This is a genomic window from Arenibacter catalasegens, from assembly GCF_002909235.1.
Classification (GTDB): domain Bacteria; phylum Bacteroidota; class Bacteroidia; order Flavobacteriales; family Flavobacteriaceae; genus Arenibacter; species Arenibacter catalasegens.
In genome coordinates this window covers 1-57,671 of sequence record NZ_PHQQ01000013.1, presented here as the reverse complement: position 1 = coordinate 57,671, position 57,671 = coordinate 1, and the positions used below count along the sequence as shown (strand labels likewise).

49 protein-coding genes are annotated in these 57,671 nt (G+C 38.7%); 24 read left to right on the top strand and 25 right to left on the bottom strand.

The window, feature by feature from the left end; genetic code table 11:
- Positions 1–79: 79 nt before the first annotated feature.
- Positions 80–1,357 (bottom strand): branched-chain amino acid transport system II carrier protein, encoded by a 1,278-nt coding sequence (gene brnQ, locus CWD90_RS11830; RefSeq protein ID WP_103476279.1) that lies wholly within the window; start codon positions 1,355–1,357, stop codon positions 80–82.
- A gap of 265 nt (positions 1,358–1,622) precedes the next feature.
- Here brnQ and CWD90_RS11825 point away from each other — a divergent pair, with 265 nt between their 5' ends.
- Positions 1,623–1,874 (top strand): hypothetical protein, encoded by a 252-nt coding sequence (locus CWD90_RS11825; protein WP_103476278.1) that lies wholly within the window; start codon positions 1,623–1,625, stop codon positions 1,872–1,874.
- A gap of 277 nt (positions 1,875–2,151) precedes the next feature.
- On the opposite strand, the gene thiL is transcribed toward CWD90_RS11825, so the two are convergent.
- Positions 2,152–3,195 (bottom strand): thiamine-phosphate kinase, encoded by a 1,044-nt coding sequence (thiL, locus tag CWD90_RS11820; protein WP_103476277.1) that lies wholly within the window; start codon positions 3,193–3,195, stop codon positions 2,152–2,154.
- A 139-nt stretch (positions 3,196–3,334) separates the two neighbouring features.
- Entirely contained in the window at positions 3,335–4,789 is a 1,455-nt protein-coding gene (locus tag CWD90_RS11815; RefSeq protein ID WP_103476276.1) for a Gfo/Idh/MocA family protein, read from the bottom strand.
- 322 nt (positions 4,790–5,111) lie between these two features.
- Between CWD90_RS11815 and CWD90_RS11810 the strand changes: the two genes are divergently transcribed.
- From CWD90_RS11810 to CWD90_RS11725, 18 genes are all read left to right on the top strand, one after another.
- Positions 5,112–8,042, top strand: a complete 2,931-nt coding sequence (locus CWD90_RS11810; protein ID WP_103476275.1) for a PA14 domain-containing protein — start codon at positions 5,112–5,114, stop codon at positions 8,040–8,042.
- Between the two features lie 148 nt (positions 8,043–8,190).
- Positions 8,191–9,429 carry a choice-of-anchor B family protein gene (locus CWD90_RS11805; protein WP_103476274.1) on the top strand — a complete coding sequence of 413 codons (1,239 nt, stop codon included), beginning with the start codon at positions 8,191–8,193 and terminating at the stop codon, positions 9,427–9,429.
- Positions 9,430–9,432: 3 nt separating this feature from the next.
- Positions 9,433–10,776 (top strand): hypothetical protein, encoded by a 1,344-nt coding sequence (locus CWD90_RS11800; RefSeq protein WP_103476273.1) that lies wholly within the window; start codon positions 9,433–9,435, stop codon positions 10,774–10,776.
- A 252-nt stretch (positions 10,777–11,028) separates the two neighbouring features.
- Positions 11,029–11,235 (top strand): hypothetical protein, encoded by a 207-nt coding sequence (locus CWD90_RS11795; RefSeq protein WP_103476272.1) that lies wholly within the window; start codon positions 11,029–11,031, stop codon positions 11,233–11,235.
- A gap of 204 nt (positions 11,236–11,439) precedes the next feature.
- Complete coding sequence (locus tag CWD90_RS11790) at positions 11,440–11,769, top strand: HesB/IscA family protein (protein WP_103476271.1); 330 nt, start codon at positions 11,440–11,442, stop codon at positions 11,767–11,769.
- Positions 11,770–11,865: 96 nt separating this feature from the next.
- The gene (gene sufB, locus CWD90_RS11785; protein WP_103476270.1) at positions 11,866–13,311 is read left to right on the top strand and encodes a Fe-S cluster assembly protein SufB; all 1,446 of its coding nucleotides are present in this window, start codon (positions 11,866–11,868) and stop codon (positions 13,309–13,311) included.
- Positions 13,312–13,463: 152 nt separating this feature from the next.
- A complete protein-coding gene (gene sufC / locus CWD90_RS11780) occupies positions 13,464–14,216 on the top strand; it encodes a Fe-S cluster assembly ATPase SufC (protein ID WP_103476269.1) in 753 nt (250 codons plus the stop codon).
- A 72-nt stretch (positions 14,217–14,288) separates the two neighbouring features.
- Complete coding sequence (gene sufD / locus CWD90_RS11775) at positions 14,289–15,605, top strand: Fe-S cluster assembly protein SufD (protein ID WP_103476268.1); 1,317 nt, start codon at positions 14,289–14,291, stop codon at positions 15,603–15,605.
- 42 nt (positions 15,606–15,647) lie between these two features.
- The gene (locus tag CWD90_RS11770) at positions 15,648–16,874 is read left to right on the top strand and encodes an aminotransferase class V-fold PLP-dependent enzyme (protein ID WP_103476267.1); all 1,227 of its coding nucleotides are present in this window, start codon (positions 15,648–15,650) and stop codon (positions 16,872–16,874) included.
- 106 nt (positions 16,875–16,980) lie between these two features.
- The gene (locus CWD90_RS11765; protein WP_103476266.1) at positions 16,981–17,403 is read left to right on the top strand and encodes a SufE family protein; all 423 of its coding nucleotides are present in this window, start codon (positions 16,981–16,983) and stop codon (positions 17,401–17,403) included.
- Between the two features lie 61 nt (positions 17,404–17,464).
- The gene (locus CWD90_RS11760; protein WP_103476265.1) at positions 17,465–17,797 is read left to right on the top strand and encodes an SUF system Fe-S cluster assembly protein; all 333 of its coding nucleotides are present in this window, start codon (positions 17,465–17,467) and stop codon (positions 17,795–17,797) included.
- Positions 17,798–17,871: 74 nt separating this feature from the next.
- Positions 17,872–18,375: a DUF2480 family protein gene (locus tag CWD90_RS11755; RefSeq protein WP_103476264.1), complete on the top strand. Its 504-nt coding sequence runs from the start codon at positions 17,872–17,874 to the stop codon at positions 18,373–18,375.
- A gap of 73 nt (positions 18,376–18,448) precedes the next feature.
- Positions 18,449–19,381 (top strand): DUF3078 domain-containing protein, encoded by a 933-nt coding sequence (locus CWD90_RS11750; protein WP_103476263.1) that lies wholly within the window; start codon positions 18,449–18,451, stop codon positions 19,379–19,381.
- 303 nt (positions 19,382–19,684) lie between these two features.
- On the top strand, positions 19,685–23,647 hold the full coding sequence (locus tag CWD90_RS11745) for a hybrid sensor histidine kinase/response regulator transcription factor (RefSeq protein WP_103476262.1): 3,963 nt from the start codon (positions 19,685–19,687) through the stop codon (positions 23,645–23,647).
- Positions 23,648–23,914: 267 nt separating this feature from the next.
- The gene (locus CWD90_RS11740; RefSeq protein WP_103476261.1) at positions 23,915–24,901 is read left to right on the top strand and encodes a hypothetical protein; all 987 of its coding nucleotides are present in this window, start codon (positions 23,915–23,917) and stop codon (positions 24,899–24,901) included.
- A 487-nt stretch (positions 24,902–25,388) separates the two neighbouring features.
- The gene (locus tag CWD90_RS11735; protein ID WP_103476260.1) at positions 25,389–26,213 is read left to right on the top strand and encodes an alpha/beta hydrolase; all 825 of its coding nucleotides are present in this window, start codon (positions 25,389–25,391) and stop codon (positions 26,211–26,213) included.
- A 15-nt stretch (positions 26,214–26,228) separates the two neighbouring features.
- Positions 26,229–27,725 carry a leucyl aminopeptidase family protein gene (locus CWD90_RS11730; protein WP_205161237.1) on the top strand — a complete coding sequence of 499 codons (1,497 nt, stop codon included), beginning with the start codon at positions 26,229–26,231 and terminating at the stop codon, positions 27,723–27,725.
- A gap of 254 nt (positions 27,726–27,979) precedes the next feature.
- Entirely contained in the window at positions 27,980–29,179 is a 1,200-nt protein-coding gene (locus CWD90_RS11725; RefSeq protein WP_103476259.1) for an ATP-grasp domain-containing protein, read from the top strand.
- Between the two features lie 47 nt (positions 29,180–29,226).
- On the opposite strand, the gene CWD90_RS11720 is transcribed toward CWD90_RS11725, so the two are convergent.
- From CWD90_RS11720 to hflX, 6 genes are all read right to left on the bottom strand, one after another.
- Positions 29,227–30,420: a hypothetical protein gene (locus tag CWD90_RS11720; RefSeq protein ID WP_103476258.1), complete on the bottom strand. Its 1,194-nt coding sequence runs from the start codon at positions 30,418–30,420 to the stop codon at positions 29,227–29,229.
- Positions 30,421–30,431: 11 nt separating this feature from the next.
- Complete coding sequence (locus CWD90_RS11715) at positions 30,432–31,256, bottom strand: type 1 glutamine amidotransferase (RefSeq protein ID WP_103476257.1); 825 nt, start codon at positions 31,254–31,256, stop codon at positions 30,432–30,434.
- Positions 31,257–31,269: 13 nt separating this feature from the next.
- Positions 31,270–32,364 (bottom strand): carboxylate-amine ligase, encoded by a 1,095-nt coding sequence (locus tag CWD90_RS11710; protein WP_103476256.1) that lies wholly within the window; start codon positions 32,362–32,364, stop codon positions 31,270–31,272.
- Between the two features lie 36 nt (positions 32,365–32,400).
- Positions 32,401–33,591: an ATP-grasp domain-containing protein gene (locus tag CWD90_RS11705; RefSeq protein WP_239986511.1), complete on the bottom strand. Its 1,191-nt coding sequence runs from the start codon at positions 33,589–33,591 to the stop codon at positions 32,401–32,403.
- 20 nt (positions 33,592–33,611) lie between these two features.
- Positions 33,612–34,382 carry an esterase family protein gene (locus tag CWD90_RS11700; protein ID WP_239986510.1) on the bottom strand — a complete coding sequence of 257 codons (771 nt, stop codon included), beginning with the start codon at positions 34,380–34,382 and terminating at the stop codon, positions 33,612–33,614.
- A gap of 178 nt (positions 34,383–34,560) precedes the next feature.
- On the bottom strand, positions 34,561–35,772 hold the full coding sequence (hflX, locus tag CWD90_RS11695; RefSeq protein WP_103476255.1) for a GTPase HflX: 1,212 nt from the start codon (positions 35,770–35,772) through the stop codon (positions 34,561–34,563).
- Positions 35,773–35,849: 77 nt separating this feature from the next.
- Between hflX and CWD90_RS11690 the strand changes: the two genes are divergently transcribed.
- Both CWD90_RS11690 and CWD90_RS11685 read left to right on the top strand, forming a co-directional pair.
- A complete protein-coding gene (locus tag CWD90_RS11690; protein WP_103476254.1) occupies positions 35,850–36,824 on the top strand; it encodes an endonuclease/exonuclease/phosphatase family protein in 975 nt (324 codons plus the stop codon).
- A 150-nt stretch (positions 36,825–36,974) separates the two neighbouring features.
- The gene (locus CWD90_RS11685; protein WP_103476253.1) at positions 36,975–39,179 is read left to right on the top strand and encodes a S8 family serine peptidase; all 2,205 of its coding nucleotides are present in this window, start codon (positions 36,975–36,977) and stop codon (positions 39,177–39,179) included.
- Positions 39,180–39,204: 25 nt separating this feature from the next.
- Here CWD90_RS11685 and CWD90_RS11680 read toward each other — a convergent pair whose 3' ends face one another.
- From CWD90_RS11680 to hemA, 15 genes are all read right to left on the bottom strand, one after another.
- Positions 39,205–39,918, bottom strand: coding sequence for a 3'-5' exonuclease (locus tag CWD90_RS11680; protein WP_103476252.1), 714 nt, complete (start codon positions 39,916–39,918; stop codon positions 39,205–39,207).
- Between the two features lie 306 nt (positions 39,919–40,224).
- The gene (locus tag CWD90_RS11675) at positions 40,225–40,698 is read right to left on the bottom strand and encodes a methylated-DNA--[protein]-cysteine S-methyltransferase (protein WP_103476251.1); all 474 of its coding nucleotides are present in this window, start codon (positions 40,696–40,698) and stop codon (positions 40,225–40,227) included.
- Positions 40,698–41,819, bottom strand: a complete 1,122-nt coding sequence (locus CWD90_RS11670; RefSeq protein WP_103476250.1) for a CNNM domain-containing protein — start codon at positions 41,817–41,819, stop codon at positions 40,698–40,700. The genes CWD90_RS11675 and CWD90_RS11670 overlap by 1 nt, the downstream gene beginning before the upstream one ends.
- A gap of 48 nt (positions 41,820–41,867) precedes the next feature.
- Positions 41,868–43,187 (bottom strand): serine hydrolase domain-containing protein, encoded by a 1,320-nt coding sequence (locus CWD90_RS11665; RefSeq protein ID WP_205161236.1) that lies wholly within the window; start codon positions 43,185–43,187, stop codon positions 41,868–41,870.
- A gap of 10 nt (positions 43,188–43,197) precedes the next feature.
- On the bottom strand, positions 43,198–43,710 hold the full coding sequence (locus CWD90_RS11660; RefSeq protein ID WP_103476248.1) for a DinB family protein: 513 nt from the start codon (positions 43,708–43,710) through the stop codon (positions 43,198–43,200).
- A gap of 72 nt (positions 43,711–43,782) precedes the next feature.
- The gene (gene hemB / locus CWD90_RS11655; RefSeq protein ID WP_103476247.1) at positions 43,783–44,757 is read right to left on the bottom strand and encodes a porphobilinogen synthase; all 975 of its coding nucleotides are present in this window, start codon (positions 44,755–44,757) and stop codon (positions 43,783–43,785) included.
- A 77-nt stretch (positions 44,758–44,834) separates the two neighbouring features.
- Positions 44,835–45,221, bottom strand: a complete 387-nt coding sequence (locus CWD90_RS11650; RefSeq protein WP_103476246.1) for a YchJ family protein — start codon at positions 45,219–45,221, stop codon at positions 44,835–44,837.
- 56 nt (positions 45,222–45,277) lie between these two features.
- A complete protein-coding gene (locus tag CWD90_RS23215; RefSeq protein WP_192878017.1) occupies positions 45,278–45,445 on the bottom strand; it encodes a hypothetical protein in 168 nt (55 codons plus the stop codon).
- 16 nt (positions 45,446–45,461) lie between these two features.
- A complete protein-coding gene (gene hemF / locus CWD90_RS11645; protein ID WP_103476245.1) occupies positions 45,462–46,367 on the bottom strand; it encodes an oxygen-dependent coproporphyrinogen oxidase in 906 nt (301 codons plus the stop codon).
- Positions 46,368–46,905: 538 nt separating this feature from the next.
- Positions 46,906–47,475 (bottom strand): transposase, encoded by a 570-nt coding sequence (locus CWD90_RS11640; RefSeq protein WP_103476244.1) that lies wholly within the window; start codon positions 47,473–47,475, stop codon positions 46,906–46,908.
- A gap of 257 nt (positions 47,476–47,732) precedes the next feature.
- Positions 47,733–48,482 carry an EI24 domain-containing protein gene (locus tag CWD90_RS11635; RefSeq protein WP_103476243.1) on the bottom strand — a complete coding sequence of 250 codons (750 nt, stop codon included), beginning with the start codon at positions 48,480–48,482 and terminating at the stop codon, positions 47,733–47,735.
- Positions 48,483–48,663: 181 nt separating this feature from the next.
- The gene (gene hemE / locus CWD90_RS11630; protein ID WP_103476242.1) at positions 48,664–49,695 is read right to left on the bottom strand and encodes a uroporphyrinogen decarboxylase; all 1,032 of its coding nucleotides are present in this window, start codon (positions 49,693–49,695) and stop codon (positions 48,664–48,666) included.
- Between the two features lie 85 nt (positions 49,696–49,780).
- Entirely contained in the window at positions 49,781–50,458 is a 678-nt protein-coding gene (locus tag CWD90_RS11625; RefSeq protein ID WP_103476241.1) for a uroporphyrinogen-III synthase, read from the bottom strand.
- A gap of 31 nt (positions 50,459–50,489) precedes the next feature.
- A complete protein-coding gene (hemC, locus tag CWD90_RS11620; RefSeq protein WP_103476240.1) occupies positions 50,490–51,401 on the bottom strand; it encodes a hydroxymethylbilane synthase in 912 nt (303 codons plus the stop codon).
- Positions 51,398–52,654: a glutamyl-tRNA reductase gene (gene hemA / locus CWD90_RS11615; protein ID WP_103476239.1), complete on the bottom strand. Its 1,257-nt coding sequence runs from the start codon at positions 52,652–52,654 to the stop codon at positions 51,398–51,400. Before hemA ends, hemC begins: the two co-directional genes overlap by 4 nt.
- Positions 52,655–52,858: 204 nt before the next feature.
- Here hemA and CWD90_RS11610 point away from each other — a divergent pair, with 204 nt between their 5' ends.
- Both CWD90_RS11610 and CWD90_RS11605 read left to right on the top strand, forming a co-directional pair.
- Positions 52,859–53,749, top strand: coding sequence for a helix-turn-helix domain-containing protein (locus CWD90_RS11610; RefSeq protein ID WP_103476238.1), 891 nt, complete (start codon positions 52,859–52,861; stop codon positions 53,747–53,749).
- Between the two features lie 248 nt (positions 53,750–53,997).
- A complete protein-coding gene (locus tag CWD90_RS11605; protein WP_103476237.1) occupies positions 53,998–54,807 on the top strand; it encodes a ThuA domain-containing protein in 810 nt (269 codons plus the stop codon).
- Between the two features lie 545 nt (positions 54,808–55,352).
- Here CWD90_RS11605 and CWD90_RS11600 read toward each other — a convergent pair.
- Positions 55,353–56,318, bottom strand: coding sequence for a glycoside hydrolase family protein (locus tag CWD90_RS11600; protein ID WP_103476236.1), 966 nt, complete (start codon positions 56,316–56,318; stop codon positions 55,353–55,355).
- Between the two features lie 430 nt (positions 56,319–56,748).
- On the opposite strand from CWD90_RS11600, the gene CWD90_RS11595 reads away from it, so the two are divergent.
- Positions 56,749–57,531 carry a glycoside hydrolase family 16 protein gene (locus CWD90_RS11595; RefSeq protein WP_103476235.1) on the top strand — a complete coding sequence of 261 codons (783 nt, stop codon included), beginning with the start codon at positions 56,749–56,751 and terminating at the stop codon, positions 57,529–57,531.
- Positions 57,532–57,671: the final 140 nt, after the last annotated feature.

Genomic DNA, 57,671 nt, shown 5'->3' with positions numbered 1-57,671 from the left:
TATATCCAGCTTAAAACCATGTGGCTCACGAAAATTAAACATAATTTAAACAGGTGTTTATTCTAATCGTAAGAAAACATCAAACAACTTTTCCTTTTTTTGCAAATACATTCGTAATCGCATAAATAACTACAGCCGGCAATACCCATCCCAATCGGTATTCGCTTAGGGGTATCCAGTCAAAGGCTTCCTTGTTGGGGGCTAAGTCTCCCAAACTTCCTAAAAAATCCGGAATACTGAAAACGATAGTCGTGATTACCACGGCCTTAAAGACGATTGGTGAAGCCCATTTGTCTGAAACAACGTTCAAGAGAATCAAAATGATTGTGATAGGATAAATAAACATTAGGGCTGGAAAGGCTATCGTAATAATATAGGCCACATTAAACTGTCCCATAAGAATCCCGAGAAGGCAACCCATTATAGCGGTTATAAGGTAGGCGTGTCTGGCATTGGGGAGTCGGTCCTTAATAAAATCAGAGGTTCCGGTTACAATGCCTATGGCTGTAGTAAAACAGGCAAGGCTTACCAAGATGCTTAGAAGCACATTGGCAGTATAGCCCAAGGTTATTTTGCTTATCCCGCTAAGCAAATCTATTCTAGTGATATTGGTTTCAAAATTAGTATGGTTCAAGGCTCCCGAAAGGATTAGGCCTGCATAAATTATAAAAAGACTAAAACCGGCCAACCAACCGGCATTACGAATCAAAGTCTTTTTGTCTTTATAAGATGCGTTCGACTTCAGATTAATAGAGACAATGATTACCCCGCCAACCACTACGGCCCCAATAGCATCAAAAGTCTGATATCCTTCTAAAATTCCATCACTGAACGGACTAATTATGCCCGTTTCCCCAAAATTGAAGTCCAAGGTAAATATGGTTATACCTATAATCAGTACCAATATTAAAATAATGGCGGGTGTAAGTACCTTGCCGAGTATGTCCAATATGCTTGAGCGGTTTATAACAAACACAAAAACCAAAGAAAAGTAGACAATACTAGTAACAAGAGGTGAAGTATTAAAGAAGGGTTGCACTGCAATTTCATGTGTTACGGCTGCAGTTCGCGGCGAAGGTAGGCCAATGGAAATAACATAAATTAGAATGGAATAAACCAAACTAAATGTAGGGGAGACTTTTTTTCCAAAGTCATATATGGTACCCTGTAATTTGGCATGTGCCAAAATTCCCATTATAGGTATTAGAACGGCAGATACTGCAAAACCCAAGGCTACTAACCACCACCAACTTCCCGACTGAAACCCTAGCAGTGGAGGGAGTATTAAATTTCCAGCTCCAAAGAATAAGGAGAATAATGCAAATGAGGAGACAAGGGTTGCCTTAAAGTTGGGCATTTAAAACAATTTTGGGCGAAAGATAGGTTAAAAACCATTTAGTTTAAATGGGTATTTAAACATGGTATTATCGCAGTTTGTCGAAAAAATTAAGTTTTATTAAAAAAAAACGAAAATAAAACAGGTTGTACTCAATAAAAGGAAGGGTGTGGGCGTTAATTATCAGAAAGTCATTTAGAAAGTGACGATCGCCAATTAACCCTAAGTTTAATTTTTGCATTTCACGGTCCCTAAACCTTACCAATGCCACTCTAAAACCTGCATTATGAAAAAAGTTATCACAGACTACGGAACAAAACTCAGCGCATTTTGCTGCAGTATTTTCGGACACCATTATTCAGTATCCAAAAAGGTTACCTTGCATATTAAGGAATATCAATGTGTGCACTGTGGTAAAGAGGTGACAACGGATGTTAGTGGAAATCTATCGGCTTTAACTCCCGAATTACAGGATATCAATAATACATTACAAGATATTTATCAGAAAAGACATAGGGCCACCCAACAAGTAGCCTAAACTATGCTTTGGCAAACGAATTCCGATCCCAATTGGAATCGGAGTTTATGAAGTTATTCCCGTAAATTATAAGTACGCCCATATTCTTGGATGTCCTGCGCCCCACGACATTTAAGTAAGGACCGTCCTTGATTTTCGGGAATTCTTTTTTTACTCACTAAGTCAGATTTGAATGCTCCGAAGTTTGTGTCGAAATATTATAAGTAGTTTCCTTTCGACGCCTCTTTGGCTTGCCATGAGGTAATATGCTGTAATATTTCCAACTGTTTCCCTTTCTTTATGAAAAAGAATTCCAACCTTGTGCGGTTATAGGAATTTTGGTATTGCTTCTGGAAATTAAATTTACGCCTTCATTCTTATCGGTCATATGGCCCACCACAGTAAAATGTGGATTTCCCTTTATCTTTGGAAAATCTTTCTGGTCTATAGTAAATAAAAGCTCATAATCTTCACCCCCACTTAGGGCTACCAACGTACTGTCCATTTTAAATTCTTCACATGCCGAAATTACTGTTGGATCCAACGGAATTTTATCCTCAAATAAATTACAGCCAACTTCGCTTTTATCGCATAAATGTAAAATTTCTGAGGATAGTCCATCGCTAATGTCGATCATGGAAGTAGGACGGATCTCCAGTTTTTCCAACAAATCTTTAACATCCCTTCTGGCCTCCGGTTTTAACTGACGTTCCACAATATAAGTGTAAGGTGAAAGGTCTGGTTGACTGTTTGGATTCACTTTGAAAACTTCCTTTTCCCTTTCTAAAACCTGTAACCCACAGTAGGCGCCACCTAAATCCCCGGTAACTACTAAAAGATCATTGGGTTTGGCCCCACTTCGGTAAACAATATTTTCTTCATTGGCTTCGCCAATGGCGGTTACGCTGACCAACATTCCTTTGGTAGAGGATGTGGTATCTCCGCCCACTAGGTCTACCTTGTAGACTTCGCAGGCCAGGGCTACCCCGCTATAAAACTCTTCCAGGGCTTCCAAAGGAAATCTATTGGATACGGCTATGGAAACTGTTACTTGGGTAGCTGTAGCATTCATGGCATAGATATCGGACAAATTTACCATGACCGACTTATAGCCCAAGTGTTTTAAGGGCATATAGCTGAGGTCAAAATGTACGCCCTCTATTAATAGATCGGTAGAAATTATGGCCTTCTTGTCCTTGAAATCCAAGACGGCAGCATCGTCACCAATACCTTTTAGGGTAGATTTGTGCCGTATAGTAAAATCTTTGGTGAGATGTTTTATCAATTCAAATTCTCCCAATTGATCTAATCCGGTCTTTTCTTGATTCTTATCTTCTATCATGCCGCAAAAATAAGGAGTATATCTATTAAATCCCTAATATAGGACCTATAAGTAAACAATTAAAAAGCCGGACCTTAATAAGTATTCTTAATGATACTTACAAAGTCCGGCTTTTTAAATCAATATATAATAAAGAGGTCTATCCCAAAGAATATCCTGCTCTATAATTACGCTTTACATATTTGTTGGCAGCCTCAAAGTTGGTAACCCTCATGTTTTCTGCATCCCATAACAAACGTTTTCTTCCATTGTATTTTGAGCCGCCCCAGAAGCTACCTTTATCGGCACTAGGGTCTACTTCAAAATAGGATTTAAGGGCCAAGTTACCTATAAGAATACTTTCGGTAAAAGGACCGGCATAATCAAATGAAGAACTGGTCTCAGCATTGCCATAACCTGCCATACAGGCATTTACCCATTGCAGGTAGTGTCCTTCCGGAACTCTAGCTATGGTTTCTGCAACTTCAAACTGCTCGTTTAACGATAATGGAAGCAATCTTGGGTTGGCGCCATAACAGTCAGCCAACAATTTACCTTTTGTACCAATAAATAGTACTCCACCATCCCAGTTACCCAAAGCTTCGTCATCACCCATTTCATCTGGTCTTTCCGGCAGAAGTCCACCGTCCATCCAAGTAACCTTAACAGTGCCTTTACCATCCGTTTTTGGATAGCTTAGGTGTATTTTACTTGAATTAGGGAAACTCTTGGGGTAATCGGCAGTTTCAAATTTCCCTTTAAAGGAATCCGAAACACTACACTCCACTTGGTTAGGGTAAAGTATAGGCAGTATTCTATATACTGGATCCATAATATGGCAAGCCATATCACCTAGTGCACCTGTTCCGAAATCGGACCAGCCTCTCCAATCAAAAGGAAGGTAAGCCTCATTATAATCGCGCATTTCCGCGGTACCCAACCACAGGTCCCAATTTAAGCCTTTTGGTGTTTTGTCTTTTTTGGTCGGTGTTTGAAGGGCTTGTGGCCAAATAGCTCTATTGGTCCAACATTTTACGGTATGTACATCACCTATGATACCAGTATCATAAAGTTCTTTCATTTTTCTTACGCCATCACCAGAACCACCTTGATTACCCATTTGAGTAACTACCTTGAATTTTTTTGCAGCCTCGGTAAGCATTCTAGCCTCCCAGATATCATGTGTTAGGGGTTTTTGCACATACACGTGTTTGCCCATTTCCATAGCCATATAGGCGGCTACGGCATGATTGTGATCTGGAGTTGATACCGAAACGGCATCAATATTGTCCTTCTCATTTTCTAACATTGTTCTAAAATCGGCATAGTATTTTGCCTTTGGGAAAGACTTTCTGGATTCAACAGCCTGCCTATCATCAACATCACAAAGCCCTACTATATTAACATTGGGACTTTCAGCGAAAGATGCAATATCACTTCTACCTTTACCACCTGCACCAATGCCGGCAATATTTAATTTGTCACTAGGAGCAACATAACCCGGACCTCCCAATACGTGTCTTGGTACGATCATAAATCCGGCAGTTGCCAAGCCGGTACCTTTAATAAAATCTCTTCGTGAATTGTTACTAGATGCGGTCTTTTTTTTGGACATAATTTTTGAAAGTTTTCTATTTTTTAAAAATGGATTTGAATTTAAATTAAATTTTTGTAATCAGCATAAAGATATTTCAATATATTTTCAATAAAAATTGTTAATTTCTCAAAATGGGGTTCTAAATCCTTAAATACCAGGTTTTGGCAACGAATTTTAGAAAGCTAATTAGCCTGTAAAAATGGGCCATTTCACAAGATACATATTTTTCGGCACCTTATTTTTTAAAAAAATTAATCGTTTAAGCAATAACTCGATTATTGATAAACTTATTATATCTTGTTATCTTAATTTAACTTAAAAGTTTTTATCTAGCTAAGAAATGAAATATTACAAATTCTTCCTCTTGCCCATTCTTTTGTTTTTGATAAGTTTTAATCTCTCTTGTGAGAGTAGCGCTATTTATGATCGGCCAATAGATACTTGGGTATTTCGATCTGTGATGGATAAGCAGCCAAGGATGTTGACTGTTGCCTTAAATAAGGATTTGTATATGTGTTACAATCTGCAATCCGGAAACTTGTATAAAGTATGGAAAGGTGGTGTTAATTATGAGGGAGCGGTATACACAACTGCACACGGTATTCAGCCTACCAGTTTTGGTTTTGCCTATTTGCAGGATGAATCCCAAGAAACGCAATGGAGATTAAAAACTCAAGAAGGCATTGAAATTCCCAAGGTCAATTATTTGGGTTATTCCATGATTAAAGGCCAGGTGGGTGTCGATTTTGAACTGATATCTAAAGAAGGAAAAACAGTTAAGATTCGGGAAATTCCGGAATATGAATTGGAGGACACCCATTCTGGATTGATTAGGAACTTCACCCTCCTGGAAGGTTCTTCCAATGACCTAATACCAATATTAAATTATAGACCGGATAATACATTAATATATAAGGAAGTATTAAGCGGTGGAAAAAGGGAAGACCAAAGCGATGGATTGGAGATTGCAAAAAGGACCACGGTTAAAACGTATTTTAATCCTGTTCCGGTTAATTGGAAAGAACCTATTTCTGATGATACAGGAATGATTGCAGATGGCAGAAAAATGGTGGGCCAGAGCGATTGTAATGCGTGTCATCTTGAACATGAAAACCTAGTAGGACCGGCATATGATTCCATAGCAAAGCGATATCCTTTTAATTGGCCTACTATTGGTGCCTTGGCGGACAAAATTAGACTGGGCGGTACGGGTAATTGGGGCGCTACCCTAATGTCTGCCCATCCGGATTTATCAAGATCCGAAGCACAGAATATGACTTATTATATTTTGTCCCTAGATGGTGAGCCGGAGCCTATGGAACAAGGGGTAGATATTGCATTGAATACCCCTGATATTACGTTTGCTTTGGATAACATTGATAAAAGAGGTGGAGATAAGAAAGTCAAACAAGCTGGGGCGGCGGCCAATTTTTACTTGGTTAATGACAGTGGTGATCTATATGAAGATCTTACCAAAAGTACCTTGCCCATCTTAAATGGAATTGCCCCTGCTATTCATTTACCCACTTCAGGTGCCTTAGGGGAAATCAATGAAAATTTTTACGTTGAGTTCAGGGGTTATATAAAATCGAATTTCAAAGCGGATAAAACATTTAGGCTTATTAGTGACGATGGCTCGGTGCTGATTCTTAATGGTTCCGAAATCATCGATAACAGAGGAGATCATGGAGCTGAGGCGGTAAGTTCAAAGGCTGTTTTGGAAAAAGGATGGAATGAATTTTTACTACAATTTCAACAAGGAGGTGGAGGCTATGGACTTTCTTTGCAATGGTCAGATGATGGGGAACTGTTTACAGTAGTTCCAGATTCGGTTTTTTATCACGATGCAAGTGCCTTTAGAAAATTGACACCATATATACCAAAACGGGCGAGCACTTTACCAGGAGATCAAATGCCATTGAATGCCGTTCATCCGTCCTTTGATATGTTCCAGGCCAAACCATCGGAATTTCATCCGAGGATTGGAGGTATAGATTTTATAGATAAGGACAAGATGGTCATTTGTACTTGGGATGAGACTGGTTCTGTTTATATTCTGAAAAACTATAACACTGACGATCCGGAGTCTATAGAAGTCACACAAATAGCAAAAGGATTGGCCGAACCTTTGGGAATAAAAATGGTAGACGGGGAGCTATATGTATTGCAAAAGCAGGAACTTACCAAATTGATTGATAACGATGGTGACGGGATAATTGACGAGTACAAAAAGGTTTGTGATGCTTGGAATGTTACTTCCCATTACCATGAATTTGCCTTTGGGCTGGTTTATAAAGAGGGTAGTTTTTATGCCACTTTAGCAACAGATTTGGGCTCTGAATTCAAAGAAGTGAAGGACAGGGGAAAGGTGGTAAGAATTAGTAAGGACGGTAGTGAAGTGGAGATTATAGCTGAAGGTTTTAGAACACCTAATGGCATAGCCGAGGGACCGGATGGGGCACTATATGTAGCGGATAATCAAGGAAATTGGATACCTACTAGTAAAATTGTGCGCGTAGAAAAGGGAAAATTTTACGGATTTAAGCATGCGGATTGGGAACGTGTTAAGGATTATAAGGAAGATCCTCCACTTGTTTGGCTTCCACATGGTGAAATCAGCAATTCCCCAAGCCAACCCGCAATTCTTAATATTGGCCCATATAAAGATCAAATGATACATGGAGATGTAACCCATGGGGGAATAAAGAGGGTTTTTATAGATGAGGTGGATGGTATAAAGCAGGGTGCTGCTTTCCGTTTTATTCAGGGATTGGATGCTGGAATAAACAGGACCGTTTGGGGCCCTGATGGCGACCTATATGCCGGAGGTGTGGGGTCTGGAGGCAATTGGAGGCATGAGGGTCGACTTTGGTATGCCTTGCATCGATTTCATTACAATGAAAAATCAACCTTTGAAATGTTGGCGGTTAGGGCCAAAAGCAATGGAATGGAAATTGAATTGACAGAACCAATTGATTCTAAGGAGTTATTGAATAAGGAGGATTTTACGGTAGAACAGTATTATTACGAAGCAACAGAGGATTATGGGGGACCAAAATTGGGAGAGGAAGAGCTTAAAATCAAATCGGTAAACCTGTCAGAAGATCGAAAGAAGGTATTTTTAGAAATTGAGGGAATTCAGGAGAATAAGGTAGTCTATATCCATATTAAAAAGCCGTTTAAAAGCGAAAACGATCACTCGCTTTGGTCCACAGAAACTTGGTATACGATGACTAAAAAACCTAAAGGCAATCTAGGTTTTAGAAAATAATTATATTCTATTTATATAAGGACAAGCTTTATTTCATAGTGTATTTACTGTTTTAATTACAAGTCTTAAGGCCTTTGGTAACCCATTGATACTAAAATCATTGCAGATAAGGCTTATCTTTACGGTTAAAGGAACTAAATACTATGCTATGAAAAGGAATTTGTTCTTTCTGACTGCACTTTGTGCTATTTTTTTTGTAGGCTGTTCAAGCGATGAAGGCCCCAAGGATGAGGGCAATAATCCAGATAACCCTGATCTACAAAAGACTTTTACGTCTTGTGTAAATGGGATGGCAGGTATATACCCTTGTAATGGATATGATTTTCTTGGTCGTATCTCCTTAGATACTTTTCAGGCTAGTTCGGCCAGTGATATTTGGGGCTGGACGGATACATTAAACAATAAGGAATATGCCATAGTCGGGTTAAATAATGGTACTGCATTTATAGATATTACCGATGCCGATAATCTAAGATATCTAGGAAAATTGCCAACTGCTACAGTGAATAGTACTTGGCGCGACATCAAGGTCTATAAGGATCACGCTTTTATAGTTTCTGAAGCACAAGGTCATGGTATGCAAGTAATGGATCTTACAAGGTTGCGGAATGTCGTTTCCTCTCCTGAAACATTTACGGCAGATGCGCTCTATACCGGATTTGGGAATTGTCATAATATTGTCATCAATGAGGATACAGGATTTGCCTATGCTGTTGGCACTGCAAGGGATGATATATATAATGGTGGAGTACACTTTTTAAATATCCAAGACCCCAAGAATCCTTTGAGTTCCGGAGGTTATGGCGCTTCAGGCTACACACATGATGGGCAGGTTTTAACCTATAACGGACCAGATTCAAATTTTATTGGAAAAGAAGTATTTGTTGGTGCTAATGAGGATCATGTGGTTTTAGTGGATGTTTCCAACAAGGCTATTCCTGAAGAAATTTCTACAATGACCTATAGTAATTTTGCCTATACCCATCAAGGGTGGTTTACTCAGGACCAAAAGTATTTTATCTTGGGAGATGAATTGGACGAAGTGAATTTTGGATTCTCATCACGGACTTTAGTTTTCGATTTCACTGATTTAACAGTACCGGTCCTCCATCATACTTATTTAGGGAAGACCAATGCGATTGATCATAATGGCTATGTAAGAGAGGGTGAATTTTTCCTTGCTAATTATACCGCTGGGGTCCGTGTTTTGGATATTTCGGGTATCAATGATAAATCCATTGCCGAAGAAGGTTTCTTCGATACTTACCCTGCGGACAACAAGACCGATTTTAATGGAGTTTGGAGTGTTTTTCCTTTTTTTGCTAGTAATAAAATTGTGGTAAGTGATATTAATTCGGGACTTTTTGTAATTAAAAAATCAAATTGATCAATGGATAAAATGGCCATATTGATATTTTGTTTTATCGCACTTTCTTGTTCTAACGATAAGGTAGATTCTAAGAATGAGCTAGATAATCCCCTTTTTTTAGGAGAATTGGAATGGGCTAAAAGCTTTGGGGGCTCTCTTGACGATACAGCCCAGGCCATTATTTCTACTAATGACGGGGGTTATGCAATATTAGGGTTTTCCAATAGTATTGACGGGGATATTAACGACAAGGCCATGGAGGACAATGATTATTGGTTGTTAAAATTGGACCATGAGGGCATTTTGCAATGGAGTAAGACCTTTGGCGGCAGTTTGGATGATATTGGTAAAAATATTGTTCAAACTACCGATGGGGGCTATGCGCTTATCGGCTATAGTCAGAGTAGTGATGGGGATGCCAGTAGTAATGAAGGCTTTCATGATAATTGGATACTTAAATTGGATGCCTCTGGAAATATCCAATGGGAGAGGAGTTTTGGTTTTTCTGGGCATGATCATTCCTATGATTTAATCCAAACTACCGATGGAGGGTTCTTTTTCTCAGGATTTTTAGATATTACAGCGGCTAGATCAGACGGTTATTTAGAAAAGGGCAGCTACTTAACAAGACATGGTGTAGGTGAATTTTGGGGCACAAAATTAGATGCACATGGAAATTTGGAATGGCGAAAGTATTTTGGAGGAACCAATAACGATAGGGCTCATGGGGTAGTGGAGTCTAAGGACGGAGGTTTTGTTTTGGCAGGGTTTTCTGAAAGTCAAGATTATGACATTTCCAATTCCAAGGGAAGTTATGATTTTTGGGTGGTAAAGATTGGGAGTGATGGTAGTTTTGTCTGGGAGCGGTCTTTTGGTGGCTCTGGTATTGAAATAGCCTACGACATTGAGAAAACTGAAGATAATGCTTATGTAATTATAGGAAACACGTTTAGCAATGATACTGATATTTCTAAAAATAATGGAGAATCGGACATCTGGCTTATAAAAATAGATGATAATGGGAATCTATTATGGGAAAAGAATTACGGAGGTTCTCAGTTTGATGCTGCTCAAAGCGTAAGTCTTGCTAGTGATGGGGGTTTTATTATTGCAGGAAATTCCAAAAGCATAGATTGGGACGTTACATCTAACATAGGAGAAAACGATATTTGGCTAATAAAAACGAATGCTTCCGGCGAATTGATTTGGCAAAATTCTTTTGGGGGCAGCGGTATCGATTTCGGTTTTGATGCGATAGAAACTCAGGACCATGGAGTAATTTTAGTGGGAGACTCCCAAAGTGCCAATTTTATGAATCTGCAACAAAAGGGAAATACTGATGCTATTGTCCTAAAAATTAAGTAGACAAACGCCTGAACGTCTTTAGCGGGTAAAGAAGGCTGTATTCAACAATATGTTATTGTAGGCGAAAATGCCATAACTACGGATCTATATCATACTATTAAATCTGGATTAAGTCCAATCAAGAATTATATACTTATGGAGAAATCGGAATAACTGGGTATGTTAAATTAAAACTTAACGAATAGGGATTGACTTAAATCAGGGTATTCCCGAAGTTATTGGTATATTCGTGTAAATTAAAAAAGACATTACATGAAAAAATTTATTATAACAATTTTGGTTTTGGGATTGCCTTTTTTTGCCATTACCTCCTGTAGGGAAACCAAGGAAAAAACTGTAATTATAGAGAAGGAAGTGGAAAAGGATAAAGGTATTCTGGAAAAGGCAGGAGAAAAGGTAGATAAGGAAGTTAATGAGAAAATAGATGATGCTATTGATGAAATTGGGGATGATAATTAGAATACGACCCTAATTATATCTAAATGGATTTTAAAATTGGCCATAAAATTGTGATAAGCAATTTTGTTGGCCAATTTTTTTTGAGGGGAACTTTTATAATAGAAATCCCCTATTTGACTATACGTTATATTAATGTAAGGAAATATGGTAAAACCCTTCTTATGTAGTATATTTGTAAACTATTTAGATTAAATCCAATTAAGAATGATTAAAGTATCTGAAACAGCTAAGCTGAGGGTAATGGCCCTAATGGCCGAAGGAGGCTTTGATGCCAGCAAAGATTATGTGCGGGTAGGTGTAAAAAGCGGGGGTTGCAGTGGATTGTCCTATGAACTTGATTTTGATAACAAGACCTCTGAAACCGATAAAATTTTTGAAGACAACGCAGTGCGTATTATTGTGGATAAAAAAAGTTTTCTTTATCTGGTAGGTACGGTACTGGAATATTCGGGGGGACTAAATGGCAAAGGGTTTGTTTTCAATAATCCCAACGCCCAAAGAACTTGCGGATGTGGAGAGAGTTTCTCTCTTTAATGTAACAATGGGGAATAAAAAATGTACCAATGCTTGCGTTGGAGATGATAAATAATTAGCCAATTGTTACAGTAAACAATTGATAAATTAGGAAGAATGGCATATACAGAGGAAGAATTAAAAAAAGAGTTGGAAACCAAGGAGTATGAATATGGTTTCTACACAGATATAGAATCAGATACGTTTCCGAATGGTTTAAATGAGGAAATAGTCATCGCTATTTCCAAAAAGAAGGAAGAACCTGAATGGATGACCTTATGGCGCTTGGAATCCTTTAAGATTTGGAAAGAAATGGTTGAGCCGGAATGGGCAAATGTTCACTATAAAAAACCTGATTTTCAAGCCATCTCCTATTATTCCGCCCCTAATAAAAAGCCAAAGTATGACAGTTTGGATGAAGTAGATCCAGAATTGCTGGACACTTTCAAAAAATTGGGTATTTCTTTGGACGAACAGAAGAAGTTGGCGGGAGTGGCCGTAGATATCGTTATGGATTCAGTATCGGTAGCTACCACTTTTAAAAAGACGCTTGGAGAAAAGGGAATAATTTTTTGTTCCATTTCCGAGGCCATTAGAGAGCATCCTGAATTGGTAAAGAAATACTTAGGTTCTGTTGTCCCCCAAAAGGACAACTTTTATGCAGCCCTTAACTCGGCCGTTTTTTCGGATGGGTCTTTTTGTTACATTCCAAAAGGAGTACGCTGCCCTATGGAACTTTCAACTTATTTTAGAATTAATCAGGCAGGTACCGGACAATTTGAAAGAACCTTGGTAATTGCCGATAAAGGTAGTTATGTAAGTTACTTGGAAGGTTGTACTGCGCCCTCCCGTGATGAAAACCAATTGCATGCTGCTGTAGTAGAGCTTATTGCTTTGGATGATTCCGAAATTAAGTACTCGACCGTCCAAAACTGGTTCCCTGGAAATAAAGAGGGTGTAGGGGGAGTATTCAATTTTGTGACCAAAAGAGGAATGTGCGAAAAGAATGCTAAAATTTCTTGGACACAGGTAGAAACTGGGTCGGCAGTTACTTGGAAGTATCCATCATGTATACTTAAAGGAGATAATTCCATAGGGGAATTTTATTCCATTGCCGTTACCAATAATTATCAACAGGCGGATACTGGTACTAAAATGATCCATTTAGGAAAGAATACCAGAAGTACCATTATTTCAAAAGGTATCTCGGCTGGAAAATCCCAAAACAGCTACCGTGGATTGGTACAGATTAATAGTAGGGCCGACAATGCCAGGAACTTTTCCCAATGTGATTCCTTGCTGATGGGGAACGAATGTGGAGCACATACCTTTCCATATATTGAAGTAAAGAACAAGACCGCACAAATAGAACATGAGGCCACTACCAGTAAAATTGGGGAGGACCAAATCTTTTATTGCAACCAGAGGGGGATAAATACGGAAAAGGCAATAGCCTTGATCGTAAACGGCTTCAGCAAGGAAGTACTGAATAAATTACCAATGGAATTTGCTGTAGAAGCCCAAAAATTATTGGAAATAAGTCTAGAGGGATCTGTAGGATAAGGGAAATTGGTTCTGAGGGCTAGTCTTCTGCAAAGAAGGGTTCATAAGCCAGAGGAAAAAATACTGCAACCCGATTTATAACAATATCAAAAAGAAGATTTTAATAAAATGCCGAAGGCGCCAATTATTTTAAATAATTTGAATTTAGAACAATGCTGAAAATTAACAATTTACACGCTAGAGTAGAAGATAAGGAGATACTAAGGGGAATAAACCTAACGGTTAATGCTGGTGAAGTACATGCCATAATGGGGCCTAACGGCTCAGGTAAAAGTACCTTGGCGGCTGTAATTGCCGGGAAGGAAGAATTTGAAATTACCCAGGGAGAGGTAATTATGGAAGGAGAAAACCTAGAAGACACTTCGCCTGAAGATAGGGCACATAAAGGAATATTTCTTTCCTTTCAATATCCCGTTGAAATTCCTGGGGTTTCCGTGACCAATTTCATGAAGACGGCCATTAACGAATCTAGAAAAGCTAAGGGATTGGAAGATATGCCTGCTAAGGATATGTTGAAATTGATTCGTGAGAAATCAGAAATGTTGGAAATTGACAGGAAATTTTTATCGCGCTCCTTGAACGAAGGGTTTTCCGGAGGAGAGAAAAAAAGGAACGAGATTTTTCAAATGGCCATGTTGGAGCCTAAATTGGCCATTTTGGATGAAACGGATTCCGGTTTGGATATTGATGCCTTGCGTATTGTAGCCAATGGGGTAAATAAATTAAAGAGCAAAGACAACGCAGTCATTGTTATTACCCATTACCAACGTTTATTGGAATATATAGTTCCGGATTTTGTTCATGTATTGCACAACGGAAAGATCGTTAAATCTGGCACCAAGGACCTAGCTTTGGAATTGGAAGAAAAAGGGTACGATTGGTTGAAACCGGAAACTGTTATTTAAATAAGTTGACAGTGTTCACTCTACAGTTTGCAAAACTGAAAACTGAATACTAATTACTGAATACTTAAAAAGATGGATTTAAAAGAAAAATTAGTTTCTTCATTCTTGGCATTTGAAAACGGTGTGGATGTAGATCATCCTGTACACGATATACGCACGGAGGCCATTAAAAATTTTGAAGCCAAAGGATTTCCTACGAAAAAAGAGGAGGCCTGGAAATATACATCCCTAAATACACTGCAAAAAATAGATTATAGCATCTTTCCTAAAAAGGAGAGTATGTTGGAATACAGGGATGTAAAAAAATACTTTATACATGAAATAGACACTTATAAGATTGTCTTTGTGGATGGGGTGTATAGTTCTTTTTTGTCGGAGACTACTCATGACGGAGTGGATGTATGTCTAATGAGTTCCGCCTTGAACAAACCCATGTACAAGCAAATAATAGATGTTTATTTTAATAAAATAGCTTCTAAGGACGATTCATTAACTACCTTGAATACTGCTTTTAGCAGGGAAGGAGCCTATATTTACATTCCCAAGAATAAGATTCCGAAAAAGCCTATAGAAATCGTTCATTTTTCAACTGGGAATGAAGCCGCACTATTATTGCAGCCTAGAAATTTGATAATTGCTGAAGAAAATGCGGAGATGCAAATTATTGAACGCCATCAGAGTTTAACGGCAAATGAAGTGTTAACCAATTCGGTTACAGAGATTTATGCTGCCAAGAATTCCAATGTTGATTATTACAAGGTACAGAACGATTTAACAACTGCCTCCTTGATTGACAATACTTATATAGATCAGAAAGACGGTAGTGTTGTAAAGGTTCATACGTTTTCTTTTGGAGGTAAATTAACCCGAAACAACCTTAATTTCTATCAAAATGGAGAAAGGATAGATTCTACCATGAAAGGGGTTACCATTATTGAGGAGAAACAACATATAGACCACCATACATTGGTGCATCATATACAGCCCAATTGTGAAAGTCATCAGGATTACAAGGGGATTTATGGTGAAAATTCTACTGGGGTTTTCAACGGTAAGATTATTGTAGATAAAATTGCTCAAAAGACGAATGCCTTTCAACAGAACAATAATATTCTAATGAGTGACAAGGCTACCATTAATACAAAACCTCAATTGGAGATTTTTGCAGACGATGTAAAATGCTCCCACGGTTGTACCATTGGGCAATTGGACGAGGAGGCCTTATTTTATCTTCAGTCTAGGGGAATTCCAAAAAAAGAAGCAAGGGCATTGTTAATGTACGCTTTTGCCAATAACGTTTTGGAAAGTGTCCGAATCCCGGAATTAAAGGTTAGGATCAACAAATTAATTGCCAACAAATTGGGCGTTCGTTTAGGATTTGACCTTTAGAAAGTTTCTATTCAACGTAATTCCCAGCATTGAATTTTTGCCATGATACAAACTGTTTTCGATATATTGAGCATACGTAGTGACTTTCCAATCTTAAATAGGAAAGTTAATGGCTATCCCTTGGTGTATCTAGACAATGCTGCTACATCCCAGACCCCCCAGAAGGTTATAGACGCCATTGTGGATTATTACTGTAACTATAATGCAAATATCCACAGAGGGGTGCATACGCTGTCTCAAGAGGCAACAGATGTTTATGAACAGGCACGGCAGAAAATACAAAAGCATTTTAATGCAGCTAAGCCTCATGAAATTATTTTTACTTCCGGAACTACTCATGGTATAAATTTAGTAGCCAATGGTTTTACCTCTTTTTTGAAAAAGGGGGATGAAATTGTTGTTTCCGCATTGGAGCACCATTCCAACATAGTTCCTTGGCAAATGCTCTGTGAGCGGACAGGAGCTGTGTTAAAAGTGATTCCAATGAGTGTGGAAGGTAAATTGATTATGGAAGAATACCATAAAATACTGTCGCACCGCACCAAATTGGTATTTTGTAACCATGTTTCAAACGCTTTGGGTACTATTAATCCAATAGAGGAAATAATTATTGCTGCCCATAATGTTGGTGCTGCGGTTTTAATTGATGGTGCCCAAGCTGCGCCACATATAAAGGCCGATGTACAGAAATTAGACGTGGATTTTTACGTAGTTTCAGCCCATAAAATGTGTGGACCTACAGGAGTCGGAATGCTTTATGGGAAAGAGGAGTGGTTAAACAAGTTACCACCTTACCAAGGTGGAGGTGAAATGATTGCAGAAGTAACTTTTGAAAAGACTACTTATGCGGATCTTCCGCACAAGTTTGAGGCCGGCACCCCGAATATTTGTGGTGGAATTGCCTTTGGAGCTGCTTTGGACTATATGAATGCTATTGGTTTTGATGCCATAGCCCAATACGAACACGAGCTTTTGGAATATGCATCCAAAGAACTTCTAGCTATTGAGGGATTAAGAATTTACGGTAATTTTGAAGAAAAGACAGCAGTGATTTCTTTTAACATAGAAGGTCTTCATCCCTATGATATTGGGAGTATATTGGATAAATTGGGTGTAGCTGTAAGGACAGGACATCATTGTGCCCAACCCATTATGGATTTTTATAAAATTCCTGGCACCGTAAGGGCCAGCTTTAGTTTTTATAATACCAAGGAAGAAGTAGATGTTTTGGTGGCAAGTGTTCGCCGGGCAAAAACAATGTTGTCTTAACCTCATAGAGTTAATTTTCAATATTTTAAATAGTTGATATGCAGAATTACTTATTGTATTTTTGCATGGAATTGTTACCGTTTGTAAAGGGGTACAAAAATTAGATATGAGTATAAAAGAAATTCAAGAAGAGATCGTTGATGAGTTTTCCATGTTCGAAGATTGGATGCAGCGCTATGAGTATATGATAGAGCTTGGAAAATCCCTGCCAATGATCAAGGAGCAGTACAAAACCGATGATAATATTATTAAGGGATGCCAGAGTAAGGTTTGGGTACATGCAGAACTGGAAGATGATAAATTGGTATTTACGGCAGATAGTGACGCCATAATCACAAAAGGTATCATTGCTATATTAATTAGGGTCTTTAGTAATCAAAAACCTAAGGATATTATAGAATCCGAGACCCATTTTATTGATGAGATCGGTTTAAAAGAACATTTATCACCTACTAGGGCCAATGGTTTGGTTAGTATGATAAAACAATTGAAATTGTATGCCGTGGCATACCAAACGCAATTAAATTAATTGGTCCGGCCCATTAAATTTTAATGGGAGACTATTGTGCAAGCAATAAATATTCAAAAGAATGAGCGAAGAAATAGAAACTATAGACACACAGGAATTAGGAGAAAAAATAGTAAGGGTCTTAAAAACAATTTATGACCCCGAAATACCTGTGGATATTTATGAATTAGGGTTGATTTATGATGTTTTTGTCAATGAGGAAAATGAAGTTAAAATTTTGATGACCTTAACTTCACCCAACTGCCCTGTTGCCGAGTCGCTCCCTATGGAAGTGGAAGAAAAGGTGAAGTCTATTGACGAATTAAAAGATGTTGAGGTAGAAATTACTTTTGATCCACCTTGGACCCAAGAATTAATGAGTGAAGAGGCCAAACTGGAACTTGGGATGCTGTAGTTCGAGACCTTGAACCTAACTAATAATTCTATTAGATTTGCCGGTTACCTCTTATATAGCAAAACTTAAAATTTATGTCTGAAATTATAAATCGTGTTTCCCAAAGTAAATTGGTGACTTTTAACCTAGAGGACTTATACCCTAAAGGGAATAGGATACTTATGGATATTAAGGATTGGTTGTACGAGGGTTTAATACTTAGGGAAGGGGAATTTCGGGCACATTTGGAAGAACATGATTGGAGTAAATACAAGGATGCTTATGTGGCATTGACCTGCTCTTCGGACGCTATTATTCCAGGTTGGGCATATATGCTTATTTCTACCAAACTACAACCCTATGCCCTGAAAATTATTATTGGAGATTTGGAGTTGTTGGAATCCTCCCTCTTTCAATCCATATTGGAAAATTTGGATGTTTCCGAATTTGTGGATAAACCGGTGATAATCAAGGGCTGTTCCAATAAACCTGTACCACCAAACGCCTATTTATGGGCCACAACCAAAATTCAGGCTGTAGCTAAAAGTGTCATGTACGGGGAGGCCTGTTCCTCTGTACCCTTGTTTAAGGCAAAATAACGGTCAATATCTCTCCTTCAATTTATTCAACATTTCTTATTTTTGTTTTACTATAAATAAAACACTTTCTATTATGAAGAGAATTATCCTAACAATGGTCACTTTGTTGGCTATAAACATTTCTGTTGCCCAAACTTTGGAGGAGTTAAAAGCTGAAAAAGCGAGTAAAAAAGATTCAATTTCCGCCATCCAAGGCCGCGTAGATGCTATTCAAGGCAAAATTAATGCCCTACCCGGTTGGAAAAAGGGAGCTTTTGGAACTATAGGTGCCAGTCTCTCCGGATTTAACAATTGGTACGCTAAAGGGGCTCCAAATTCTAGTGCTGGAAATATAGGAATTACCACAAATGCCTTTGCAAATCTTAACCAGCCTAAGTATTTCTGGAGAAACTCATTGAATATCAATCTTGGGTGGGTAAAAATTGATGATAAGGATATTGAAACCGATGACGATAGTTTCCAATCAGCTACCGACGTTTTTAATATAACTTCTTTATATGGTCAGAAATTGAGTGACAAGTTCGCCATATCTACCTTGGGGGAGTATAGGACAACTATTATTGATAATTTTAATGACCCGGGCTATTTGGATATTGGGGTTGGTGCTACTTGGACGCCCATTGCTGATTTGGTGGTGGTCATTCACCCCTTAAACTACAACTTTGTTTTCAGTTCTGGTGATAACGTTTTTGAATCTTCCTTGGGTGCCAAGATTGTGGCCGATTATACCAGACAATTGGGCAAGGTTAATTTTAAAACCAATCTTTCATTGTTTCAGAGCTATAAAAGCGCGGATTATTCTAACTGGACCTGGACCAACTCATTCGGATATACCTTATGGAAAGGTATTGGGGTGGGATTTGAATTTGGCCTAAGAGACAACAAGCAGGAGGCATTAAATTATGCTATTGGTAATTTAGATGTGGGTGATCCGACACCTACTTTTGCTTCAGTTGACAACGATTTACAGACCTATTGGCTATTTGGACTTAACTATTCATTCTAAATGGCAATACCAACCAGTGTAAAACAAAAAAGGCCCTCATGGAGGGCCTTTTTGCATAGTAGTGTTTGTCCATTAGGTTTAAGGATTTGATGAGAATGAGATTTTATAAATGAATACAGGTTTATCGTAAAAATATATTGGCAGTAATTATGGGAGCTTTAGGATGGGTTCACTAGATTTCAATAATTTTATGTCCTATACATTAAGGAACTTAAGTATTGATATAGGGAATTATGATATTTTCTTTTAGGTTGATGGTAAATACATCAAAATTGGATATCTTGTAGCTATAAACCGTTGGAGATGAAAGAGTTCATTCTCCCCCTTTGTTTACTTCTAACCTCTTTACTACTTTCCCAGAAGAGTGAGGATAATTTTGAATTGGGTTTTTTCTCATTAAAAAATTATAGCCACGAAGATTATCAGGCACATTACCAGAATTGGTTTATAACTGAAGATAAGGAGGGTTTTATATATGTCGCCAATGGAGAGGGTATTCTTGAGTATGATGGAGCTACTTGGAGATTTATTACGTCGCCGGGATTAAACGCAGTACGCACTGTGGTGGTCGATGGGAATAATAAAAAGTGGGTAGGTGGTGATAGGGAACTGGGTTATTTGGAACCCGACTCCTTGGGTTTTCTTGTGTATCGTTCCTTAACGGCAGAAATCCCTGCAGCCCATCCTTTAAATGCCACGGTTTGGCGCATATTCCCAAATGAAGATCGAGTATTATTTGTGTCCGACGACGAGATTTATAATTGGCAGGATGGGGAGATGAAAATAATACCTCATACGGGAGTAATCCACAGGGAGTTCCAGGTAAATGGACAAGTCTATGTAAGGATAACGGATCAGGGACTCTATAAACTTCAAGGGGATTCCTTGGCCATCATTCCCGGTGGTAGAATTTTTAAAGATTTAAAAGTAATTGTTGCTTTACCCTATAAAAAAAATCAGGTGCTCTTTGCAACAAGGAGTGGAGGTCTATTTATCTATACCGGAAAAGAGGTGGTAAAGATGGAAAGTGAGGTAGACTATTATCTTCTAGAGAATCTATTATACGCAGGGGAGCAAATGCCCGATTCTACATACGCCTTTGCGACCTTGAAAGCGGGAGTGATCTTTATGGATCAATATGGTAAACAGATTAGGACGCTAACAGTGTACGATGGAATTTTGAACAATCAAGTCCATGGAATGGTCGTTGATGATCACAAGGCTTTGTGGTTGGCCATGCAAACCGGTATTTCGAAGATTGAACCATATTTGCCCTATAGTTTTTATGACAAAAGATTGGGCTTGGAGGGTACCGTTTCTGACATAATAAGTCATAAGGGCGAATTGTACGTTGGTACCTATAATGGACTTTTTAAGCTCGGTAAGCATATCGAAAATCGGTCTCTTGAGTTTAAGAGAACACCGGAAATAGGAACAGGTTGTTTCTCTTTACTTTCTCTTGGTGAAGATCTTTTGGCTGGTACCGCCGAAGGGACTTTTTTAATATCTAATAATGTAGTGTCCAAAATTGCATATTTGCCAGGAACACGTGTATTGCATCAATCGACGAGCAATCCCAACCGGGTATTTGTAGGCCAGATGTACGGTCTTTCTACCATTTATAATAATAACGGACATTGGGAAAAAGAGAAAGATATTGACCAGATAGTTGAGGATATAAAGTTTATTGATGAAGATGCCAGTGGTGCTATTTGGCTGGGAACTACCTTGAACAAGGTTATAAAATTAACACTTCCAAGTTCTGTTTCAACCTCGGAACTCAGTTTGAATGAGATAAAGGTTAATCGATATCAGAATGGCCTCCCTGGAGGCCCAATTAATATGTATTTGATTCAAAACGAGGTATTGGTGACTTCCAACGGGGAGGGTGGACCATTATTTAAATTGGATATTGTTTCAGAATCATTCTTGCCCGAAGCCCATTTCGGAAAAAAGTTTGGCCTGGATTCACTTTATGTATATCCAAGGGCTTATCAGAAAAAGGGTGAACATATCATATTGGAATCTAATCCTATAGTTGGAAGGCGATATCGATTTTCTGCTACTGGTGATGGCCAAGGCCATTACTTGGTTAAAAGGGTTTATGATGAGCGCTTTAGGAGTACTACAGAATTTAGTGCTTTCTGGGAATCCAGGAATATTCTGTGGCTGGGAGGGGAAGAAATAATCAAGTACGACTTAAATACCACATTTAATTTCCAGCCTCTATTTAAAACTCATATACGAAAAGTAACCCTAGGAGGGGATTCAGCTATTTTTGGAGGTAGCACTAAGATGGTAGTAATACCCCAGCTTAAATATTCCAATAAAAGACTTCGTTTCGAGTTTGCAGCAATTAGTTCTGATGATAACAAATACCAATACCAACTTGTAGGTTTTGAAGACACATGGTCTGACTGGTCCAACGAGGTAAAGAAGGATTATACTAATCTTAGGGAGGGCGATTATTCTTTTAGGGCAAGAGCACAGAATATCTATGGTAGTATTAGCTCCTCGGGCTCGTTTTATTTTGAAATACTTCCACCCTGGTATCGTACATGGGGGGCATATCTATTCTATTTCCTCGCCTTTTTAGTATTTTTATGGGCGATGCTAAAACTTCGTTCTAGACAACTAAAAGCTAAAAATGTGGCACTGGAAAGGCTCATTGCAGTTAGAACATCTGAAGTGAGGCATCAAGCAAATCAATTAAAGGTTCAAGCGGAAAAATTACAGGATTTGGACAAAGCTAAGTCTCGATTCTTTGCCAATATCTCGCACGAATTTCGCACTCCACTTACATTAATAAAGGGTCCCATAGAGAATTTGGAAAAAAATTTCAGCCAAAAACTTAATATAGAAACTGTAAAAATGATTCGTAGGAATACCGACCGTTTGTTACACATGGTAAATCAACTACTGGACCTTTCAAAAATTGATGACGGAAGTTTAAGATTATCGCCAACAGAAGGGGATATTTTCAAATGCCTAAGAGCTGCCACATCTTCGTTTAACTCACTTGCAGCACAACGGGATATGGATTACCGAGTAGAAATACCAAACACCGTGCTATGGACTTCCTTTGATCGTGATAAATTGGAAAACATAGTTTATAATCTTCTTGGTAACGCCTTTAAATTTAGTGAGGACGGTTCTGAAATCTCTTTTACCTCCGATTTCAGGAAACAGCAACTGCAGCTTATGGTGTCAGATTCGGGAAGGGGGATCCCTAGAGACCAACTCCCCTTTATTTTTGATCGCTTCTATCAGGTGGATAATAGTACTACCAAAGAGAAAGAAGGCTCTGGCATAGGACTATCCCTTTCCAAGGACCTTGTTGAACTTATGGAAGGAACTATTACTGTTTCCAGTGATGTAAATAAGGGCACCCTCTTTATTGTAAAGTTGCCACTACAGAAAATAAGAATAACCTCTAAGAAGACAGAGGTCTTAAAACTGGAAAATGAATTTTTTAATTATAGTCCAGGAACCTATGATCTTTTGGCCATGGACAAGACAGAAATGGCTAATATTCTTTTGATAGAGGATAATGCCGATATGCGTTATTATATAAAAGGACAGATTAGCAAATTCTACAAGGTGATAGAGGCAGTTAATGGAGAGGCTGGCTTGCAATTGGCTATTAAAGACCCGCCGGATCTTATAATAACGGATCTAATGATGCCCAAAATGGATGGTATAGAACTCTGTAGGCTATTAAAGACCCATTTGAGCACTAGTCATATACCAGTTATCATGTTGACTGCAAAGGCCGGCATGGCCAATAAGATTGAGGGTCTGGAAACTGGGGCAGACGATTATCTCACCAAACCCTTTGACGGTATGGAATTAATGGTACGTATAAAGAACCTTATAAAACAACGACAAACCCTTAGAGAACTTTTTGCCCATAGGGAGGCACAGTTAGATCCCAAAAAAGTAACGGTTACTTCCATTGATCAAAAATTTTTGGAAAGCGTTCTGGTTTTGTTGGAGCAAAAATTTTCCGATCCTAGTTTTGGCGTTCCGGAAATGCAAGCGGCATTGGCCATGAGCAAAACACAATTGCATCGTAAATTAAAAGCCCTGACGAATGAAGCCCCCGGGGAACTACTTCGAAATTTCAGGTTAAAAAGGGCAGCTAAATTATTGTTACAAAAAGCCGATAGTGTTACCCAAATAGCATATATAGTAGGATTTAACAACCTCTCCTATTTTGCCAAATGTTTTAAGGAATTGTATGGTGTTTCACCGTCGGCCTATTAAAATAAATGGTGGGCTTATTTAAGTTATTTATAGATATAAATAATTTTCGTGTTTTTAGATTCTTGGGAAAATTTCATTATCCATTGTTGGAACATTGCCAAGGATCATTTTTATGATTCCATCTCTAATAATACTGTCAAAATTGGCAATGGAACTATGTTGTTATTATGTGGGATTATGTTGTTAGTTTTCTGGGAATTGACGGAATAACTTTGGGTTGTAAGTGTATTATTTCCCCTCAAGTAAAAATATCTTTAAAACCTTATCATGGTATCAACAAAAAACTTCAAGAAAATTGAATTTAAAAGAATTGTAAAATGTATTAAAACCATTTGGGTTTTAATTGTGATATCGACTTCCGTTCTATTTTTCATGGCATTTGGTTACATCAAGTCAGATGATGATACCCACATGTACCTAACTGGAAAAATAAAAGGAACAGTAAAGGATAATCTAGGGAATCCTTACCCTAATACCTTGGTTACTTTCACCAATGCATCGGAAAAAGTAGAAATGCTCTCCAATGTGGATGGTAAATTTTCTGGTGAGACAAAGGGTTTTGGGGTTTACAGTGCTAGTATTGTGCCTCCTTTATCCTCGGAATCGGTGACTACCATGCCTATGTCAGTTGATCTTAAGCCCCACCAGGTCGCAACAGTGCATTTTGTGGTTGAGCCCAAACCTGTCGTAGCTCACTTAAACTTTGGGAATGTTCAATTATTGGAGGAAATAGTGGATAAGTACGGCAATACTCCAATGGACCCCTATGAACCACTCTTTGCAGCCAATATATTTGATGACCCCATAGGTCTATTAACTCCAATAAAGGCTCCGGATGAACATCAAATTACTTTATCAGAATTTCAAACCGGACATGGGAATATACTTGTTCATTGTAAAGGTAATTTCTCCAGTATTGAGGTAGCACTTGAGGGAATGATTCCCAATGGCACCTACACCTTTTGGTTGGCCTATCTTAATACAACTAGGAAGGTAGGCGAGAAAATAGATTTTATGAATGATTTTGTGAATTTCAATAATCCACCCATTGGGCCAGAAAATGGGGAAGGAAATATTGCGGTCGCCGATGGGAACGGTGTTCTGAATGTTGTCTTGGAACATGGCTCCTGTATCCTAACAGACGAGGTGGCTCTGGTAATACCGGTATTATATCATATCAATGGCAAGACGTTTGGAGGTGGGCACGTTCCCGATTCCGAGGAAATGGCCCATATGCTTGTTTATTTCCAATAACATTGTAGCGGTTACTTGTCGAAATACAGATAAAAAAAATACCCCTCCAAGGAGGGGCATTTTTTTAGTTAAGTAGGTCTTTTTAGTAAAATTCGGTTTTTTATTTAAATATTTTACTTTAAGGTTAAGTGCTGATTTGGGGAAAAAGCACTTCGAATTAAGTTTTGCGTTAGATTGGGGTTAAACACTACCACTTAAATACAATGTAAAGATAAAGGTAATAGACAGTTCTGCTTAATTTTTGTTGTGAACGCACTGAAGAATGTTGTGTAAAAAACCAACGGTATTGTTTCTTCGATAAACGGTAATACGGTTTTTTACTTTGGGTTCCTTTTTAAGGAATAAAAATTATTAGAAAGGTCAATTAGTCCAACATAAAATGCACAATTTATTCAAAATACGCAGGTACACAGTACATTAGATTTGCTTTGATTATACTGTTGTTCCAAAACCAACTATCTTTGTCGGCATTTGTTGGGCTAAAATTATGGAAAAGAGTATGTTGGAAAACAAGATCAAAGGCGATGGAAGTCAACAGGAGAAACCAATCTCTTATCTCCCTGAGATAAGAATTATAGCGGAGGATTATGATATTCCGCAGTTAAACAGGAAAAGAAGAATATCAGTACTTCTGCCATTTAGCTATAAGTCTAGCTCCAAAAGATATCCGGTTTTATATTTACATGATGGTCAAAACCTTTTTGATGGGGGCGGACCCTTTGGTAACTGGGCCATTGATGAAAAGCTTTCGGAAATGGCTAGAAATGGTATGGGCGATATTATTGTAGTAGCTATAGACCATGCGGAGGAGGAAAGAGTTTTGGAGTTTTCTCCTTTTAAGGAAACCAAATGGGGAAAAGGGGACGGAAAGAAATATCTTAAGTTTTTAGTGGAAACGCTTAAACCTAATATAGATAAAAATTATAGGACGTTAAAAGAAAGAGAATTTACGGGAGTTGGTGGAAGTTCTATGGGAGGACTTATTAGTATTTATGCAGGGTTAAGGTATCCTTCGATTTTTGGGAAATTGATGATTTTTTCGCCTTCCTTGTGGATTACGCCAAAAATTTATTTTGATGCCATAAATTTTCATCAACCATATCCAACCGATATCTATCTATATGCCGGTGGTGCCGAAAGTGTAAATATGGTGGGGAATGTGGAAAAGTTAAAGCAAATTCTTGAAGAAAGGAATAAAGAGGATGCGGAGGTGAATATTGAAATCAATATTGATCCAAATGGAAAACATGAGGAATGGTTTTGGAGTCAAGAATTTCCTACCGCCTTGGAATTCCTTTATTTTAGGAACTAAATATAAAGCACTTATATGATTGCAATTACAGCGCAAGGGAATCCTTCTTCGGAAGTATTGATTATACCTTTTGTTCAAGGTGAGAATTTGGAGGCAAACATAGTTAAAATGGCCAGGGATTTAAATTTACCAGGTGATCTATTGACCGAACAAATAAAGGCTGAGAAAAAGGAAATATCCTTGTTTTATCCGATTGACCAAAAGGATTTAAAGAAGGTATACTGTCTGGGCTTAGGAGCAAATCCCACCCTAAAGGTAGTAATAGATGCCTTTAAGCGCTTTATGCAAGTGGAATCGTCCAAATTGCCATACAATTTGAGCATTGATATACGCAGCGCAGATTTCAATCCTGACTTTATTTCTCTTGTGGCCGAAGGCATAGTCAGTGGATTGATATTAGGTACTTACAAAAAGGGTCTGTATCAAACATCGGAAACTAAAATGCATAAATGGGATTCAGATCAATTAGGATTGGAGTTTTTTGTACCCATAAAATTGGAGGAAATTGCTAAAAAAGCCACTGCTAAAGGGAAGGCCACGGCTGAAACCCAACTTAAGATTTTAGAGTTGGTAAATGCCCCTAGCAATAAGCTTACCCCTAGTAAATTAGCTGAAGTTGCTATAAGTTCTGGTAAGGAATTTGGCTATAATGTTGAAGTCCATGACACTAAATCCATTGAAAAATTAGGATTGAAATCGCTATTGGCCGTAAGTCAAGGAAGTGAGGAGCCTCCTAGGTTTATTATAATGGAATATATACCGAAGGAAAGGAACATGGAGGCTCCTAAGGTAGGCTTGGTAGGAAAAGGTGTTACTTTCGATACTGGAGGGCTATCCATTAAAAGCTCATCCAATATGCATTATATGAAGAGCGATATGGGAGGAGCAGCGGCAGTATTAGGTGCCATAGAATTGACAGCAAAGCTAAAATTACCGGTACATCTTATCGCTATAATCCCGACGACCGAAAATTGTGTAGATGCCAAGGCTGTAAAACCTGGCGATGTAATTGGGTCATATGCTGGGAAGACTATTGAAATTATAGATACGGATGCGGAAGGACGCCTAATATTGGCTGATGGCATTGCGTATTTAAATAAAAATTATCAACCAGATATAATGATAGATGCGGCTACCCTAACTGGAAGTTGTGTGCAAACTTTGGGCTATGAGGCAGGGGGCTTGTTCACTAATAATGATGACCTTGCCCTTAAATTGACAGCTGCAGGAGATCAAAGTGGAGAACGTTTGTGGCGATTACCATTATGGGATTCCTATGAAGGAGATATAAAATCTGATATTGCCGATGTAAAAAATTATAGCGGTAAGCCTATTGCCGGTGCTATAAGTGCTGCTAAATTTTTGGAGTTTTTTACGGATAAACATCCAAAATGGGCCCATTTGGACATAGCAGGGGTAGCCTTTGGGGATGCGGAATTCTATACCCAGAAAACAGCTAGCGCTTTTGGGGTAAGACTTTTGACCGATTTTATTGCAGGTTTGGTAAAATAGTTTCCGATCAATGGGGTGCCAACTCCAAGATGACTTTTTTGCAGATTATTGATGGCCATCTTGTTTAACCTTGGGTTACATGAATTAACATTCTTTACTCAAAACGGTTTAAAAAGTGCGATGACCTTGGCAATTATGGCATCGAATTATAAACTGCGGAGATTCAGAAACGAAGAAGCATTTTTTTCCTTTGTTTTTGCGACTTTTTAGGGATTAATGGGTATTTTACATCTAATAAGTTATACCTCACTACGATGACAGGAAAAGCCGATCAAACCACTTTTTTATGTATTAGCAGTTTTTTTAAGGGAGAAGATTTCTTAAGGTCGTGTAAGGCTTTGGGCAACAAGGTATTACTGATTACTTCCAAGGGTTTGGAACACAAAAAGTGGCCTCGCGAATCTATTGATGAAATTTTCTATATGCAGGAAAAGCGGGAAGGAGTTTGGAATATGGAAGATTTAATTTCTGGCCTCGCTTTTTTAATGCGCAAACAAAAAATTGACAGGATCGTGGCCTTGGACGATTTCGATGTTGAGAAAGCTACTTTGATAAGGGAACATTTCAGAATACCTGGCATGGGCCAAACCACAGGTAGGTATTTTAGGGATAAATTGGCGATGAGAATGAAGGCCGAAGAGGCCAATATTCCTGTTCCGGCATTCACCCCATTGTTCAATAATTGTGATATAGACGAATATACAAAGTTGGTGCCAGCTCCTTGGCTTATTAAGCCCAGGTCCGAAGCCTCTGCAACCGGGATACGTAAGATATTTTCGAACGAAGAGTTATGGTCCGTTTTGGAATCCTTGGGTGATCGACGACACGAGTATCTATTGGAGAAGTTTGCTCCTGGGGACGTATACCATGTGGATTCTTTATCTGTGGATGGTAAGATTGTTTTTACACAGGCCTCCCAATACTTAAGTACTCCCATGGATGTGGCCCATGGCCACGGTATTTTTAGATCCATTACCCTAGAGATGAATTCTCCTGATGCCATTGGTCTAAAGGAAATAAATGTGGAAGTATTAAAGGCCTTCGGGATGCGCTTTAGTGCTTCCCATAGCGAGTATATTAAATCTCGGGAAACGGGGAAATTCTATTTTCTGGAAACCGCCTCTCGGGTCGGTGGAGCCCATTTGGCAGAAATGGTATTCTTTGCCACAGGAATTAATTTATGGAAAGAATGGGCGGCTATAGAAGATGCCATGGCCAAGGGGAAGCGATATAAACTGCCTAAGGTAAAAAATGAATACGCAGGTATTGTGGTGTCTCTATGCCGGTTTCAATATCCGGATACATCTTGCTTTACAGACCATGAAATTTGTTGGCAACTACAAAAGGAGTACCATATAGGGCATATAGTAAAATCTGAGAGTCAGGAGAGAGTATTGGAATTGCTTAATACACATACTAGGCGAATTCAAATTGATTTTCACGCAAGTACCTAATATGTCAGGGGAATGGATGTAAAGAGATAAAAAGCACCAATGCACCTCTAGTCCTCAAAGAAACCTACGCTGGCGCCCACCCAGTCCTTATCCTTATTAAAGCGTACCCCTACCATTTCCCCTTTACTTATACGGACCAGGTTGTTGACTACTTTAGCTTTTTCATCTCCTTTTTCCCATATCATCAACATCCTGATTTCACATTTGGCCGGTTCCGTTGGAGTCTTTATTGCAGGTGCGTAAGCCACTTTTTTCTGTAAAATATAGTTTTCCTTATTTTGGACGGCATCAAGGTCTTGCTTGGTAACATTGATGAGTACACCTGATCCGGCAAAGGAGAACAAGGGTTTAAGCACATAGTTTTCCAAGTCCTCCGGATACTTTTCTAATTCGTGCAAGAAATGGCATGCCGGAACATAAGGGCTGTTGATCAAGGGCATTGTAAACTTACTTATCCTAAAAAACCAATTAGGGTGCCCAATCCATTCCACATTGTATTCCTTGGTAAAATCGAATTGCCGTTGAAGATCGTTCCTTTTAAATAATTCGTCAAAAATAACCCGATTATATATTCTGCGTACCGAGATTTTCTGGCCTTGGTCATTGGTGTAAAACACATTCTTCCCTTCGGTAATCAATTCGCTTATGCAAATTACTTTTATTCCCAAATGGTGGGCGGTAGCCAAAAAATCTATTTGTGTAGCCTGTTTATGAGGCTCTATTTCCAAAAGAATCACATTTTCGGGAGGACAGTCGCCCACAATAATTTCCCTTAATTTTTCAATATAATATGCAGAAGTCATATTGTTTAAATGATGATAATTGGATGGAATATCGAAGTTATCTCGATAGCCTTTGGCCATTAGTTCTTGAAAAAAATAAAGAGTAGGAAATCCTTGTACTTCAACCATTTGTGGCATAAAATCCCCTTTCTCATCCAAACATATTCCAAAGTCCATTTGAAGAAATGTAGTATGGTCATCCTCCCCGGGAACTACTTGGGATGGATCTATAAGGGCATTTTTGGTAAGTTCCTTAAAATTATGTTGACAGATTACTTTGTTGACTTGTTCGCAGGCCTCCAATAATCTTTTTTTCAGGTATTTTGGGATAAAGATGGGGGTCTCGGCAACACGAAAAGGAGGTTTGTGGTTATAGGTAGTAGAAATACTTTCTAAAAATGACTTGTATTTCCCATCTGTGAATGCTGCATTGTATTGCTGACGAAGGTTTTCTACCATGAATGCCTATTTTAGGAGATTTGCTTGGATAATCCAATTTTTTTAATCGCATTTTCAATAAATCCAGGGATGATGGAATTGTAGGTAGATTCCAATTTATCCGTATCCCTGATATGGGCCATCATATTATTATATTTTCTTTTCCCGTAGGTGGCAACTACTTTCTCTTCATTTTCCGATTTGGCAAAGTGCAATTCCATGCTTACCGGTTCTGCCTCCGGATGAAATTGTACCCCAACAAATTCTTTGGAAAAACGCACGGCCATTATGGCCCTTTCATATTCTACATGTGTCCTGATTTTCTCCAAAGCCAATATTTTTGCCCCTTTTTCCTCAAAAACTTTTAATCGAGGTTGTATAAGTTGCCAGTCTCTTGAGTCCACAGCAAAAAAGGGGTCGGGCAATTTGGAAAATATCTCATCGGCTATTCCATTTTTAGTCTTATGGATGGGCAGGATACCGAAAGAAGGCGATTTACGTCTTGTGATTTCCCCAAGGCCAAAATGATGACAGATCATTTGATAGGAATGACAAATAAAGAATACGTACTTTTTGGGGTAATGGCCATTTTTATTATGTTCCCAAAGTTCGTCTATTAGGGAATAGTATCTTTTATCCCATATTCCGTCCCCTTCTAATGGATTTCCTGGGCCTCCTGAAGATATATAGATATCATAACTGCTATCCGGCACTTCATTTTTGGCCCTAATGTCAAAGAATTGATAATCTGCCTCATCGCTAAATGTATCCAATATTTCCTGTATGCATCGTAGCCCTTGGTTGGGAATGCCATTATATAAATCTAGAACTGCAATCTTTTTTTTTCTATCCAACATTTTTCATGTTCATTTAAATCCCTGCAACCGTCTCCTTCAAAATAAAATCGACCACATCATTGAGGTTTTTGGTTTTTTCAAAAACGGCCAATTGTCTGTCGGCCCCGGTCCCTTCATTTAAGATTTTATGGATTCTATTGATTTCATCCCGGCTTCCAAGGTCATCCACTACATCATCTACAAACTCTAGCAGCTCCAAAATTAATTCTTTTGTAGGTACTTCTATAGATTTTCCAAAGTCGATCATTTTGCCTTCAAGGCCATATCTAGATGCTCGCCATTTGTTTTCGTTGATTAATGCCCTTTTGTAAATAATGAAGTTGAGGTTGTTCCTTCTTAAGTTATAAAGTTTGGCTACCAAGGCCTGAATCAATGCCGTAATAGTTACCGTTTCATCCACGGTTAGGGGTACATCACATATTCTAAATTCGATAGTCGGGTAAAAGGGGTGCACCCTTACATCCCACCATATTTTTTTGGCATTGTCTATACACTTCGTCTGTACCAAGAGATTAACATATCTTTCGTATTCTCCGGCACTGGTAAAAAAATCCGGGATACCGGTACGTGGAAATTTATCAAAGACTTTGGTACGGAACGATTTAAAACCAGTGTTTCTTCCTTCCCAAAATGGGGAATTGGTAGAAAGGGCATAAATATGGGGTAAAAAGTAGCGCACAGAGTTGAAGATGTGTATGGCCATTTCCCTGTCCTCAATACCTACATGAACATGGAGGCCAAAGATAAGATTGGATCTGGCGGCATCCTGTAATTCTTGTACAATTTCATCATATCGAGGGTGCACCGTAATTAATTGTTTCTCCCATTCGGAGAAAGGATGGGTTCCAGCTGCGGCTATGCGAAGATCAAGGCTGGTGGCTACCTCGGATATTGTTTTTCGCAAATGTGTAACCTGCGACCGCACCTCTTTAATATCCTTGCAAATAACTGTGCCAACTTCTACTACCGCCTGATGCATTTCCGCTTTTACTTGCCCTTCCAAGATTTCATCAGCAATTTCTACAATTTTTTGCTCATGTGAGGTCAACTCACGGGTTATGGGATCTATTACCTGATATTCTTCTTCTACTCCTAATGTAAAATCCATTGATGTCCACGTATTACAGTTTGGGCAGTATCAAAACTATTTTGACTTGCTTTTGGTTGTTGTCGCTTTTTTGATTGTTTTTTTGGTTATAGGCGCTGTAGTTTTGGCCTTCGTTGCTGTTGTTTTTTTAGTTGTCGGTTTTTTGGTCGCTGGCGATTTCGTTTTTGCCTTGGTCACAGCTGTTTTTAAAGGCGCTTTTTTTGTGGCCGTGGTTGACTCTTTTGCCGCAGCTTTTTTTGCCTTTGCTGCAGCGGGGGTCTTTATACCCACTGGCTTGGGGGTGTTGGGTGTAACGGCATTCTTTACAAATGTCCCCCAGGTTAGATTCATTTGACCGAGTTTATGTGCCTGTGCCCTTTTAATGGCCATATTTGCTGCAGTCTCAACGACCCAATCAAAATTCTCCTGGCCAACGGAATTAATATCGGCATCTGGTGCCGGATTACAAAAATCTATTGCGTAAGGTATACCATCCCTAACGGCGAATTCCACAGTATTGAAATCATAACCCAAGGCCGCATTTAATTTTATGGTATAGTCCTTAACGGTATCCAATAGTTTTTTGCTCAATGGCGGTCCGTCATGAACATATCTTAAGTGATGTGGATTACGGGGCTCATATTGCATAATACGTACCTCATTACCGCCAAGGCAATAGCAACGGAAATATTCATTAAAGACTATTTCTTCTTGCAACATCATAATAAGTTGCCCGGTTTCACTGTGGCTTTTAAAAAATTCTTCCGAATTGTTGAGTTTATACACATTTTTCCATCCACCACCGGAAAAGGGTTTCATATAGGCAGGAAAACCAATATGTTCAAAAATACCTTCCCAGTCCATTGGGTATTTTAAATTCCGAAAGGAATTTTCGCTGGTATCGTCCGGTCTATCCTTAGAGGGTAGTAGAACGGTTTTTGGAACAGGTACCCCTGTTTTTATAGCCAAGGCATTATTGAAAAATTTTTCATCGGCACTCCACCAAAAAGGATTGTTAAGTACTGCAGTACCGGATATGGCCGCATTTTTTAGATATGCCCGGTAAAAAGGGACATCCTGGGAAATACGATCAATGATTACAGCATATTCCGTAGGGTCGGCTTGTTTTACCTGATCTATGATAACAGCTTCTGCGATTATCCCACTAATGTTTTTTTGGTTGATCCTATCTATAAAGGCTTGCGGAAAGGTATTTTCCTGACCGAAGAGTATTCCAATTTTTTTCATAGTGTATATGGTGTTAAAGTTTACATTAGAGATAAATAATGGGGAAACATTTCTCGCCATATTGGCCAATCATGACTGGCATTGGGTCGATTGTCCAGCCAGTGATCAATGTCTTTACGCTTTAGAATTTCTGACATTCTAAGGTTGGCTCCCAAACAAATATCATGTTCGCTAGTCCCCAAAACTATTTTCATATTATATAGCTCTGGATTCTGCATGTCTGGCAAATAATCGACTGGATTATTAAAATACACCTCGTCATTGTAAAAGCCGTCCAATTGATCTCTGATATCAAATGCCGCGCTCATGGTAAAGAGGTGGCTTACTTTTTCAGGATGTCTAAAAGCAAAGTTGGCAGCGTGATAACCTCCGAAACTACAACCGGAAACGGCTACCTTGCCTATTGGGGATTCATGTTGAATTTTGGCCACAACTTCCTCCAAAACCATTTTATCGTACCAATTGTGATTTTTAACACGATCTGTAGGGTGTATAGATCTATTGTACCAACTGAATTCGTCGATACTGTCCAGACAATATACCTTCACCTTACCTTGTTCTATGAACCAAGAAACGGAATCGATCAAATGAAAATCTTTGCTTTCGTAATATCTTCCCCTGGTAGTTGGAAAAATTAACAAGGGATAGCCCCAATGGCCATAAACCATCATTTCCATTTCCTTACCTAGATTAGGTGAATACCATTTATGATAGTTCTCTTCCAAAATGTAATTGTTAATGGTCCGGGAAGTATCTCCTTGTCTTAAAGTTAGACAAAATAATGATTCCAACAAATCTCTTTTAAGAAATGCCCTGCACTTTGGAAAATTGTGTAAAGTTTGTTTATCTGCCCAGTTCAATAAGAATATTCAAAAGATATTGAATATCAATACTTTCATCTTCTAAATGTCATTATGGATGATTAATTAATAGATCAAAAATTTATTGAATCCTGCGGATTGGCCATCATCAATATTCATCCAAATGTTCTGGATAAAGAAAGTTGTTGTAAGGAAATCGGGTAACATGTATGTCCCTTACCTCGTCATAAACCCGTTTTCTGAATTCCTCCAAATTTTCCTTGTTCAATGCAGATATAAACAGCGCCCTATCGCCTACACGGCGCATCCACGTATTCTTCCATTCATCAATGGTAAAGTGTTTGTTGGTTTTTTCAGTAATTAAATCGTCCTCATCAATAGTTTTATGCTCATATTGATCAATTTTATTGAAGACCATTATGGTTTTTTTATCCGAACTTTTAATTTCCGTCAGAATTTGGTTTACGGAATCTATATGCTCTTCGAAATTGGGATGGGAAATATCAACAATATGCAGCAATAGGTCTGCTTCCCTTACTTCATCCAATGTGCTTTTAAAACTTTCTACCAATTGGGTGGGCAGTTTTCTAATAAACCCTACCGTATCGCTTAATAGAAAAGGTAGGTTGCCTATAACCACTTTCCTAACGGTAGTGTCCAAAGTAGCAAAGAGTTTGTTTTCGGCAAAGACATCGCTTTTGCTGATAACGTTCATGAGAGTAGATTTACCTACGTTGGTATACCCTACCAGAGCTACACGGACCAATGCCCCGCGATTTCCCCTTTGGGTCTCCATCTGTTTATCTACCTTCAACAACTTCTTTTTTAAAAGGGAAATGCGATCACGGACAATACGCCTATCGGTCTCTATCTCCGTTTCACCAGGTCCACGCATTCCAATACCCCCTTTTTGGCGCTCCAAGTGGGTCCAAAGACCGGTTAGTCTTGGGAGTAAATATTCATATTGGGCCAATTCTACTTGGGTACGGGCATAACTGGTTTGCGCCCTTTGTGCAAAAATGTCCAGGATAAGGCTGGTACGGTCCAGGATTTTGCATTTTAACTGCTTTTCTATATTCCTTTGTTGTCCAGGAGTAAGTTCGTCATCGAAAATAACGGACCCAATGTCATTGCTATTGACATAGGCCTCCACTTCCAACATTTTTCCACTTCCAATATAGGTTTTGGGATTGGGCAAGTCTATACGTTGTACAAAGCGCCTGCAAACTTCACCTCCAGCAGTATAGGTGAGGAATTCAAGTTCATCCAGATATTCGGTTACTTTTTCCTCATTCTGATCCTTGTTCATTACTCCTATGAGTACTACTTTTTCGTAATCTATGGTCTTCTTCTCTAGCATATCCTTATTTATAGTACAAATCTAATCAATACTTGCTAAGGGATTTTTGTATTTTAGCAATCTGCTAAAAATTTTGAATGAATTTTTCATTTTTTAAGAAGAAATCGGGCAATACCCTGCACACGGTAGCTTTCTACAACTTAGAAAACCTATTTGATACCATAGATGATCCGTATACTTTGGATGATGACTATACTCCCAATGGATCTAGAAAGTGGACTCCTAGACGATATCAAAAAAAGCTGGCTAAACTTGCGGAGACTATTGTTAAAATTGGGCATGTTTCTGCAGGAATTCCACCGGTCTTGGTTGGGGTAGCTGAAGTTGAGAATGAGACTGTGGTCCAGGACTTATTGGCTACAGACCCTTTAAATGGCTATAACTATCATTATGTTCATTACGATTCTCCTGACGAAAGGGGAATTGATAATGCCTTGCTGTATAACAGGGATAATTTTGAAGTGATTAGCTCTGAAGCGATTCCTTTATTGGTTTATAGTCTAACAGGGCAGCGAGATACTACAAGGGATATACTGTATGTGCATGGCATACTAAATGGGGAAGAGGTGCATATTTTTGTAAATCATTGGCCATCCCGAAGGAATGGCGAGGTGGAAACAGGTTATAAGCGTATTGCCGCTGCTAAAACTATTAATGAATATATGGTTCGGATTGAGGAAAGTATTGAAAATCCCAATTATATTGTAATGGGCGATTTTAATGACGGCCCGTCATCTACAAGTATACAAACCTTGATGAGTAGAAATAATCTTCACAATCCCATGGAGACATTAAGATCCCCAGATCGGGGGAGCGCCAATTACCGAAAAGCTTGGAGCCTATTTGATCAAATTATCGTTTCCCATACCTTCTTCAATTATGAAAAGGGAACCCATAGCTTTTGCGAGGCCAATATTTTTGATGAAACCTTCCTAACCGAATTCAAAGGAAAGTACAAAGGCAATCCACATAGAACTTATGTTGGGAGGAGATATATGGGAGGTTTTAGTGATCATTTTCCTGTTTATATACAATTTAAGTACAATTCCTAGATTTATTTGAATTAAAAGTGAACTTTTCATGTCGTTTTTTTGGCTGTTCACAACAAAACTGCGCATTTCATCGAATAAAAAGGGGTGTTAATCGATAATATTTTTTTGTTGCGGTATATTTGTAGTCCAAATCTTACTGTACACAATAACATGTCTTACGCAAACCCTACATTGATAAAGATTCATAAGTGCCTTCTTATAGTTGCACTTAGCTTAGTTGCCAATATTTCTTTTGCGCAAACGGAGAAACAAATCCATACTATTAAGGACAAGTATCGCAGCTCAAAATTAGGGGTATTTACAAATGACCTTAAAAAGAATTTTACCAAAGAGAATAATACCTTATTGCAGGCTGCCAAAACCAATGGTTGGAAATTGACTGAAAGATTGGAAGATGGAAATTTTAGTGAACTTACTTCTATTGGTGACGATGGAACTCCTCTTTATTATAGTACCTTCAGTACAGAGTTAAACACCGCTACAAGAGCTAATGCCTTACATGATAACGGTCTATTGGATTTGGGTATTAACGGTGAGAACATGTTGGTAGGGATATGGGACGCAGGAGCTGTATTAACGAACCACAAAGAATTTGACAATAGGGTACAAACTTTGGATGAGAGTGAAATCGTGGATTCGCATGCTACTAGAGTTACCGGTATTTTGGTAGCTTCTGGACTGGACAAGAAATCCAAAGGGGTGGCTTACAAGGCAAAAGCTGTTTCCAACGATTGGAGAAGAGATAAAATTGAGGTTGCCGAAATGGCAGCTAATGGCTTGTTGTTATCCAACCACTCATACGGAATTAGGTCTAGCGCTGTGCCGGATTGGTATTTTGGATCCTATATCCAGGTTTCTAGGGATTGGGATAAGATTATGTACAATGCTCCTTATTATTTAATGGTGACTGCTGCGGGGAATTCTCAAAGAAGCAGGGATAATGAAGCTCCTATTTCTGGATCGGCTTCCAATGGTTTTGATTTGATGTTGGGATTTGCAACCTCAAAAAATGGTGTTACTGTTGCTGCAGCCGACATAGAAACCAATAACCAAGGGCAATTGTTAAGGGCCTCAGTGGCATCCTATTCTAGTTTTGGGCCTGTTGATGATGGTCGTATTAAGCCGGACATTGCTGCATACGGCACCAATATTTATACTACAGGTATTAAAGATGACTCAAATTATGAAACGGCCAATGGAACATCGGTAGCTACACCAGGCGTAACTGGTTCCATGCTTTTGATTCAAGAATATTACGAACAAATGGAGGGTAGTTTTATGCGGGCCGCCACTTTAAAAGGATTGGTTTTGCACAGTGCAGATGATGTTGATGCTCCTGGGCCAGATTACAAAATGGGTTGGGGTGTTATTAATTCAAAATCTGCTGTAGAGGCAATTGCCAACAAAGGATTTTCAGCCATGATTTCGGAAGAAACACTTTTGGAAGGTGAAACTAAGACCTATAATGTAACGGCGAATGGAATAGAGCCGTTAATGGCCTCAATCTCCTGGACCGATCCTGCAACGGGAGCTGTGAATTCAGGTACTTTAAATGATATGTCACCGGCCTTGGTCAATGACTTGGACATAAAGATTACCAAGGGTGGCAAGACTTATTTACCTTGGAAACTCAATGCGGCCAATGCAGATGCTCCAGCGATTAATGGTGACAATAGAGTGGATCCGTTTGAAAGAATAGACCTTCAGAATGCCAAAGGGGAATACACAATTACTGTAACCCATAAAAACAATTTAGACCAAGGGCCACAGAATTTTTCCATTATTATTACAGGGATTGCCTTAACGGATTGTGTTCTTAGCACGCCAGAGGATATTGAATTGACGACTTCGGATGAAACAGGAGTAACATTTAGTTGGAGCGCAAATACAGATGCACTTTTCCAAGTTGAATACAAAAGGAAAGGTACGGACGAATGGAATATGGAAACCACCTTTGATTCTTTTATTAGCCTGCAAAATCTGGTAGAAGGAACTGACTATTTATTAAGGGTGAAAACATATTGTTCCGAAAATATTAGTTCGGAATACAGCTCGGAGTACCAATTTACTTTCAATGGTGCCGAAACTGGGTTTATCGATTATATGGAATATGAAACCTTGACTTTGGAAGTACAGTTTTCTATTTTTCCTAATCCAGTACAAACTTCAATGACCATAAGTGGGGATGTTTCCGAGGATGCCATGTATAAAATAGTTTCCCTTAATGGTATCGTAGTAAAATCCGGTAAAGCGGAGCATAAGCAAATTTATATTGCCGATCTAACTGCTGGCCTTTATGTGCTAACCTTGGCCGACTTGGAAGGGTCAAAATCCATTAAGTTCTATAAGTCCTAATTTGAGAATATTAATTTGGAGCTCCTTAAATTCTTTTGATTTCAGTTTCATTTAATAGTTCGTCATTTCGCAAACGTAGAAACACCTGGGCTGTTGTTATCACATCCAATTCACAATATTTAACAATGCGATCTAGGTCGTTGTCTTCATAATAAACGGCTTTTACCATACTGCCATCTATATCTTCCTTAGGAGAGGGAATTCCGAGAATATTGGCCATTAATTTAAGCGATGTATAATGTTTATAGTCGCCAAACTTCCAAAGCTCCATAGTGTCCAAATGTGCTATTTCCCATGGTTTTTTACCGAATAGATCTAATTTATTAGGTAAATCTATTTTGTTGATAATCATTCGTCTTGCTATATAAGGGAAATCGAATTCTTTGCCATTGTGGCCGCATAAGAGATGGTGTGGCCGGTTGAAATGGGTATCCAATAAATTTTTGAAATCCTTAAGAATCTTGGTTTCTTCCCCATAAAATGAGGTTATCCGAAAGGACCGATTGTTTCCTTTAAAATAAATATATCCAACCGAGATAGTAATTATCTTCCCAAATTCCGCCCAAATGCCAGCTCTGTCATAGTATTCCTCAGCTGTGTATTCGTCTTTTCGTTGGTAGTGCGACTTATGTTCCCAAAGTTCTTTTTTGGTGTCGTCCAGTTTCTTAAAACTCTCTTCTTCGGGGACCGTTTCTATGTCCAAAAAGAGTATGTGCTCCAAGTTAATTTTGTGTAACATCCAAGGTTGTTTTTAAACATAAAAAGTTAATCATAATTTTGATAACCAAACCTAGAATCATAAATATACAAACAAATTTTGAACTGTTACTATAGCCGTTTTATCCCGGAAATAAGCATAATTTTCGATATGTAAGTTGATTGGCAACAATACCGGTACCGACCACTTGGTTGGTGTTAAGCCTTGAATCTTAAAATTAAATAGGAAAGGAGTTCCATAAAGAACATGACTTTATCGATGTAGTACCTTAACTGGCCAAAAATTAGGCCCATACGGCAAGAGAAGAAACCAGAAGGTCTGTAAAAATTAAAAAAGTGATTGCTGTTTTGCGGGACTCTCGTGCTCCAAAAGCCATTTTTTTCGATGTAAGCCTCCCGCATATCCCGTTAAGGAACCATCACTACCAATAACCCTATGACAGGGTACAACAATCCATAGGGGATTACGGCCATTAGCTGCCGCCACAGCCCTAATTGCTTTTGTATCACCTAAGGTTTTGGACAATTCAAGGTAGGAAAATGTTTTACCATAAGGTATTTGCTGTAGCGCTTGCCAAACCTTTTTTTGAAAATCTGTTCCTTCCGGATTCAGGGTTAAACTAAATTCTGTTCGGGAACCTTCAAAATATTCCTGTAATTGATACACCACATCTTCCAGCAACTCTGGAATGATATCTGACACTTTTTCTTCACTATCAAAAACGGTGATAGAAGTTATACCGTTTTCATCACCTTCAATTTTTGCTATTCCCAGTGGAGTGTTTACAAATACGGTTTCCATTAATTCTTTTTCCCTTTTTCCTGAATAATTCCCAATCTTTTAGCACGTTCATTCCAATTTGTACGTGCCAAATGCTGCAGATCTTCCACACTATCGCTTTCGTCCATAATTTCAAGGCCCAATAAGGTCTCTAAAATGTCCTCCATGGTCACTACCCCGCTAATGGAGCCATATTCATCAACAACAAGGGCAATATGCTCACTTTTGGAAATAAAGGTCTCTAAAAGCTCCGGTATGGGAGTTTGTCTGTTGCTAACCAGTAACTCTCTTTTAATAGTGGATAAGGGGGCATTACCATTTTTCTTGATTATATGCTCCAGAATCATATACTTTAATACATACCCGGTGATATTATCCATTTTCTTGCTGTACACGGGGATTCTTGAAAATGGCATATTGGGGTTGGCATCGTAAAAATCTTTAATTGTGGTAGATTCATCCGCAATTTTTACCACAGCTCTAGGTGTCATAACGTCCTTTACCTTAATCTCGTCGAAATTTAAAAGATTGCGTATTATCGTGGATTCCGACTCTTGAAAAACACCTTCCTCGTGGGCAAGATCGGTCATGGCACTAAAATCTTCCCTACTAAATACGCTTCCATGTTCACCCTTCTTTCCAACTAGTTTGGTAAAAAGTTGTAATAGCCAGAGGATCCCGGTCCATTTAAGGCCCCAAACCATTACTTTAAGGGTTTTCGTAGAAACATTCGCTAGCTGTTTCCAATAGGTGGCACCTATAGTCTTGGGAATTATTTCAGAGGCTACCAAGATTAGTATTGTCATAATGGTAGAAACCAATCCCACCATGGCGCCTTCGGTAAATTCTATTCCTAAAATGGATTTTTCGGTATTTCCATATAGGTCAGCATAAGCCACTTTTGCCTGAACCCCTACTAAAATAGCGCCCACGGTGTGGGCAATGGTATTTAAGGTTAGAATGGCAATAAGCGGTTTATCCACATCCTTTTTAAGGGTTTCCAAATCACGCGCATAAGATTTACCCTCTTTTAAATTAAGATTGATAAAAGTTTGTGGAACACTTAATAATACTGCTTCCAAAATGGAGCATAAAAAGGATACGAGGATGGAAATAAGTGCAAAAAAAATTAGTAGCCCCATATAAAAGTATAAAATACTAATGTACTAATTAATTCAGGAATTCTTAACTCAATCCATTATGGCGTCGTAAAATACTTGCTGTACCGCAGAGCGAATATTGTATTTGTATATGTTACTATGGGTTCTGCTGGGATATACCCGGTTGGATAGAAATATATACACTAATTGGGTTTGTGGATCTGCCCATACAAAGGTACCAGTAAACCCACTGTGTCCAAAACTGTCCTGACTGGCACTCGGTGCAGGATAAGAATCTGCTAATGTAAGTTCATGATTATTCAGATCAGGTTTATCGAATATTAGACCCCTTCTATTGCCATTTTCGGGATATTGCACTTTGGCAAATTCCCTGACAGTAGCTTCGGATAGATATCGTTTACCATTGTAGCTCCCATAATTCATGTACATCTGCATCATTTTAGCCAAATCGGTGGCCGAAGCAAATAATCCTGCATTTCCCGATACTCCACCCAAAAGTGCTGCATTTTCGTCGTGTACCCAATCTTTGGTGAGTTCATGCCGAAACAAGGTGTCAATTTCAGTAGGCACAATTTTATTTGCATAATTTTTATTTTTAGGATTAAACCCCAAAGTGGTTGCACCCAAAGGAGCATAAAAATTTTGGATCAAATAGGTTTCATATTCCGTATTGGTCAATTTTGAAATGATTTCGGGATAAAGTAAAAAAGTAAGCCCGGAATACTTGTACTTTTTTACGTCCGATACTTTTGATCTGTTGATTTGGCGATATATTTTTTTCTTGAACCTATCCTTTATATAGATATTTTGGTATGCTCGAGTGCTAAATCGGCCACTGGGTTCGTCCCTTACAAATCTCGATTTTAAGGAACCATTTTTTTTCATCACCTCCTGAAGGAAAATGATATAGGGAACCAATCCCGCTTGATGCGCAAAGACTTCCCTTATCGTAATGTCTTTTTTATCCTTTCTTTTCTCCCATTTTGGCCATATGGTACTAAAGGGTGCATCTAAATCCAATTTCCCCTCATCGTGCAATTTCATTAATGCGGGAAGAGGCCCCATTATTTTAGTGACCGATGCCAAATCGTATATATCTGATAGGCCAACAGCTTGAACACTGTCATAGGTATGAAATCCATAGGCCTTATGAAAAATAATTTTATTGTTCTTGGCCACCAGAACCTGTGCTCCTGGGAAGGCTTCTTCCTTAATGGCAAAGGACATTATAGAGTCAACTTTGGAGAAAATATATAAAGAATCCATTCCCGCCGAAGAAGGAATGTCGTATGTAAGCACTTCTAAATCAGCTTCTTGAGAGGCCAAGAGCTGTAAGTTGCAAAACATACTTAATAGTATAATAATTGAAGCAGAAGTACTTTTTTTCATAGCAGATTAATTACCAACCCACATATTTTGGGGGTTCTATATTATTGAGATTTAGATATACAATTAATTGGCCCCTATGATGGGTTACATGGTCCTGCAACAAATTTAATATTTGCAATTTAGTTTTTTTGCCGGCAAAGAATTCAACTTTTTCCGAAAGTTCAGACGACGGGATGTTTTTTAGAATGGTGCTCACCCGATCAAATCCGGTAATTACGAATTTTATGGTTTCTTCTTTTGTTAGTTTAACCGTACTATCCCTGTGCTTGTTCGATTTATGTCCTTCGAAATAGGTACTACATAACCAGTCCATATTACTTTCTATATGTAGTAATTGATCTTGGAAAGTCATCTGCTTTTCCGTGGGTTTAAAATCGAATTTTTCATAGGGCATGGCCTCTATTAAGGTCACAAGATAGGTTTTGGAGTTGTCCCATTTTTCCAAAAAGGTGGGAATAGTTAGGTCTTGGGAGTGCACAGGTATCATAAAAAAACCAACAAGTATAAAAAATATGTTTTTCATTCTGTTATAAAATAGGTTTAAGTGCTTAAAAACGCTCCATGGGTGGAGATAGTATGCTGCCCAAATCAAACTTTATCCTAACACACGGACCACATCCTTGGCAAAGTAACTGGCAATTATATTGGCACCCGCCCTTTTTATGGCTGTGAGCTGCTCCATCATTACTGCATCATGATCTAACCAGCCTTTTTCGGCTGCGGCCTTAACCATGGCATATTCACCTGAAACCTGATATACCGCTACGGGAACATCAACTTCGTTTTTAATCTCCCTTACAATATCCAAATAGCACAGCCCGGGTTTTACCATTACGATATCTGCACCTTCATCGATATCCATTTCCGTTTCCTTAATAGCCTCAAACCTATTGGCATAATCCATTTGATAGGTTTTTTTATCACCAAAACCGGGAGCGGAATCCAAGGCATCCCTAAAGGGGCCATAGAAGGCACTGGCATATTTGGCGCTATAACTCATAATTCCTGTGTCTATAAACCCTTCGTCTTCCAGAGCTTCCCGAATACTTAGTATCCTGCCGTCCATCATATCACTGGGCGCTACAAAATCGGCCCCGGCTTGTGCATGACTTACGCTCATAGCGGCCAAAACCTCAACCGTGTCATCATTAATAATCTTGCCGTCCTCAACTATACCATCATGTCCATAGGAGGAATAAGGGTCCAGTGCTACATCGGTCATGACGAGCATCTCAGGACAGGAATTTTTAACCGTTTTAATGGCCCTTTGCATAAGCCCATTCGAGTTTATTGCTTCTTTGCCCATATTGTCTTTTAAATGGTCTGGGACCTTTACAAAGAGAAGCACCGATTTTAAGCCCATTGCCCAAAGATCTTTAACTTCCTTTTCCAATAGGTCCAAGCTATATCTATAGTAATTGGGCATAGAGGCTATTTCTTCCTTAATCCCATGTCCTTCAACCACAAATATTGGTACTAAAAAATCATTTGGAGATATTATGGTTTCTCTGACTAATGACCTTAAGGCCTCATTGGTACGGAGTCTTCTGTTTCTTTTAAGTGGGTACATCGCGCTAGTTTATTTTAAATATCAAAGATAGTGGAACAAGTTCTAAATTGCATATATTGAATTGGTTAATCCAAGTATTATTCAGCCAAACCCAAATACATCCAAAGTCCGTCTTCCTTTACAAAGTCCGACTTTTCATGGATGACCTCGACCCGGCCGTTTTCAAAAAAGTAAGCGTTAAAAGTCACTGTGCCATTTTGGTCGTTTATTCCTCCCTTTTTACTGTCCAAAACCTCCAACCTTATCCAGTTTACAGATTTTGCCCAAGCTTCTATTGACTTCCTTTCTTTTAGTGGCCTGGTTGTAGAGTGATGGCTATCCATAAGGTACTTTCCGTTGGCAAGCGTAAAGGCCGTATAACGGGAACGCATTAATTGTTCGGCAGTTACCACCTTGGATAGGTCCTTATGCGCTCTCTCACAGCAATCCGCAAACGTTTTATTGGATCCGCAGGGACAATTCATAGTATTTGTTAATATAGTTTTTCCTTTAGTGATATGGTTCTATTGCCTTATAAAGACTAATTCGTTTCCTCTTTATTGCCCTTTTCCCGATGTTGTGTTTGAATCGCTTTAAGTCGCTCCTTTCGGGTTTCTTTCTCTTTCTTAAGCTTGTTTTTCTTTCGATTAAGAAGCTTGGTATGTTTTGCCTTGTTGGCGGTATTTTTTTCTTTGCCTTTTTTACTCATAATCCACTGTTTAGGTTTACGATACCCACTCTTTGGGCTTGGTGAGTACTTTCAATAAACGTTCTTCTTCACTTCCTTTTTCTGGGTGATGGTCATATACCCATTGTACATGGGGAGGAAGGCTCATTAATATGCTTTCTATTCGGCCATTGGTCTTTAAGCCAAAAAGTGTACCCTTGTCATGCACAAGGTTAAATTCCACATAACGTCCTCTACGAATTTCTTGCCAATCTCGCTGTTCTTTCGAATAAGGCAAGTCTTTTCGTTTCTCTACAATGGGGGTATAGGCGTCGAGGAAACTATCACCCACCTCGGATTCAAAATTGTACCAATCTTCCATGGTCATGTTGTCAGTGGCTTTGCAGTAGTCGTAAAACAATCCTCCGATGCCTCTTGCTTCGTTCCTATGGGAATTCCAGAAATAATCGTCGCACTTTGCCTTGTAGGTACTGTAAAATTCTGGATTATGCTTGTCGCACGCATTTTTGCAAATTGTATGAAAGTGTTTAGCATCCTCGTCAAATAGATAGTAGGGAGTTAGGTCCTGTCCTCCACCAAACCATTGGTCTACTAATTTACCTTCTTTATCGTACATTTCAAAATAGCGCCAATTGGCATGTACGGTAGGAACCATAGGGTTTTTTGGGTGTATAACTAGACTGAGTCCACAGGCAAAAAAATCGGCATCCTTAACGCCAAAATAATTTTGCATGCTTTTTGGTAAGGCTCCATGAACAGCTGAAATATTTACACCGCCTTTTTCAAAAACAGCTCCATTTTCTATCACCCTGGATCGGCCACCGCCGCCTTCTGGTCGTTCCCATAAGTCTTCCCTAAACTTGGCTTCACCGTCTACGGCTTCTAATTTAGCAGTGATCCTATCCTGTAAATGTTGAATGTATGCGTAGAATTTATCTTTCATGTTTATTTTTTTATTTTATGACCTACAAGGTTTTTGAAACCTTGCAGGTCTTGGGTTTCGGGATTTTGCAAGTCCTGATTTTCGGGTCGAATCTTTGCGACTACTTAACCTGCAAGGTCTTTGAGACCTTGTAGGTTTCTTTCATTCGAGTCAAACTTCAATTTCTTTTCATATTCACTTTTTCTGACCTACAAGGTTTTTGAAACCTTGCAGGTCTTGGGTTTCGGGATTTTGCAAGTCCTGATTTTGCGGTCGAATCTTTGCGACTACTTAACCTGCAAGGTCTTTATGACCTTGTAGGTTTCTTTCATTCGAGTCAAACTTCAATTTCTTTTCATATTCACTTTTTCAGACCTACAAGGTTTTTGAAACCTTGCAGGTCCTTGATGCCGATTATCTAAGCGGCGATGTCTTTGGGGCTGCGCTTTTGAACCTGCAAGGTCTTTATGACCTTGTAGGTTTTTGTTCCTTTGCTATCGGCCATTGGTTCATTATGCTTCATGTTTTCAGACCTACAAGGTTTTTGAAACCTTGCAGGTCATGAATCCCAGTTCAGATTGTCAAGACCTAAGTTTCTTTTTTGCTCATGCAAATATTCAAAATTTCCTAGATCATCAAAAAGATTTATTACCTCTTCCTTTGTTATTGGCACTGAATCGGGACTGTTCTGAATAGAAATAGTGGTCTGATAAGATGAATATTTGTATGTTTTATAATCTTCGGTGACTCCATGACTTTCCGGGTTCGTATTGATGTAGATTATCAGGTTCCTCAAATAATTAGTGTCACCAATTTTAATCCTTCTAAAATGTTTTTCAAAAAGACTACCCGTTCTATTGTGCATTTTATTGAATGCTTTGGCATAGGCATTGAAAAGATTTGAAAATGATTGGGTAACTAATTTTTCTTCTTCAATAACCTGAATTGCCATATGGTAATGGCTGTCCATTAAACAATATGCAAGAATGGAAACTTTGTTGGACAAATACTTATGAATCAACTTTAGAAAGTAGCTTTTGTTTTCGTTGGATTTAAATATTAGGCCACCGTTTATTCCCCGGTTGTAAATATGATAGTAGTGATCCTTTTCGAGTTTTTCGAGTTTCATTTTTTTTCTTGTTTCAGACCTACAAGGTTTAGGAAACCTTGCAGGTCCTTGTTGCAGATTACCTAAGCTGCGAGGTCTTTGGGATAACTGTTCTCAACCTGCAAGGTCTTTGCGACCTTGCAGGTTTTGTTGTTCCTTTGCTATCGGCCATTGGCTCTTTATGCTTCATATTTTTAGACCTACAAGGTTTTTGAAAACCTTGTAGGTCCGGGGTTTTTGAAACCTTGCAGGTCCTGCCAGCCACTCAACCTTGCAGGTCAAATAAATTCTTTTTCCGCTTTCAATAGTTCCACCGTTTTCATGGTTGCCGCTGTAACCGATAGTGGTAGCACTAAGATTATACCAATTACCGGAATAAAAAGAAAGAACATAAAGACAATTCCGTTGCCTATGGCAATGCCTTTGTTCTTTCGTACAAAGCTTAAACTTTCGCTATACTTAAAATGACGCTCCAAGGTATAGTCCATATTTCCAAAACCGGCGTAATAGGCTTGGATTAGAAATAGCAGAACAGTTGAAGCCAGACCTATAACGGGAATTAAACCGAATAATAAAACGGGAATGGTCAACAAAATTTCCATCACCAGGTTTCTTAGGTTGATACGGATTCCCCGCCATAGTTGTTCTCCGAAAGTGGTATCTCGATGGTTTTCTGCTTGGTTTCCTAAAAGGTGGGCTTCTATTTTTTCAGAAACTGGGCTCATAAAGGGAGCTGAGAGAGCCATTACAATATGCTTGTATAGAATAAAGCCCAAAACAATAATTAAAAGTCCGCCAAAGATATCGCTAATTAGGATTACCGTTGGTCTTCCCCAGTCCCAAGTCCACCATTGAGAAAGAAACCCGCCAACGTTGTCAGCGAGTCCATAGGCAGAGGTGAAAATCATGGTCGCTATTGTAATACTGATCAATATTGGAATCCAAAAATAGTGCCAAAGCCCCAATTGGGAAATTATTTTAAAGGTGCCCAGATAGGCTTTAATACCGCTCAGTATATGTTGGATCATATTAATGGTTTTGCGTAAGCGATTGCAGTGACATCCTTTTATTTAATAGTTAGGAAGGTTATTTGGGAGGCAATTTTACTGTCTTAAACCTTTCCCCGAAAAAATGTTTCCATAAAAATAAAAGATATAACGGAAAGCGCGACCCTTTTTTTCCGGTAGGAATAAAAAGGGATACGCCCCTCTATTTTTGTTCGTACTCCTTTACTGCATCTATAAAGGCCTTTGCGTTATCTAATGGCACATTCGGTAATATTCCGTGACCAAGATTTACCACATATTTGTCCTTGCCAAATTCATTGATCATTTGAGTGACCATTTTTTTGATTATAGCTGGAGGTGAAAGCAATCTTGCGGGGTCAAAATTGCCCTGAAGTGTTATATTACCTCCAGAAAGGTAGCGTGCATTACGTGCGGAACAGGTCCAGTCCACCCCTAGGGCAGCGGCACCGGATTTGGCCATATCGCCCAATGCGAACCAGCATCCTTTACCAAAAACGATTACGGGAGCCTCATCCTTTAGTCCATCTATAATCTGTTGTATATACTGGAACGAAAATTCTTGGTAATCCACTGGAGACAACATACCTCCCCATGAATCGAAGACCTGCACGGCATCTACACCTGCCTTAACTTTTGCCTTTAGATAGGCAATGGTCGTATCGGTAATTTTTTGCAGTAGCTGATGTGCCGCTACGGGATTTGTAAAACAAAATTCCTTGGCCTTATCGAAGGTTTTACTGCCCTGCCCTTGTACTACATAGCATAAAATGGTCCAAGGGGAACCTGCAAAGCCGATCAAGGGGATATCGTTGTTCAAAAGCTCTTTTGTCGCCTTTATGGCTTGCATAACGTAATCTAATTCCACATTTACATCTGGAACAATAACTTTGTCCACGCCTTTTTGATCTGTTACCGGATTGGGCAAATACGGGCCAAAATTAGGTTTCATCTGCACTTCGATATTCATGGCCTGGGGAATCACTAAAATATCGCTGAACAAAATTGCGGCATCCATGCCGAAGCGGCGTATGGGTTGTACCGTAATTTCACTGGCCAATTCAGGCGTTCTACAACGGGTAAAGAAGTCGTATTTATCACGGATCGCCATAAATTCGGGTAAATATCTTCCTGCCTGGCGCATCATCCAAACTGGTGGGCGCTCTACGGTTTCTCCTTTTAGTGCTCTTAAGAATAAATCATTTTTTATGCTCATAATATTTCTGTGTGCTTCTTGTCTACACTATTTAAACAGCTCCTCAATTGTATACTATTGAGGGATTGTTGTAGCGCATGCAAGTTTAATTAGTTTTTGTTTTAAAAGTCGCTATAACTCTTTCCAGGACACTTTCTATCGTTGGTTTTTGGGCAATAATAATATTTTTGGTATGTTTTTCTACTTCTGCAGCGGTGGTTGTACCTATACAAAAAGTAGTACAATTCTTTAAATTGTTCTTGGCTAAAAAGCTTTCAATGCCACTGGGGCTAAAAAACATTATACCATCAAAATCGGTAGCAAAGGTAAGGGGATTTGGGGTATTTTGATATAAGGTCTGTTCCTTAAACGCCACCTTGTGTTTTTTTAGATAGGATGGAATTTCATTCCGACGTTTATCACCGCACAAAAACAAAAAAGTTTCTTTTGGGTACATATTTACCAAAATATCGGCCAATTCTGCTCCATAATTTGTCATTTCTATGACATTTATGCCTTTTTTCTCTAAAACGGACTTTGTTTTTTCACCAACACAAAAGGCAGAATAAGATTTATTTTTGATGTTTTGGGGACCGATTATTTTTAGAAAAGCCTTTACTGTATTTTGGCTGGTAAATATGATATTTTTGAAAACAGGGTCTATGTTGGGTGTTAAGTACTCAATATTGATGGCATTGTACTCCTCCACTTTAATATTGGCATTGGTCAGTATTGCTTTTTGCGAGGCTGTTAGGATTTTTGTAGAAAGAACTGTAGTGCTCATGGTACTTCGGTTTATAATTCCCAAGTAGGGGTCATGCCAACGCCTTTTTAATTTTTGCCATCAATTCCTTACCGCCATTGTCCAATATTTCTTGGGCACAGAACTTGCCGAGTTCTAAATAGTCCCGGGCGGGAATAGATTTCTTGACCTTTAATTTTTGTTTGCCGTCCAAGGAAAGTAGTACACCCTCAAAATGGAGGTTATCTTGTTCAACGATGGCCAAAGCTCCAATAGGTGCAGTACAGCCTCCTTCCAGTATTTGCAAGAACTCCCGTTCCACGTGGGTGCAAATATCTGTAATGGAATCGTTTAAGGCGTTAACCGCTTCCGTGGAAAACACATCGTTTCCCATGCTAACAACAACCATAGCCCCTTGGGCTGGTGCTGGTACCATCCAATCTAAATCAATATGGTTTGGAGGAAGTACCTCAATACGTTGCAAACCAGCCTTGGCAAAAATGGCTCCGTTCCATGGGTTGTCCTTAAGTTTTTGAAGGCGGGTGTTTACATTTCCGCGTAAATCCACAACCTTGTGTAATGGGTATTTATTCAACCATTGCGCTTGTCTACGTAAGCTTCCGGTAGCGATGGTACCATTGGATAATAAAAAATCCAAATCTTTATAGACCAAAATATCTTGGGTATTTGCTCTGGGTAGAACTGCGCTTTGTACAATTCCTTTAGGTAGCCTGGTAGGTACGTCTTTCATGGAATGCACAGCGATATCTACACTGCCATTGATCATAGCCATATCAAGGGTTTTGGTAAATATTCCGGTGATGCCCAGTTCATATAAGGGCTTATCTAACAGAAGGTCTCCGGTAGATTTTACAGAAATTATTTCGGTGTTAAAACCAAGCTTCTGTAATTGATCCTGTACGGTATGGGCTTGCCAGAGGGCTAACTGACTATCGCGGGTACCAATTCGTATTGTTTTACTCATTTAGCTTCCAATTCTAGTTGAAAAACTCGTTGTATAAGCTCTAAACTGGTATCGGAATCTATTTCAGTATCTTTAAGATGATTGGCAAATTGCTTTGTAATTTTCTGAATGATGCGCTCTGAGATAATGTCTGCTTGAACGGAGTTGAAATCACTAAGCTTTTTGCTTTGGAAGTCCAATTCCTCATCTTTCATTATCTTTAATTTTTTCTTTAAAGCCTTGATGACTGGTGCAAACTTCCGAGTTTCCAACCATTTGATAAATTCTTCCTTCACTTCTTCAATAATCACTTCTGCCTGGGGAATTGATTCTTTTCTTTTCTCCAGCGTATTATCGGTCATTTGGGAGAGGTGATCAAGATGTATTACTGTAACATTATCCAAATCGGCTACGTTGTCCGAAACATTTTTAGGAATGGACAGGTCCAATATCAACAAAGGTTTCTTTGTATATATCAATTCTTTTGAAATGGTGGGCGATTGGGCTCCTGTTGCAACAATAAGGACATCCGTATTTCGTATTTCGGTCTGTAGATCTCCGTAGTTCTTAACTACTAGATTAAATTTCCCCGCTATACGCTCCGCCTTATCCTTGGTACGGTTAATTAAGGTGATGTGCGAATTTTTGGTATGCTTAATTAAATTTTCACACGTATTTCTACCTATTTTCCCGGTCCCAAACAAAAGGATATTCTTTTCTGAAATATCGGGGATAGTATTTATGATGTATTGTACCGAGGCAAAGGCTACTGATGTTGCTCCCGAAGAAATCTCGGTTTCGTTTTTTATTCTTTTACTTGCCTGGATTACAGAATTGCATAGACGCTCCAAGAATGGATTTGCAATACTTTGTTTTTTGGATCGATTGAAACTTTGTCGCAATTGACTGATAATCTCAAAATCGCCCAAGATTTGGCTATCCAAGCCAGTACCCATTCTAAAAAGATGGTTTATAGCATCATTATTCTTATATACATAGGCCACCTCTTGGAATTCCTCCACGGTGCCATGGGTGTTGTCGCATAATAATTTTATAAGTTGAAAGGGATGTTGGGCAAATCCATGTAATTCCGTACGGTTACAGGTAGAAGTTACCAATAGGCCGTCCAGTTCTATAAGTTTCGCCTGCTCCAATAGCCGGTTTATGGCATTCTCATCCAAGCTAAATTTGCCGCGCACCTCGGCATCGGCTTTTTTGTAGTTAAGGCCAATTGTATAAAACGAACTATGTTTGGAAATGTGATAATCTTTCATAGGTACTCTTGAGAGCGCCACAAATTTAACGGCATCAGCCAAATAAAAATAACGCTAGAGGAACAATAAGTATCGCTTGTGGTTTTTTAACGCTATTTTATATACACAAACGCTTGAAATACCATATTTTAGCAGAGTTAAGGGAAATTAGTCTTTAGTTAATTTAGAATGTTTCTAAATAGTATATTTTAATATAAAGTCGACATGGAGGAAGAAAATATCGCTCAAGGGTCTTTTGAGGAAGTATTGATTGAAGATGGTTTCTATGTATTGAAAATTCAAAACGATAGTGTTTACAATCAGACGGTTACCCGCGAGATTGATAGTTCCTTTATACAGTTTCATTTCTGCCTAAAGGGAGGGGCTAAGTTTATATTCAATGACGGCAGATATGCCTTGGAAGTGACGGAAGATAATTCCCTGTTGTTATATAATACACAAGTAGATCTTCCTCTTAATCTTGTTTTAAATACTAATTCTTGGATGGTTTCTATTGTGATGACCATTCGAAAATTCCATTCCCTATTTTCCAAGGAGGCTGATTATATCCCTTTTTTAAGCTCAGACAATAAGGATAAAAAATATTATTCACAGGAGGCTGTATCGCCAGCGATAGCGGTAGTTTTGAGTCAGGTTATGAATTATAACCTGCATCGTTCCATTAAGGAGTTGTATATTAAAGGTAAGGTTTATGAACTAATTTCACTTTATTTTAATAAAAGTCAGGATGCTGATGTGGAACAATGTCCGTTTTTAGTGGATGAGGACAACGTTAAGCGAATTAGAAAGGCCAAGGAAATAATTATTTCAAGAATGGCAGAGCCACCTAGCTTACAAGAGCTATCGGATGAAATTGGACTCAGTTTAAAGAAATTAAAGGAGGGATTTAAACAAATTTATGGGGATTCTGTTTATAGCTTTTTATTTGATTACAAAATGGAATATGCCCGTAAAATGCTGGAATCCGGAAAATATAATGTTAACGAGGTGGGCTTAAAAGTAGGGTACAGTACTTCCAGTCATTTTATTGCCGCCTTTAAGAAAAAATATAGTACCACTCCAAAAAAGTACCTGATGTCCTTAGCCAATTCATAGGCTGCTAATGCATGTTGCTAATCCTTCCTAGGTTAAACTTTTATATGGAAACGGGGTATTGAGGATCCATTCGGTTGCCTTTTGTTGTATGGTTCAAGACTATGTTCTGGGGGTTTAGATTTTATTTCTAACAAGTAGGGGTCTTATTGTGAAAACTGTAGTTAAATTTGGAAATAATAGTAATTTTTGTGTTTTGTTGCTATATATTTTAGATATTTAGCACTTCAATTTGATAATCAATAATTTTTATGCGCTTATATAAATGTACTATTACATTAATAGCACTAGTTTTTGTGGTTGGTTGTGGCAGTACCAAGATTCAGGAAGAGGTTACCTTAAATCCAAATCTTCATACTAAACCGGTAAAAATCCCAGAAAAAATAATATCGGCCAATATATTGGCCAAAGACCGTGTGTTGGTATTTACTAAAACTAACGGATTTCGCCATAAGTCCATAGAAAAGGGCGTGGCCACTTTCGTAAAATTGGGTGTGGCCAATAACTTTGCCGTTACCCATACAGAGGATTCACTTCAATTTAATGGTGAGAATCTTAAGAAGTTTAAATTAGTGGTGTTTTTAAGTACTACCATGGATGTTTTAGGTGAAGCACAACAGGCGGCCTTTGAAAAATACATTCAAAATGGAGGAAGTTTTATGGGGGTTCATGCTGCAGCTGATACAGAATATGAATGGCCATGGTATGGCAAATTGGTTGGGGCCTATTTTTTAAGTCACCCCAAACAACAGACGGCTACAATAGACGTGGTGGATCACAACCATCCGGCTACAAAACATTTGGCCGATATTTGGACCCATTTTGATGAATGGTATAATTACAAAAATATAAATCCAGACCTTCATGTACTTATGAAGCTCGATGAAAGTTCTTATGAAGGAGGTAAAAATGGGGATAATCATCCTATTGCGTGGTATCATGAGTATGATGGTGGACGTTCTTTCTATACTGGCTTGGGGCATACCGATGAAGCCTATGACGACCTTAATTTTCGCCAACAATTGGTTGGCGGTATCGAATACTGTTTAAAGAGAAATTAACTCTTAAGCATTCACAGAACAAAGTCTATTACCAATACTTTGTAATTTTTAATAACCACCAACCTTTACTGTAGTCCTGCAAGGTTCAATCGACACCGAATCAACCAACACTAAATTCTATTTAGTGTGTCGGTAAAAACCTCGCAGGACTTTTTTTTTAGAATCCAATTGGACCTGTTTAATGGTTGTGCTGAGTTGAGCAGATAATGCGAAGGGCAGGCAATTAATTAAGGTTACTGGTGAATAGATCATTCGGGCACTTGTATCAACTTCCAATCGTATAAAAGGAGGGGTAAATACCTCAAAATATATTCTATTTTGCACTTCCCAAATAGACCGAATAGTCGCTTTTCTTATTATCTGTTCTCTTTTATGTAAAATATCGGTATTTCATAGATTTTGTTTCGCTTTATATCGAAGCATTATGGCTTTTTTCGGCCTGCATCTTTAACATGACAAACTAAGCGGTTTGTTGTGGTGTTTGGAGTAGATAGCCGTGAATTACTCCGCTAAAGGAAAAAAATTGCTTCATAAAATAGCTGCTCTTAGTCCCTTTTTGGGCTTTTAGGAAAATGTACCTCCACCTTATCGTGCATTGTATATAACCTAAACAGATTTCCATCCGGAACTAGGATGCCGCTGGATCTATTTTCTTCCATTATTGGATTTTGGGGATATTTTTTCCAATGTACCAAGTCTTTGGACGCAGCTACATTGGTGGACCATAGGCTCCAGTCCTCGAAGGCAGTTCCATGGTAATAGGCATAATACCATCCTTTGTATTTTATAATCTGATTTACGGCTAAGCCGTATTGATCGTATGCCTCAGGACCCATATTTATTACTGGTTCATCCTGTATATTGGTCCATACTTTTAAATCTTTGGAAGTGGCGAGCCATATGCCCAGGTCATTGCGCTCATAGAATAAATACCAGGTATTATTTTCCTGCCAAACCGTTGGTGTGCCATAGGGTCCTGCACTTAAAGGAGAGCCATTGGCATTACGCATATCCAAGGAACCATGGTCGGTCCAATGAATCTTATCGGTGGAAGATAGTCTATGGGCTACGTCGTTTTTCCCTTCGGCAAACATGTGATAGGTGCCGTCTACCTTTATTACCATCATGTCCTCTGTCCAACTTTTATTAAAAACTGGGTTGTCCGGATAAGGTGTCCAAGAAATTCCGTCTGGGGAGGTTGCATAACCTAAGGAAAGCGATTCATTTTCCGTACGAAAGCCGGTATACCACATATGGAAAGTATCCTCTTCTTTTAGTATAAACCCTCTTTCCCTAATTTTTTGATCCCAACTATCCACACCACCTCCAGTAAACACGGGGTTATCTGCGGGGGTTTTAAATAGTACTAGTTCGGAAGGAAAGGGCACGGAATCCTGGAGGGCTTTAACATTCAGCTGACCTTCATTTATGTTTTCTTTTGATTTTTGGTTTTCTTTGCAAGCTAGCAGTACAACAGTAAAGGCTGCAAGTATAAGGAAGCGTTTTTTCATAGGGTAGTTATTTTTGGCTGTACAGAATTAATTTGCACTTTTGAAGAGGAAGATAATAATTCCTTTTCACCCAATGATGGTTAGCCGTCAAAATAAGAATCATTAATACTTTTTCGCTTTGTTTAAGGGTTAGGAGTGGAAGGCCCATAGGTAGTATGCCGTGGACTTAAAGAAGATAGCTCGGGCCACTTGGTAAACACTCCGAATATATTTAATTAGGGTTAAGATTATGGCAGTTTTTGATAGAATCTGCTCGAAAATGTTGGGTCAGTTTTGTTATCTTGCTATTGGTCAATAGCCCCTTCTGTTGGGCATATGACTTACATTCTAATTTTGGTCTTATACCGCTAAATTTTACAGGGATATAGGTAGTAAAACAGGCCGATATTAGTTTTACAGTCAACCATGAAAAAGTTACAATTTTATTAAAATGAAATTAACATCCATATGCTGTTTCTTGTTTATAGTTGGTTTTGCTTTTGCTCAACGTCCCGCACAAGGACCAATATCCACTAAACGGTTTAATCCGGAAAAAAAGGGTTATAAATTGGTTTGGGAAGATCAGTTTAAGGGAAAAACATTGGATACCACCAAATGGGAAGTGAGGGGAATTGGGCCGCGAGCCATTGCCTATGTGTCCAGGGAAGCGGTAAAAGTTGAAAAGGGATATCTGAAACTGTATGCCCTTAAAAGAGGCGATTCCCTTTTGGGTAGTGCAATTGGCACCCATGGCAAATTTATGTCCAAATATGGTTATTACGAATGTAGGGCCAAATTGCAAAAGTCACAAGGTGTTTGGGCCGCCTTTTGGCTGCAGTCTCCGGGAATTAGTAAAGGCGAGGATCCGGCCAAGTTTGGGGCGGAAATAGATGTGATGGAGTTTTTTAAAAAATTAGGTACAGATATAGTGTCTCACAATGTGCATTGGGCCTACGGACCCAACCAACAATCTACTAAGGGTATGCAGAGTTATCGCAAGGGAGTAAGTTTGGGTTTTCACACTTTTGGACTTGAATGGTTTCCGGACAAATATATTTTTTATGTGGATGGCTACAAGTATTATGAGGTCACTACTGGAATTTCCAATATTGAAGAATATATGATCTTGAGTATGGAGTATCCCAGTAAAAAAGAAGAGATTTTAAAAACGATTTTCCCTGATGTTTTTATGGTTGACTATGTTAAGGTTTACCAAAAGAAGGAAGGTTATTAAGTACCTAAATAGAAGTTTAATCTATAGAATTCCCCGAGGCTCTGCCTCGGGTGTAGCGTAATGATATGTATTTTTGTGGGTATGAGCGAACATATTCATAAAAGCCATAATAAAAGCTTGCTTTTGTATCATTTTGTTTG

Coding starts and splice junctions, on each gene's coding strand:
- CWD90_RS11680 (WP_103476252.1), bottom strand. CDS start 39,918: ATGTTACACAAAATTAACTTGGAGCACATACTCTTTTTGGACATAGAA.
- CWD90_RS11755 (WP_103476264.1), top strand. CDS start 17,872: ATGTCTGAAATTATAAATCGTGTTTCCCAAAGTAAATTGGTGACTTTT.
- CWD90_RS11610 (WP_103476238.1), top strand. CDS start 52,859: ATGGAGGAAGAAAATATCGCTCAAGGGTCTTTTGAGGAAGTATTGATT.
- brnQ (WP_103476279.1), bottom strand. CDS start 1,357: ATGCCCAACTTTAAGGCAACCCTTGTCTCCTCATTTGCATTATTCTCC.
- CWD90_RS11765 (WP_103476266.1), top strand. CDS start 16,981: ATGAGTATAAAAGAAATTCAAGAAGAGATCGTTGATGAGTTTTCCATG.
- CWD90_RS11795 (WP_103476272.1), top strand. CDS start 11,029: ATGAAAAAATTTATTATAACAATTTTGGTTTTGGGATTGCCTTTTTTT.
- CWD90_RS11825 (WP_103476278.1), top strand. CDS start 1,623: ATGAAAAAAGTTATCACAGACTACGGAACAAAACTCAGCGCATTTTGC.
- CWD90_RS11735 (WP_103476260.1), top strand. CDS start 25,389: ATGGAAAAGAGTATGTTGGAAAACAAGATCAAAGGCGATGGAAGTCAA.
- CWD90_RS11685 (WP_103476253.1), top strand. CDS start 36,975: ATGTCTTACGCAAACCCTACATTGATAAAGATTCATAAGTGCCTTCTT.
- CWD90_RS11705 (WP_239986511.1), bottom strand. CDS start 33,591: ATGAAAAAAATTGGAATACTCTTCGGTCAGGAAAATACCTTTCCGCAA.
- CWD90_RS11635 (WP_103476243.1), bottom strand. CDS start 48,482: ATGATCCAACATATACTGAGCGGTATTAAAGCCTATCTGGGCACCTTT.
- sufC (WP_103476269.1), top strand. CDS start 13,464: ATGCTGAAAATTAACAATTTACACGCTAGAGTAGAAGATAAGGAGATA.
- CWD90_RS11605 (WP_103476237.1), top strand. CDS start 53,998: ATGCGCTTATATAAATGTACTATTACATTAATAGCACTAGTTTTTGTG.
- hemB (WP_103476247.1), bottom strand. CDS start 44,757: ATGTACCCACTTAAAAGAAACAGAAGACTCCGTACCAATGAGGCCTTA.
- hemC (WP_103476240.1), bottom strand. CDS start 51,401: ATGAGTAAAACAATACGAATTGGTACCCGCGATAGTCAGTTAGCCCTC.
- CWD90_RS11810 (WP_103476275.1), top strand. CDS start 5,112: ATGAAATATTACAAATTCTTCCTCTTGCCCATTCTTTTGTTTTTGATA.
- CWD90_RS11800 (WP_103476273.1), top strand. CDS start 9,433: ATGGATAAAATGGCCATATTGATATTTTGTTTTATCGCACTTTCTTGT.
- hflX (WP_103476255.1), bottom strand. CDS start 35,772: ATGCTAGAGAAGAAGACCATAGATTACGAAAAAGTAGTACTCATAGGA.
- CWD90_RS11745 (WP_103476262.1), top strand. CDS start 19,685: ATGAAAGAGTTCATTCTCCCCCTTTGTTTACTTCTAACCTCTTTACTA.
- CWD90_RS23215 (WP_192878017.1), bottom strand. CDS start 45,445: ATGAGTAAAAAAGGCAAAGAAAAAAATACCGCCAACAAGGCAAAACAT.
- CWD90_RS11595 (WP_103476235.1), top strand. CDS start 56,749: ATGAAATTAACATCCATATGCTGTTTCTTGTTTATAGTTGGTTTTGCT.
- CWD90_RS11740 (WP_103476261.1), top strand. CDS start 23,915: ATGGTATCAACAAAAAACTTCAAGAAAATTGAATTTAAAAGAATTGTA.
- CWD90_RS11665 (WP_205161236.1), bottom strand. CDS start 43,187: ATGAAAAAAAGTACTTCTGCTTCAATTATTATACTATTAAGTATGTTT.
- CWD90_RS11725 (WP_103476259.1), top strand. CDS start 27,980: ATGACAGGAAAAGCCGATCAAACCACTTTTTTATGTATTAGCAGTTTT.
- CWD90_RS11790 (WP_103476271.1), top strand. CDS start 11,440: ATGATTAAAGTATCTGAAACAGCTAAGCTGAGGGTAATGGCCCTAATG.
- CWD90_RS11805 (WP_103476274.1), top strand. CDS start 8,191: ATGAAAAGGAATTTGTTCTTTCTGACTGCACTTTGTGCTATTTTTTTT.
- CWD90_RS11640 (WP_103476244.1), bottom strand. CDS start 47,475: ATGAAACTCGAAAAACTCGAAAAGGATCACTACTATCATATTTACAAC.
- hemA (WP_103476239.1), bottom strand. CDS start 52,654: ATGAAAGATTATCACATTTCCAAACATAGTTCGTTTTATACAATTGGC.
- CWD90_RS11660 (WP_103476248.1), bottom strand. CDS start 43,710: ATGAAAAACATATTTTTTATACTTGTTGGTTTTTTTATGATACCTGTG.
- hemF (WP_103476245.1), bottom strand. CDS start 46,367: ATGAAAGATAAATTCTACGCATACATTCAACATTTACAGGATAGGATC.
- CWD90_RS11815 (WP_103476276.1), bottom strand. CDS start 4,789: ATGTCCAAAAAAAAGACCGCATCTAGTAACAATTCACGAAGAGATTTT.
- CWD90_RS11720 (WP_103476258.1), bottom strand. CDS start 30,420: ATGGTAGAAAACCTTCGTCAGCAATACAATGCAGCATTCACAGATGGG.
- CWD90_RS11760 (WP_103476265.1), top strand. CDS start 17,465: ATGAGCGAAGAAATAGAAACTATAGACACACAGGAATTAGGAGAAAAA.
- CWD90_RS11675 (WP_103476251.1), bottom strand. CDS start 40,698: ATGGAAACCGTATTTGTAAACACTCCACTGGGAATAGCAAAAATTGAA.
- CWD90_RS11625 (WP_103476241.1), bottom strand. CDS start 50,458: ATGAGCACTACAGTTCTTTCTACAAAAATCCTAACAGCCTCGCAAAAA.
- CWD90_RS11710 (WP_103476256.1), bottom strand. CDS start 32,364: ATGGATTTTACATTAGGAGTAGAAGAAGAATATCAGGTAATAGATCCC.
- CWD90_RS11690 (WP_103476254.1), top strand. CDS start 35,850: ATGAATTTTTCATTTTTTAAGAAGAAATCGGGCAATACCCTGCACACG.
- CWD90_RS11715 (WP_103476257.1), bottom strand. CDS start 31,256: ATGTTGGATAGAAAAAAAAAGATTGCAGTTCTAGATTTATATAATGGC.
- CWD90_RS11650 (WP_103476246.1), bottom strand. CDS start 45,221: ATGAATTGTCCCTGCGGATCCAATAAAACGTTTGCGGATTGCTGTGAG.
- CWD90_RS11730 (WP_205161237.1), top strand. CDS start 26,229: ATGATTGCAATTACAGCGCAAGGGAATCCTTCTTCGGAAGTATTGATT.
- CWD90_RS11770 (WP_103476267.1), top strand. CDS start 15,648: ATGATACAAACTGTTTTCGATATATTGAGCATACGTAGTGACTTTCCA.
- sufB (WP_103476270.1), top strand. CDS start 11,866: ATGGCATATACAGAGGAAGAATTAAAAAAAGAGTTGGAAACCAAGGAG.
- sufD (WP_103476268.1), top strand. CDS start 14,289: ATGGATTTAAAAGAAAAATTAGTTTCTTCATTCTTGGCATTTGAAAAC.
- thiL (WP_103476277.1), bottom strand. CDS start 3,195: ATGATAGAAGATAAGAATCAAGAAAAGACCGGATTAGATCAATTGGGA.
- CWD90_RS11670 (WP_103476250.1), bottom strand. CDS start 41,819: ATGGGGCTACTAATTTTTTTTGCACTTATTTCCATCCTCGTATCCTTT.
- CWD90_RS11750 (WP_103476263.1), top strand. CDS start 18,449: ATGAAGAGAATTATCCTAACAATGGTCACTTTGTTGGCTATAAACATT.
- hemE (WP_103476242.1), bottom strand. CDS start 49,695: ATGAGCATAAAAAATGATTTATTCTTAAGAGCACTAAAAGGAGAAACC.
- CWD90_RS11600 (WP_103476236.1), bottom strand. CDS start 56,318: ATGAAAAAACGCTTCCTTATACTTGCAGCCTTTACTGTTGTACTGCTA.